Source organism: Mesorhizobium sp. WSM4832 (assembly GCF_055811115.1).
In genome coordinates, this window is the sequence record NZ_JBVVQH010000007.1 from 56,667 (window position 1) to 111,475 (window position 54,809).

The 54,809-nt window shown below is 64.3% G+C and carries 55 protein-coding genes (1 of these 55 only partly in view); 24 read left to right on the plus strand and 31 right to left on the minus strand.

What is annotated here, in order from left to right:
• The 6 genes from ccmE to AC0L2L_RS12045 all read right to left on the minus strand — a co-directional run.
• Positions 1–243, minus strand: partial view of a cytochrome c maturation protein CcmE gene (ccmE, locus tag AC0L2L_RS12020; protein ID WP_473578558.1) — the 5' portion only. 198 nt of this gene lie to the left of the window's left edge; only the first 243 of its 441 coding nucleotides appear in the window; its start codon is at positions 241–243; the stop codon falls past the left edge of the window.
• 4 nt (positions 244–247) lie between these two features.
• Positions 248–1,384, minus strand: coding sequence for a c-type cytochrome biogenesis protein CcmI (ccmI, locus tag AC0L2L_RS12025; RefSeq protein WP_473578560.1), 1,137 nt, complete (start codon positions 1,382–1,384; stop codon positions 248–250).
• Between the two features lie 103 nt (positions 1,385–1,487).
• A complete protein-coding gene (locus AC0L2L_RS12030) occupies positions 1,488–1,925 on the minus strand; it encodes a hypothetical protein (RefSeq protein ID WP_027164848.1) in 438 nt (145 codons plus the stop codon).
• Between the two features lie 137 nt (positions 1,926–2,062).
• Positions 2,063–3,490, minus strand: a complete 1,428-nt coding sequence (locus AC0L2L_RS12035) for an ATP-binding protein (protein WP_473578561.1) — start codon at positions 3,488–3,490, stop codon at positions 2,063–2,065.
• Entirely contained in the window at positions 3,474–4,139 is a 666-nt protein-coding gene (locus tag AC0L2L_RS12040) for a response regulator transcription factor (RefSeq protein WP_473578562.1), read from the minus strand. Before AC0L2L_RS12040 ends, AC0L2L_RS12035 begins: the two co-directional genes overlap by 17 nt.
• 64 nt (positions 4,140–4,203) lie before the next feature.
• The gene (locus AC0L2L_RS12045; RefSeq protein ID WP_473578564.1) at positions 4,204–4,503 is read right to left on the minus strand and encodes a hypothetical protein; all 300 of its coding nucleotides are present in this window, start codon (positions 4,501–4,503) and stop codon (positions 4,204–4,206) included.
• 229 nt (positions 4,504–4,732) lie between these two features.
• Here AC0L2L_RS12045 and AC0L2L_RS12050 point away from each other — a divergent pair, with 229 nt between their 5' ends.
• Entirely contained in the window at positions 4,733–5,119 is a 387-nt protein-coding gene (locus AC0L2L_RS12050; protein ID WP_473578565.1) for an ester cyclase, read from the plus strand.
• 69 nt (positions 5,120–5,188) lie between these two features.
• On the opposite strand, the gene AC0L2L_RS12055 is transcribed toward AC0L2L_RS12050, so the two are convergent.
• Both AC0L2L_RS12055 and AC0L2L_RS12060 read right to left on the minus strand, forming a co-directional pair.
• Positions 5,189–5,596, minus strand: a complete 408-nt coding sequence (locus AC0L2L_RS12055; protein ID WP_473578566.1) for a DUF3168 domain-containing protein — start codon at positions 5,594–5,596, stop codon at positions 5,189–5,191.
• Positions 5,597–5,673: 77 nt separating this feature from the next.
• Complete coding sequence (locus tag AC0L2L_RS12060) at positions 5,674–6,618, minus strand: LysR family transcriptional regulator (protein WP_473578568.1); 945 nt, start codon at positions 6,616–6,618, stop codon at positions 5,674–5,676.
• 127 nt (positions 6,619–6,745) lie between these two features.
• Between AC0L2L_RS12060 and AC0L2L_RS12065 the strand changes: the two genes are divergently transcribed.
• Together AC0L2L_RS12065 and AC0L2L_RS12070 are read left to right on the plus strand one after the other, a co-directional pair.
• Positions 6,746–7,630 carry an SAM-dependent methyltransferase gene (locus AC0L2L_RS12065; protein WP_473578569.1) on the plus strand — a complete coding sequence of 295 codons (885 nt, stop codon included), beginning with the start codon at positions 6,746–6,748 and terminating at the stop codon, positions 7,628–7,630.
• Positions 7,631–7,670: 40 nt separating this feature from the next.
• A complete protein-coding gene (locus tag AC0L2L_RS12070) occupies positions 7,671–8,303 on the plus strand; it encodes an NAD(P)-dependent oxidoreductase (protein WP_473578570.1) in 633 nt (210 codons plus the stop codon).
• Positions 8,304–8,390: 87 nt separating this feature from the next.
• Here the strand turns inward: AC0L2L_RS12070 and AC0L2L_RS12075 are convergent, their stop codons facing one another.
• Together AC0L2L_RS12075 and AC0L2L_RS12080 are read right to left on the minus strand one after the other, a co-directional pair.
• Positions 8,391–8,657, minus strand: coding sequence for a DUF1488 family protein (locus AC0L2L_RS12075; RefSeq protein ID WP_473578571.1), 267 nt, complete (start codon positions 8,655–8,657; stop codon positions 8,391–8,393).
• The gene (locus AC0L2L_RS12080) at positions 8,654–8,917 is read right to left on the minus strand and encodes a hypothetical protein (RefSeq protein WP_473578573.1); all 264 of its coding nucleotides are present in this window, start codon (positions 8,915–8,917) and stop codon (positions 8,654–8,656) included. The genes AC0L2L_RS12075 and AC0L2L_RS12080 overlap by 4 nt, the downstream gene beginning before the upstream one ends.
• A gap of 246 nt (positions 8,918–9,163) precedes the next feature.
• Here AC0L2L_RS12080 and groL point away from each other — a divergent pair, with 246 nt between their 5' ends.
• A complete protein-coding gene (gene groL / locus AC0L2L_RS12085) occupies positions 9,164–10,789 on the plus strand; it encodes a chaperonin GroEL (protein ID WP_473578575.1) in 1,626 nt (541 codons plus the stop codon).
• 92 nt (positions 10,790–10,881) lie between these two features.
• Positions 10,882–11,043 (plus strand): hypothetical protein, encoded by a 162-nt coding sequence (locus AC0L2L_RS12090; protein ID WP_473578576.1) that lies wholly within the window; start codon positions 10,882–10,884, stop codon positions 11,041–11,043.
• 16 nt (positions 11,044–11,059) lie between these two features.
• On the opposite strand, the gene AC0L2L_RS12095 is transcribed toward AC0L2L_RS12090, so the two are convergent.
• Complete coding sequence (locus AC0L2L_RS12095; protein ID WP_473578578.1) at positions 11,060–12,613, minus strand: trimethylamine methyltransferase family protein; 1,554 nt, start codon at positions 12,611–12,613, stop codon at positions 11,060–11,062.
• Positions 12,614–12,625: 12 nt separating this feature from the next.
• Positions 12,626–15,034, minus strand: coding sequence for a GcvT family protein (locus AC0L2L_RS12100; protein WP_473578579.1), 2,409 nt, complete (start codon positions 15,032–15,034; stop codon positions 12,626–12,628).
• A gap of 111 nt (positions 15,035–15,145) precedes the next feature.
• Between AC0L2L_RS12100 and AC0L2L_RS12105 the strand changes: the two genes are divergently transcribed.
• The 5 genes from AC0L2L_RS12105 to AC0L2L_RS12125 all read left to right on the plus strand — a co-directional run bounded on the left by AC0L2L_RS12105 (position 15,146) and on the right by AC0L2L_RS12125 (position 20,773).
• Positions 15,146–15,784, plus strand: a complete 639-nt coding sequence (locus tag AC0L2L_RS12105) for a TetR/AcrR family transcriptional regulator (RefSeq protein WP_473578581.1) — start codon at positions 15,146–15,148, stop codon at positions 15,782–15,784.
• 159 nt (positions 15,785–15,943) lie between these two features.
• Positions 15,944–18,100 (plus strand): transglycosylase domain-containing protein, encoded by a 2,157-nt coding sequence (locus AC0L2L_RS12110; protein WP_473578583.1) that lies wholly within the window; start codon positions 15,944–15,946, stop codon positions 18,098–18,100.
• Between the two features lie 80 nt (positions 18,101–18,180).
• Positions 18,181–18,765 (plus strand): DUF1214 domain-containing protein, encoded by a 585-nt coding sequence (locus AC0L2L_RS12115; RefSeq protein ID WP_473578585.1) that lies wholly within the window; start codon positions 18,181–18,183, stop codon positions 18,763–18,765.
• Positions 18,758–19,306, plus strand: coding sequence for a DUF1254 domain-containing protein (locus tag AC0L2L_RS12120; protein ID WP_473578587.1), 549 nt, complete (start codon positions 18,758–18,760; stop codon positions 19,304–19,306). Before AC0L2L_RS12115 ends, AC0L2L_RS12120 begins: the two co-directional genes overlap by 8 nt.
• A 462-nt stretch (positions 19,307–19,768) precedes the next feature.
• Positions 19,769–20,773, plus strand: a complete 1,005-nt coding sequence (locus AC0L2L_RS12125) for a DUF2336 domain-containing protein (protein WP_473578589.1) — start codon at positions 19,769–19,771, stop codon at positions 20,771–20,773.
• A gap of 5 nt (positions 20,774–20,778) precedes the next feature.
• Here AC0L2L_RS12125 and AC0L2L_RS12130 read toward each other — a convergent pair whose 3' ends face one another.
• Complete coding sequence (locus AC0L2L_RS12130; protein WP_473578591.1) at positions 20,779–21,126, minus strand: DUF1491 family protein; 348 nt, start codon at positions 21,124–21,126, stop codon at positions 20,779–20,781.
• Positions 21,127–21,215: 89 nt separating this feature from the next.
• Here AC0L2L_RS12130 and AC0L2L_RS12135 point away from each other — a divergent pair, with 89 nt between their 5' ends.
• On the plus strand, positions 21,216–21,476 hold the full coding sequence (locus AC0L2L_RS12135) for a type II toxin-antitoxin system ParD family antitoxin (RefSeq protein ID WP_473578593.1): 261 nt from the start codon (positions 21,216–21,218) through the stop codon (positions 21,474–21,476).
• Entirely contained in the window at positions 21,469–21,759 is a 291-nt protein-coding gene (locus AC0L2L_RS12140) for a type II toxin-antitoxin system RelE/ParE family toxin (RefSeq protein ID WP_473578595.1), read from the plus strand. The genes AC0L2L_RS12135 and AC0L2L_RS12140 overlap by 8 nt, the downstream gene beginning before the upstream one ends.
• A 22-nt stretch (positions 21,760–21,781) precedes the next feature.
• On the opposite strand, the gene AC0L2L_RS12145 is transcribed toward AC0L2L_RS12140, so the two are convergent.
• Complete coding sequence (locus tag AC0L2L_RS12145) at positions 21,782–22,573, minus strand: peptidoglycan-binding domain-containing protein (protein WP_473578597.1); 792 nt, start codon at positions 22,571–22,573, stop codon at positions 21,782–21,784.
• Positions 22,548–24,284: a sensor histidine kinase gene (locus AC0L2L_RS12150; protein WP_473578600.1), complete on the minus strand. Its 1,737-nt coding sequence runs from the start codon at positions 24,282–24,284 to the stop codon at positions 22,548–22,550. Before AC0L2L_RS12150 ends, AC0L2L_RS12145 begins: the two co-directional genes overlap by 26 nt.
• Positions 24,285–24,840: 556 nt before the next feature.
• On the opposite strand from AC0L2L_RS12150, the gene AC0L2L_RS12155 reads away from it, so the two are divergent.
• Positions 24,841–25,233 carry a DUF5330 domain-containing protein gene (locus tag AC0L2L_RS12155; protein ID WP_473578602.1) on the plus strand — a complete coding sequence of 131 codons (393 nt, stop codon included), beginning with the start codon at positions 24,841–24,843 and terminating at the stop codon, positions 25,231–25,233.
• 230 nt (positions 25,234–25,463) lie between these two features.
• Positions 25,464–25,892 carry a SufE family protein gene (locus tag AC0L2L_RS12160; RefSeq protein ID WP_027164828.1) on the plus strand — a complete coding sequence of 143 codons (429 nt, stop codon included), beginning with the start codon at positions 25,464–25,466 and terminating at the stop codon, positions 25,890–25,892.
• Between the two features lie 68 nt (positions 25,893–25,960).
• On the opposite strand, the gene AC0L2L_RS12165 is transcribed toward AC0L2L_RS12160, so the two are convergent.
• Both AC0L2L_RS12165 and AC0L2L_RS12170 read right to left on the minus strand, forming a co-directional pair.
• A complete protein-coding gene (locus AC0L2L_RS12165) occupies positions 25,961–26,386 on the minus strand; it encodes a Ros/MucR family transcriptional regulator (protein WP_027164827.1) in 426 nt (141 codons plus the stop codon).
• Positions 26,387–26,805: 419 nt separating this feature from the next.
• Positions 26,806–27,174: an SH3 domain-containing protein gene (locus tag AC0L2L_RS12170; RefSeq protein WP_473578603.1), complete on the minus strand. Its 369-nt coding sequence runs from the start codon at positions 27,172–27,174 to the stop codon at positions 26,806–26,808.
• A gap of 109 nt (positions 27,175–27,283) precedes the next feature.
• Here AC0L2L_RS12170 and AC0L2L_RS12175 point away from each other — a divergent pair, with 109 nt between their 5' ends.
• Both AC0L2L_RS12175 and AC0L2L_RS12180 read left to right on the plus strand, forming a co-directional pair.
• Positions 27,284–29,383, plus strand: coding sequence for a S9 family peptidase (locus AC0L2L_RS12175; RefSeq protein WP_473578605.1), 2,100 nt, complete (start codon positions 27,284–27,286; stop codon positions 29,381–29,383).
• Positions 29,384–29,485: 102 nt separating this feature from the next.
• Positions 29,486–29,875 carry an SET domain-containing protein gene (locus AC0L2L_RS12180; protein ID WP_473578606.1) on the plus strand — a complete coding sequence of 130 codons (390 nt, stop codon included), beginning with the start codon at positions 29,486–29,488 and terminating at the stop codon, positions 29,873–29,875.
• A gap of 142 nt (positions 29,876–30,017) precedes the next feature.
• Here AC0L2L_RS12180 and AC0L2L_RS12185 read toward each other — a convergent pair whose 3' ends face one another.
• The 4 genes from AC0L2L_RS12185 to AC0L2L_RS12200 all read right to left on the minus strand — a co-directional run bounded on the left by AC0L2L_RS12185 (position 30,018) and on the right by AC0L2L_RS12200 (position 33,262).
• The gene (locus AC0L2L_RS12185) at positions 30,018–30,962 is read right to left on the minus strand and encodes a c-type cytochrome (protein WP_473578879.1); all 945 of its coding nucleotides are present in this window, start codon (positions 30,960–30,962) and stop codon (positions 30,018–30,020) included.
• A gap of 9 nt (positions 30,963–30,971) precedes the next feature.
• On the minus strand, positions 30,972–31,409 hold the full coding sequence (locus AC0L2L_RS12190) for a c-type cytochrome (RefSeq protein ID WP_473578608.1): 438 nt from the start codon (positions 31,407–31,409) through the stop codon (positions 30,972–30,974).
• Between the two features lie 161 nt (positions 31,410–31,570).
• Positions 31,571–32,173, minus strand: coding sequence for a superoxide dismutase (locus AC0L2L_RS12195; RefSeq protein ID WP_473578609.1), 603 nt, complete (start codon positions 32,171–32,173; stop codon positions 31,571–31,573).
• Between the two features lie 210 nt (positions 32,174–32,383).
• Positions 32,384–33,262 carry a branched-chain amino acid aminotransferase gene (locus tag AC0L2L_RS12200; RefSeq protein ID WP_473578610.1) on the minus strand — a complete coding sequence of 293 codons (879 nt, stop codon included), beginning with the start codon at positions 33,260–33,262 and terminating at the stop codon, positions 32,384–32,386.
• Positions 33,263–33,515: 253 nt separating this feature from the next.
• On the opposite strand from AC0L2L_RS12200, the gene AC0L2L_RS12205 reads away from it, so the two are divergent.
• The gene (locus AC0L2L_RS12205) at positions 33,516–34,178 is read left to right on the plus strand and encodes a haloacid dehalogenase type II (RefSeq protein WP_473578612.1); all 663 of its coding nucleotides are present in this window, start codon (positions 33,516–33,518) and stop codon (positions 34,176–34,178) included.
• A gap of 172 nt (positions 34,179–34,350) precedes the next feature.
• The gene (locus AC0L2L_RS12210; protein ID WP_473578614.1) at positions 34,351–35,172 is read left to right on the plus strand and encodes a L,D-transpeptidase; all 822 of its coding nucleotides are present in this window, start codon (positions 34,351–34,353) and stop codon (positions 35,170–35,172) included.
• A 5-nt stretch (positions 35,173–35,177) separates the two neighbouring features.
• Here AC0L2L_RS12210 and pdxR read toward each other — a convergent pair whose 3' ends face one another.
• The gene (pdxR, locus tag AC0L2L_RS12215; protein WP_473578616.1) at positions 35,178–36,605 is read right to left on the minus strand and encodes a MocR-like pyridoxine biosynthesis transcription factor PdxR; all 1,428 of its coding nucleotides are present in this window, start codon (positions 36,603–36,605) and stop codon (positions 35,178–35,180) included.
• 76 nt (positions 36,606–36,681) lie between these two features.
• On the opposite strand from pdxR, the gene AC0L2L_RS12220 reads away from it, so the two are divergent.
• On the plus strand, positions 36,682–37,305 hold the full coding sequence (locus AC0L2L_RS12220) for an FMN-binding negative transcriptional regulator (protein ID WP_473578618.1): 624 nt from the start codon (positions 36,682–36,684) through the stop codon (positions 37,303–37,305).
• A 34-nt stretch (positions 37,306–37,339) separates the two neighbouring features.
• Positions 37,340–37,987: a LysE family translocator gene (locus tag AC0L2L_RS12225; RefSeq protein WP_027164815.1), complete on the plus strand. Its 648-nt coding sequence runs from the start codon at positions 37,340–37,342 to the stop codon at positions 37,985–37,987.
• A 202-nt stretch (positions 37,988–38,189) separates the two neighbouring features.
• Here AC0L2L_RS12225 and AC0L2L_RS12230 read toward each other — a convergent pair whose 3' ends face one another.
• The 7 genes from AC0L2L_RS12230 to AC0L2L_RS12260 all read right to left on the minus strand — a co-directional run bounded on the left by AC0L2L_RS12230 (position 38,190) and on the right by AC0L2L_RS12260 (position 47,519).
• Positions 38,190–38,663, minus strand: a complete 474-nt coding sequence (locus tag AC0L2L_RS12230) for a DUF4189 domain-containing protein (protein ID WP_473578620.1) — start codon at positions 38,661–38,663, stop codon at positions 38,190–38,192.
• A gap of 41 nt (positions 38,664–38,704) precedes the next feature.
• A complete protein-coding gene (locus AC0L2L_RS12235) occupies positions 38,705–39,430 on the minus strand; it encodes a hypothetical protein (protein ID WP_473578621.1) in 726 nt (241 codons plus the stop codon).
• Between the two features lie 13 nt (positions 39,431–39,443).
• Positions 39,444–40,019, minus strand: coding sequence for an invasion associated locus B family protein (locus AC0L2L_RS12240; protein ID WP_473578623.1), 576 nt, complete (start codon positions 40,017–40,019; stop codon positions 39,444–39,446).
• Positions 40,020–40,027: 8 nt separating this feature from the next.
• On the minus strand, positions 40,028–44,521 hold the full coding sequence (locus AC0L2L_RS12245; protein WP_473578624.1) for a YadA-like family protein: 4,494 nt from the start codon (positions 44,519–44,521) through the stop codon (positions 40,028–40,030).
• Positions 44,518–44,976, minus strand: coding sequence for a hypothetical protein (locus AC0L2L_RS12250; RefSeq protein WP_473578626.1), 459 nt, complete (start codon positions 44,974–44,976; stop codon positions 44,518–44,520). The genes AC0L2L_RS12245 and AC0L2L_RS12250 overlap by 4 nt, the downstream gene beginning before the upstream one ends.
• Positions 44,977–45,172: 196 nt before the next feature.
• Entirely contained in the window at positions 45,173–45,595 is a 423-nt protein-coding gene (locus AC0L2L_RS12255; RefSeq protein ID WP_473578628.1) for an AraC family transcriptional regulator, read from the minus strand.
• A 400-nt stretch (positions 45,596–45,995) separates the two neighbouring features.
• Positions 45,996–47,519, minus strand: coding sequence for a helicase HerA-like C-terminal domain-containing protein (locus AC0L2L_RS12260; RefSeq protein ID WP_473578630.1), 1,524 nt, complete (start codon positions 47,517–47,519; stop codon positions 45,996–45,998).
• Between the two features lie 255 nt (positions 47,520–47,774).
• Here AC0L2L_RS12260 and AC0L2L_RS12265 point away from each other — a divergent pair, with 255 nt between their 5' ends.
• Genes AC0L2L_RS12265 through AC0L2L_RS12275 form a run of 3 tightly spaced genes read left to right on the plus strand, consistent with a single transcriptional unit; the run spans position 47,775 to position 51,624 of the window.
• The gene (locus tag AC0L2L_RS12265) at positions 47,775–49,217 is read left to right on the plus strand and encodes a methylmalonyl-CoA mutase subunit beta (RefSeq protein WP_473578632.1); all 1,443 of its coding nucleotides are present in this window, start codon (positions 47,775–47,777) and stop codon (positions 49,215–49,217) included.
• Entirely contained in the window at positions 49,214–51,337 is a 2,124-nt protein-coding gene (gene scpA / locus AC0L2L_RS12270) for a methylmalonyl-CoA mutase (RefSeq protein WP_473578634.1), read from the plus strand. The genes AC0L2L_RS12265 and scpA overlap by 4 nt, the downstream gene beginning before the upstream one ends.
• Before the next feature lie 59 nt (positions 51,338–51,396).
• On the plus strand, positions 51,397–51,624 hold the full coding sequence (locus tag AC0L2L_RS12275) for an AbrB/MazE/SpoVT family DNA-binding domain-containing protein (protein WP_473578636.1): 228 nt from the start codon (positions 51,397–51,399) through the stop codon (positions 51,622–51,624).
• A gap of 289 nt (positions 51,625–51,913) precedes the next feature.
• On the opposite strand, the gene greA is transcribed toward AC0L2L_RS12275, so the two are convergent.
• Positions 51,914–52,396 carry a transcription elongation factor GreA gene (greA, locus tag AC0L2L_RS12280; protein ID WP_473578637.1) on the minus strand — a complete coding sequence of 161 codons (483 nt, stop codon included), beginning with the start codon at positions 52,394–52,396 and terminating at the stop codon, positions 51,914–51,916.
• 106 nt (positions 52,397–52,502) lie between these two features.
• Here greA and AC0L2L_RS12285 point away from each other — a divergent pair, with 106 nt between their 5' ends.
• Positions 52,503–53,879, plus strand: coding sequence for a TIGR03808 family TAT-translocated repetitive protein (locus AC0L2L_RS12285; protein ID WP_473578639.1), 1,377 nt, complete (start codon positions 52,503–52,505; stop codon positions 53,877–53,879).
• A 93-nt stretch (positions 53,880–53,972) separates the two neighbouring features.
• Here the strand turns inward: AC0L2L_RS12285 and AC0L2L_RS12290 are convergent, their stop codons facing one another.
• Complete coding sequence (locus tag AC0L2L_RS12290) at positions 53,973–54,785, minus strand: class I SAM-dependent methyltransferase (RefSeq protein ID WP_473578640.1); 813 nt, start codon at positions 54,783–54,785, stop codon at positions 53,973–53,975.
• Between the last annotated feature and the right edge of the window lie 24 nt (positions 54,786–54,809).

Below are 54,809 nucleotides of genomic sequence, written 5' to 3' on the forward strand. Positions count from 1 at the left end.
TTTCTGCTTGTCGGTGACCGAGAAGGCCACGGTGGCGCCCTGCCCGCGCACGATGGTGCCCTTCTCGACCAGGCCGCCGAGCCGGATGCGCTGCCCTGGCGGCACGCTTGCTGCCGCAAGATCGGCCGGCATGTAGAAATAGGACGCTTTCTGGCCGAGCGCATAGAAGGTGAGCCCGGTCGCGGCGGCGAGGAAAGCCAGCCCCGCCAGGATCACCGACATTCGCTTCTGCTTGCGCGTCATTGCCTTACTCCGTCGCCGTCACGCCGAGCGAGGCGGCGAAGGCGGTGAATTTCCTGGCCTGTTCGCTGTCCGCCCCAAAGACGGCGACAGCGCGGCCGAGCGCTTCGCGCGCCTGGTCGGCCTTGCCGAGCACGACATAGGAACGAATGAGGCGCATCCATCCTTCCTCGTCGTGGGGGTTCTGCTTCAGGCGATCGTCGAGGCCCGCGACCATGGTCTCGATCATCGCCTGCCGGTCCTGCGGCGACATCTGCTGCGCAGCTTCCATCTGTTGCGCGTCCGGCCCATTCGCCGGCGTGCCGGAAGCGACGGCCGGCTCGCCCGCCTCGGCAAGCGCCTGCTGAACGGCGCTGCGCCAGGGCGAATCCGGCGCGAGCTGGCCGAGCATCTTTTGCCAGGCGGCAACAGCTTCGGCTTTCCTGCCCTCCTGAGCAAGGCCGACCGCCAGGTAGAAATTCGCCTTGGCGTTGGCGGGATCGAGCTTCAGGGCCGCCTCGAAGGCATTTTGGGCGTCAGCCGAAACGATGCCGCCGGCGGCACTGGCAATCGCCTCGCCGAGGCCTGACTGGCGCACCGCGCTGTCGCCGTCGAGGCGGATGGCGTTGCGGTAGGCGGTCACCGCGTCAGGGAAGCGCTGCAGGCGAAGATAGATTGGCGCCAGAATGTCCCAGCCCTTGCCGTCCGACGGATTGGCGGCAAGGTGGGCTTCCGCGCGTGCAACCAGTTCGTCGACCGAGGAATCGGCCGGGTTCTTGGCGAGACGTTCGGCTAATGGCTGCGAGGGCAAATCGGGAGAGCCGAGCACGCCGTAGAGCCCCCAGCTCAGCAGCGGAACGGCAAGCACGGCCACGCTGGCGACCAATCTGGCGCTGCGCGAGGGGCCGGGATTGGCGGTGGCCGTTCGCTCAGCCGCGCCGAGACGCAGGATGCGGCGGCCGATCTCGGCACGCGCTTCTTCAGCCTCCCCCGGCTGGATCAGGCCGCGCGCCATGTCGCGGTCGAGCTCGGAAAGCTGGTCGCGATAGACTTCGAGGTCGTGATCGCCTGCCGGCGACGCGCCCTTCATGCCGCCGGCAAGCGGCAGAAGCACCGCCAGGCTGGCGCCCAGCGTGAGGATTGCGGCTATGACCCAGAACAGCATGGCTCTTCCAATAAAGGCAGAGCCTTGCCCTGCCAACACAAGCATACTGCGACGCTTTGACGGCCGCACCGTCGGCCGTCGGCCTGATTTCGTTCGAAACCTGTCAGGTCAGCGGCGTCCAGCTGCCGTCGGAATTGCGGCAAGCGGTGCCACGCGCGGTGACGCCCGCGCCGCTGGTGTAGACGGTGTGGGTGTACTGGCGGCAATCCTGCGAGCCGACCCGGTAAGGCTGAGCGGCGACGACTTCGCCATAATGCGAGGAGTTGTCGCTCTTCCACGTCACCTTCTGGCCGCTGGTGTTGTATTCCAGCGCCTTGTATTCCGCTTCCAGCCCCTTGCGCTTTTCGGCATCGCTGAGGCCTGAGCCGATCGATCCGCCGACAAGCCCGCCATTCATGGCCGAGACGATGCTGGTCGACACCTTGCCGCCGGCGGGCGGCGTCGAAACAGGCGTGACCGGAGAGGTTGGCCCGCCTCTGCCCAGCGTCGTGCAGCCGGAAACGGCGAGCAGGGCGGAAACGAGCGCGACGCGGATCTTCATGCCGACAACCGGTTCTCTTGAGCGGGATGGAACTGGATGGACTGGGGACCGCGCCATCAAAGGATTTGCACGGCCATAGTGTTGATATTTGTCGGAAATTTGGCCGTTGGCAGCCGCACGCAAATCGATAAAAAACATCAATGAAGGCTCCGCAATCTCACCACCGCCCTCAAGCCGCCCATGCCGGACCGTTCCAGCGCCAGCGAGCCTCCATACTCGTTGACGAGGTCGGCGACAATGGCCAGCCCGAGCCCCGTTCCCGGCTTCGTCTCGTCCAACCTCTTGCCACGCTTCAACACTTCACGCGCGCTGTCCTCGGGAATGCCGGGGCCATCATCCTCTATAACGATTTCAAACAGGTTGCTCATTCCCGGCGAGGGCGCGACCGAAACGGCAGCGGCGCTCTTTGCCCATTTCATCGCATTGTCGAGCAGATTGCCAAGCAATTCCTCCAGATCCTCGCGCTCGCCGGCAAAGACGATTTCGGCCGGCGGCAGCGACAGCGTCAGCCGCGTTTGCGGGTTGAGTTTCTGCAGCACGCGCACCATGCGCTCGACCAGCGGCGAAACCGGCGTGCGGAAAACGACGCTGTCGCGCTGCGCGGCGACGCGGGCGCGCTGCAGATAATGGTCGACCTGCTTCTGCATCGAGGCGGCCTGGTCGGCGATCAGCTGGCCCTTGGCGCCGCCGAGCGCGCGGCCCTCATTGATCAGCACGGCTAAAGGCGTCTTCAGCGAATGGGCAAGGTTGCCGACCTGGGTGCGCGAGCGCTCGACGATGCGCCGGTTGTTCTCGATCAGCGCGTTGGTCTCGCTGGCCAGCGGTTCGATCTCGGCCGGGAAGCTGCCGTCGAGGCGCTGCGCCGTGCCTTCGCGCACCATGGCGAGCGCATTGCGGACCCGGCGCAAAGGCTGGAGCCCCAAGAGGATGGCGATGGCGTTGATGGCGATCATGCCGACGCCGAACAGCGAGAGATAGGTGAGCAGGCGGCGCTGGAAGCTGGCGATCTCCTGCTCGAGCTCGCTGTGGTTGCCCATGACGCGGAAACGGGCGGCGCGGTTCTTGGCGTCGAGAACGAACTCGCTCTCGAACACTTCGAGTTGCTCGCCCTTTATGCCTTCCATCGAGTAGCTGCGCTGGAAGTTCGCGTTGAACGGCACTTCCGCGATGCTGGGCGACAGGATCGAGGTCGTCATCGAGGAGGAATGGATCTCTCCATGCACACCTTCGGAGGCAGGCTCCACCGACCAGTACCAGCCGGAATTCGGCTCGGAAAAGCGCAGATCGCCGAGGTCGGGCGAGCCGGTCAGCGCGCCATTGTCGGAAATGCCGACCGAGCCGATCAGGTTGAACAGATGCGCCGAAAGCAGGCTGTCGAAGCCGCGCTCGCTGGCCTGGCGGTAAAGCGTGGTGATGAGGGTGAAGATGACGACCAGCGTCAGGATCGCCCAGATGGTCGAAAAGGCGATGACGCGAAAGGTCAGCGAGCGCGGCCAAAGCCGCAGCTTCGAAGGCCGGGGGCTTATGGTTGGCTGCAGCGGTTCCGCGTCACGCCTCCGGTTCACGCATACGATAGCCCATGCCACGCACGGTTTCGATCATGTCGATGCCCATCTTCTTGCGAAGCCGGCCGACAAACACCTCGATGGTGTTGGAATCGCGGTCGAAATCCTGGTCATAAAGATGCTCGACCAGTTCGGTGCGCGACACCACCTCGCCCATATGGTGCATCAAATAGGCGAGCAGCCGGAATTCATGCGAGGTGAGCTTGAGCGGCACGCCGTTCACATCGGCCTTGGACGCCTTGGTGTCGAGGCGCAGAGGCCCGCAGGTGAGTTCCGACGAGGCATGGCCGGCCGCGCGCCGGATCAGCGCCCGCACCCGCGCCAACACCTCCTCGATGTGGAAGGGTTTGGTCACATAGTCGTCGGCGCCAGCGTCGATGCCGGCCACCTTGTCGCTCCAGCGGTCGCGCGCGGTCAGGATCAGCACCGGCATCTTGCGGTCGCCGCGGCGCCAGCGCTCGACGACGCTGACGCCGTCCATCTGCGGCAGGCCGATGTCGAGGACGACGGCATCGTACGGCTCGGTGTCGCCGAGGAAATGGCCCTCCTCGCCGTCATAGGCCCGGTCGACGACATAGCCGGCATCGACCAGCGCATCGGCCAGCTGCCGGTTGAGATCCTTGTCATCCTCGACGACGAGCACGCGCATGGGTTGGAAGCCTGTTGTTGGGTAGACGTATAGGCCGATTCCGCTGGCCTGGGAAACGAGAGGATCAGCCCGCCGGAACGACGATTTCCGAGCGGCGCGGACGCTGGCCGTCCTTGCCGGGGACAAGCACGACGATGACGCAGACCTGCTGGCCGCCTCGCGTTGCCTGCGACGCCTTGGCCAGCGTGCCGCCATTCTGCGCGGCGACCTGCTGGCCGATGGCATAGCAATCACCAGCGGCGAGCACGACCGGCTGATCGACCGACGGCTCGACGAGCGGCAGGGCGATCGCCTGCGACGCAAAGAAGCCGGCTGCGGCAAGCGCCAGTACTGCTTTGCGGAGAGGAGGGCCAAGGTTTTTCATGATCACGGTTCTAACGCATACGGGCTGAACGTGAAATGAACAGTGAACGGCCGAAAATCCATGCCCGCAATACCCCCTGCGCGAGACATCCTGTCGATGCCGGGGCTCCCTCGAGCCGGGCTTTGAATTCATAGCCGGAAAATCATTCGATCCGCTACGCTTTTTGGATGCGGATTCTCCGCCCTGCCCTAGCTGGTGTAGGACAGCCCGTTGACGATAGGAGCATGCGATGACGCGCGAGGATATCGCCGATCTCTACCGGGGCTACATCGCCTGCCTGAACGACCAGGATTGGGACAATCTGGGCCGCTTCGTCGGCGAGGAGGTTCAGTATAATGGCGAGACGATCGGGCTATCGGGGTATCGGCGCATGCTGGAGAGTGATTTCGAGGCCATTCCCGACCTGCGATTCAATATCGAACTGTTGATCTCGGAGCCGCCGCGCGTGGCGGCCCGGTTGCATTTCGACTGCCATCCCAAGGGCATGCTGTTCGGCCTGCCCGTCCACGGCAAGCGCGTTTCTTTCGCCGAGAACGTTTTCTACGAATTCCACGACAGCCGCATAAGCGAGGTCTGGTCGGTCATCGACAAGGCCGCCATCCAGGCGCAGCTTTAGGTATTTGTTTTACGCAATTCGGGACGGAAACCGCGACGCACTTTCCTGGAATTGCACAGCGCCAGCTTCTCAGGCTGCGTCCTGGGTCAACGCGCGGAAGCGCAGCAATCCATGATGGACCGCAAGGTCCTCGTCATAGCGGGCTTCGGCGAATTCCAGCGACAGGCGGGTCTGGCCGCGCGAACCGATGGAAAACGCCGCGCTATCGAGGCGCGCCCTGATGCTGTCCATGATGAGGCGTGTCTCGGCCTCGCCTTGGGCCTTCGACCAGATGTGAAAGGTGACGAGTTGGTCACTGTCATCGTCGGCGCCCGTCTCGAGGTCAAAGGCGCTGGTGCGGCCATAGGTGACGTTGGGAAATGCCGCTTTGTCGCTTGCGCTCTCAAGCAGGCCGACGCCGCCCAGCAGCGCCGACAGCGAGGCGTCGGTCTTCAGCCGCAGGAACAAGGCCTGCATCAAATCGCCAGGCGTCGTCATCTATCTCTCCGTTCGCCTGACACGCCTTGAACACCTTTCACGCCGACAGTTTCGCGCGCACCGTAACCGCGTTGCGCTCACTTCGCCAGATCAACGCGCGTGGTCCGGGAGCCGCTTTCGGCGAGCCGGCGCGGCTCGCTGCTGATCATCGTTGCATGGTCCTTGATCACGGCGGTCACGAAGCGGATCACGGCGCGCACGGGCGCCTCATCACCGATCTCGCGGCGATAAACAAGCGAAACGGGGTGGCTGCCGAGAATTTCGGGCGTGAGCCGCACCATGCGCGGTTCCGGCTCGGCCAGCATGCAGGGCATCACGGCCAGCCCAGCACCTCCCAGCGCTGCCGCCAGCATCTCGGTCATCTCGGCGATGCGAAGGACAATCGTCGCGCCCTTGCCATAGGCTTCGATCCAGCGGGCGCCGGGCACGGCCGCAAGGTTGTCATGGAAGCCGATGATCTCGTGCCCGGACAGTCGATGTGGATCGATAGGCATCGGATGGCGATCGAGGTAGGCTCGGGAAGCGTAGAGTGACCAGCCCGAGACGCAAAGCCTGCGCGCGACCAGCGTTTCATCGGCCACGATCCCGATCCGGATCGCCAGGTCGGCCTCGCCATGCCGCAGATCGACGGGACGGCTGCCGCTGGTCAATTCAAGGCTGATGTCGGGACAGGTCTTGTGGAAAGCCGCCATGCGCTCGGCAAAGAAGGGGCTGAACCCAGTCGGCAGCGCCAGCCTGACGCGGTGCGTGCCCGAGCGGGCCAAGGCCATCATCGCCTCGATGGCGCGTTCCAGGTCCTCGCCGAGCGGCAGCAATCTCCGGCCAAGCGGCGTCACCTCGACGCCTTGGGGACCGCGTACGACCAACGAAACCCCGAGCTGAGCCTCGAGGGCCGCCAGGCGCCGGCCGATCGTGGTGTGCCGCACGCCCAGCGCGCGCGCCGCGCCCGACAGCGTTCCCGCCCGCGCGGCGGCGAGAAAGAAGCGCAGATCGTTCCAGTCCGGTTCGCCGGTTGTCGTCACCGGCGCATTCTAGACCAACTCGGCGCTGGATGCTTGTGCGGTTTTGCACAGGCTTGCGCGAAAATCGCCAATGGCCCGATCAGGCCCCCCGCGCGAGGATCGGCCGATCTCCATCAGGAGCAAAGCCATGGACGTCGAAAGCCTGAGAACGATGGTGGCGCGGCATGCTACGTCGGTAAATGCGCTCGCGGCGCTCGGCCTCGCGCTGGATTCGCGACTGCGCGGCATGGCGCTGGATGACGAGGCCGCCCGCCGCGCCGAAGCCGTGCTCGGCAGCCTCGGCGTGTCGGACATAGTTGCCGACGCCAGCGCCGCCGAGCTTTTGCCGGTGCTGGCGGGTATCAAGGTCGATCTGTTGTCGGGCAGCACGCTGCTGTCGGCACCCGGCGCCGAACCCGCGGCCATCCTGCGGCAGGCCTTGGGCGACGTTTCCGCTGGCTTCCCGGCGCTGCTCAAGCGATCGATCGCGCCGCAGCTTACCGGCTTGCCGGAGAGGCTCGATGCGCCGGGCGCTGCCTTCCTCGACATCGGGGTCGGTGTCGGCGCGCTGTCAGTGTCGATGCTGCGGGAGTGGCCGGAGCTGCGGGCGGTAGGCATAGATCCGTCGCCCGACGCGATAGTCCAGGCCCATGCCAATGTCAGAGCGGCCGGGCTTGCGCACCGCATCGCCCTGTACACCGGACTCGGCCAGGAGGTCGCCCTCGAAGAGACGTTCGACCTCGCCTTTGTGCCGACCGCCTTCATTCCCGAAGCGCATGTCAGGGCGATCGTCCCGCGCTGCCGGGAGGCGCTGAAGGCGGGCGGCTGGTTATTGCTGGCAATGGTCAATCAGGGGCCGGACGCGCTGGGAGAGGCGCTGGCCGGTTTCCGCGCCACAATGTGGGGCGGCACGGTTTTCGAGAAAGGCGCGGCACAGGCGCTGGTCGAGGAATGCGGTTATGTCGACACAAGGCTGCTGCGAGGCCCGGCTGGAGCGCTGGTCGCTTTCGTCGTCGGACGCAAGCCGGGCTGACGACAACCGGGCCGGGCTTACGATAACCGGGAGGCTGACCATGAGGCTGTTGATCTTTGGAGCTTCCGGCGCGACGGGCCGCGCTCTCGTCTCGGCGGCGCTGACGGAAGGCCATATGGTGACCGCCTTCGTCCGCACGCCTGGCAAACTCGCCATCAGCCACGAGCATCTGAGCGTGATCATCGGAGACGTGGCCGACCGCCAGGCGGTGGAGGGCGCGATTGCCGGTCACGACGCGGTGTTGAGCTGCCTCGGTGTCGGCGTGCCTTTGAGGCACGATGCGACGGTGATTGCGGGCATCGGCTTCATTGTCGAAGCGATGCAGCGGACCGGTCCGGCCCGCCTCATCTATCAATCCTTCCTCGGCGTTCGCGACAGCCGCCGGCAATTGGGGCCGCTGCTCGGCGGCATCGTCGTGCCGCTCGTGCTGCGCCATGAAGTGGCGGATCACGAAATCAAGGAAAGGCTCATCGCGCAGTCCAGCCTCAACTGGACCATCGTGCGGGCGCCAAAGCTCGGCAACGGCCCCGCAACCGGCAGGTTTCGGCACGGCAACGGCATTCAAGCAAGATCGCTGCTGCCAAGGCTAGCGCGCGCCGACGTGGCGGCATTCATGCTCGCCCAGCTTGGCGAGCCCACATATTCGCACAAAGCCGTGTCGCTGCTTGACTGATCCTCACGACACAGGCGCACCCGCGCGCACCTCACACCGTCGACAACTGTCGGTAGAGTGCGGCATCGAACGACGCCATGATCCCAATCAGCCGAAATCGGCGGCGGTCAGCACATATATGCTCTTGCGAGTGCGGGCATAGGCCTTGCCGGCGACGTCATGGATGGAGCCGGAAGCCGTGTCGAAGGCCGCCAGATAGGTTGCTTCGGCGGTCGCCGTTCCTGGCGGTGCATTGGAAATGGCATCCGCGGCCACAGAGAATGAAATCTGGAACATGCCGTCATGGCCGACGAAGCGAATTCGTCTGCCAGCCTCGTCATAGCTGCGGCTTTGGTTGGGGAATGTGAGGCTCATGATTTTACCTCCGTCGAATCGGCCTTCTTCACTGTGCGCGGTGCCCGCTTCTTTTTCGGCGCAGGGTTCGAGGCTTCGGCAACACGGTCGGCCTCCTCCTTGGCCAGCCGCAACTCCCTCAGCCTTGCCGTCTTGATAGTCCTGGCCTTCGCCTCAGACAGATACTCAGCCGTCGCCTTGTTTCGCTCCACAGTTTTCTTCTGCTTTTCCAGGAAGCGGGCTTCAGCTTTTTCCATGATGGTTTGACTGCCTTCGGCCATCGTCGAAATCTCCTTTTTACGGCTAGAGCGGCGAAATGAATTCACCTGTTAAGATAGTTATTCACAACTGAAATTTCAATTTTCTAAATATTTTGGTCTTTTCGAATCACTGGATCCGATCTTCAAAATAATACTTTTCAATATTTTCGATGCCCACGAATAATTTTTGGCACTCCTATCTATCGAGTGCCAGCAGGTCTATAAGAAGTGCAGCAGCCACTATGGCGGCCCGAACTGGAAAAAATCATGCCCGCCAAGGAAATCAAATTCTCCACCGATGCCCGCGACCGCATGCTGCGCGGCGTCGAGCTCCTCAACAACGCGGTCAAGGTGACGCTCGGCCCCAAGGGCCGTAACGTCGTCATCGACAAGGCCTATGGAGCGCCGCGCATCACCAAGGACGGCGTCACTGTCGCCAAAGAGATCGAGCTCGCCGACAAGTTCGAGAACATGGGCGCGCAAATGGTGCGCGAAGTGGCCTCGAAGACCAATGACCTTGCCGGTGACGGCACTACCACAGCCACGGTGCTGGCCGCTTCGATCCTGCGCGAAGGCGCCAAGCTCGTAGCCGCCGGCATGAACCCGATGGACCTCAAGCGCGGCATCGACCAGGCGGTTGCGGCTGTGGTCAAAGAGATCCAGGCGCGGGCCAAGAAGGTCAAATCCTCGGGCGAGATCGCGCAGGTCGGCACCATTGCCGCCAATGGCGACGACACCGTCGGGGCCATGATCGCCAAGGCGATGAACAAAGTCGGCAATGACGGCGTCATCACCGTCGAGGAAGCCAAGACAGCCGACACCGAGCTCGATGTCGTCGAGGGCATGCAGTTCGACCGCGGCTATCTTTCGCCCTATTTCGTCACCAATGCCGACAAGATGCGCGCCGAGCTGGAGGAGCCTTACGTCCTCATCCACGAAAAGAAGCTCGGCAATCTGCAGGCGCTGTTGCCGATCCTGGAAGCCGTCGTGCAGAGCGGCAGGCCGCTGCTGATCATCTCCGAGGACGTCGAGGGCGAAGCGCTGGCGACGCTGGTCGTCAACAAGCTGCGCGGCGGCCTCAAGGTCGCGGCCGTCAAGGCGCCCGGCTTCGGCGACCGCCGCAAGGCGATGCTGGAAGACATTGCCGTGCTCACCGCCGGCCAGATGATATCGGAGGATCTCGGCATCAAGCTGGAGAACGTCACCCTCGATATGCTCGGCCGCGCCAAGCGCGTGCTGATCGACAAGGACACCACAACGATCATCGACGGCGCCGGCGGCAAGGCCGACATCCAGGCGCGCATCGCCCAGATCAGGGGACAGATCGAGGAAACCACATCCGACTACGACAAGGAAAAGCTGCAGGAGCGGCTGGCCAAGCTTTCCGGCGGCGTCGCGGTCATCCGCGTCGGCGGCGCCACCGAGTCGGAGGTCAAGGAAAAGAAGGACCGCATCGACGATGCGCTGAACGCGACGCGCGCCGCTGTCGAAGAAGGCATTGTTCCAGGCGGTGGCGTGGCGTTGCTGCGCGCCAGGTCGGCCCTGGCCGGACTGACGGGCGCCAATGCCGATGTGACGGCCGGCATCTCGATCGTGCTCAGGGCGCTCGAGGCGCCGATCCGCCAGATCGCCGAGAATTCCGGCGTCGAAGGCTCGATCGTCGTCGGCAAGCTCTCCGACAGCAAGGACCACAATCGGGGTTTCGACGCCCAGAACGAAATCTATGTCGACATGATCAAGGCCGGTATCGTCGACCCGGCAAAGGTGGTGCGGACCGCACTTCAGGACGCCTGTTCGATCGCGGCGCTGTTGATCACCGCCGAGGCCATGATCACCGACATACCGGCCAAAGATGCAGCGCCTTCTCCCGGCGGCGGCGGCATGGGCTACTAACCAATCCCTGCCGCAAGCAAGCTATGCGACACCAGGCGCCGACAAGCTCGACCGCTGATCCGAATACCAACCAAAAAGGAAGGGATCGACGAATGATCACGTTCGCACAGAAGCCGATTGCCGCGCCGACTGAAGCAGCCGAGGAAAACCGCTTCGATCGTATCCGCCGGCTTGCCGCGGAAAAGCACCGGAAAGCCGATGCCGACACTGCGTGCGAGGACCCGCAAAAGGTCGGCGACAAGCGCCCAATGTAATGGGCGCTTGTCGCCGTCACGACACCGGGGCGGCGCCACCTTCCTCGGTGCGCCGCGCGATGAACTCGTCGAGGACATCGGCGGTGGCGGCTGCAGCCGGCGGCGGCTGAAAGTCGGCGAGAATCCGCTTCCAGATGCCGGTCGCGCGCTCGGTCGCCGTCTTCGAGCCGGACTGTGTCCAATTGCCGAAATTCGACCAGTCGGCCACCAACGGCTGGTAGAAGGCCGTACGGTAGCGGGCCATGGTGTGGGCGGCCGAGAAGAAATGACCGCCCGGCTGCACTTCGGCGATGGCCTCGAAGCCGATGGCATCGGCATCGCCCGGTGTGCGCGCGCAAAGCTCGGCGATGGTTTGCAGCGCCTCGATGTCGGTGATCAGCTTTTCCAGGGAAACGCTCAGGCCGCCTTCCAGCCAGCCGGCGGAGTGGATGCAGACGGTGGCGCCCGCAAGCACCGAGCCCCACAGCGCGAACTGCGTCTCATGCGCGGCCTGCGCGTCGGAAATGTTGGCGGCGCTGCCGCCGCCGGAGCGCCAGGGCAAGCCGGTGTAGCGGGCCAGTTGGCCGGCCCCGAGCGTCGCCTTGATATGTTCCGGCGTGCCAAAGGCCGGGGCGCCCGACTTCATGTCGACATTGGACGAGAACGAGCCATAGACAACCGGCGCACCGGGCCGCACGATCTGGGCAAGCGTCAGGCCGGCCAGCGCTTCGGCATGCTGCAGCGTCAGCGCGCCGGCGACCGTGATCGGCGCCATCGCGCCAGCCAGGCAGAAGGGCGTGATGATCAGGACCTGACCAGCCTTGGCAAAATCGATAATGCCTTGCGCCATCGGGATGTCCAGTTGGCGTGGCGAGTTGGTGTTGATGACGGTGTAGCAATAGGCGCCGGCGCGGAACTGATCCTCGGATAAACCGCGCGCCAGGCGGATCATCTCGAAACCATCCTCGACCTGCGGCGTGCCGCGCGCGAAGACGAACGGGAACTTGTCCGACAGCGTCAGCTGCGCCCGGTTGGAGGCGTAGTGGCGCAGGCGGTTGTCGATGTCCTGCGGCTCGACGCAGGGCCCGAGCATATGCAGCACGTCGAAATGCTGGATCAGCTTGATGAATTCCTCGAAGGCGGCGAGCGTCCCCGGCCGGCGGCCGCGCTCGAGATCGGTGACATTGGGGGCGCCAGATCCGGCCAGGAACGTCATCGAGCCTAGCTCGAGCGTCAAATCTCGCGATCGGTCACCGCCGAGGGCGGGGATCGAGCGCGGCGCCGCGGCGAGTGCGGCCTGGACCATGTCGCGGCCGATCTTTACCATCTGGCTGTCCTCGTCGACCAACGCACCGGCCTTGGCGTAGATCGCTCGCGCGGCGGGCAGCAGCACCTTGATGCCGAGTTCTTCCAGCACGCGCAGCGCCGTGTCGTGGATCGCCGCCACCTGGTCGTCGGAAAAGATCGGCTGCGGCAGGAAGGGGTTCTTCAGCGACCGGTAATTCGGGTGCCGGCTCGACTCGCTGCCCGCTTCGCCGGTGCGTCCCCGCCGGCGCTCGCGCCTGAGATCACGTGCGGCCTCGTCAATCATGGCGGTTCCTCCTCATTGCCGCATCGCCTTGCCTTGAGCGTCGTAAGGCGAGACCGCGATGATGCGCGCAGGCCGTTCGACCCCGACAATGTGGACGGAAAGTTCGGTCCCCTCCCCGGCGAAATCGTCATCGAGCAACGCCAGGGCGACGCTCTTGCCGACCGTGTAGCCATAGCCTCCGGAAGTGACGAAGCCGACGCGCCGCCCCTTGTACCAGACCGGCTCGAAGCCGCTGGCATCGGCGTCGACCGCATCGACTTCCAGCGTCACGATGCGCCGCGCGACGCCAGCCTCGCGCTCCTTGAGCGCCGCCTCGCGGCCGATGAAATCGCCCTTGTCGAAAGCGATGAAGCGGTCGAGTCCGGTCTCGCCGGGCGTGTAGCCTTGCGTGAATTCGCGCGACCAGATGCCAAAACTCTTTTCCAGCCGCAGCGAATTCAGCGCGTAGTAACCGATCTCGGCAAGGCCGAGGTCCTCGCCGGCTGCAAGCAGCGTCTCGCGCAGGGTCGAATGCAGGGTGGCCGGGCAATTGATCTCGAACCCAAGCTCGCCGGCGATCGACAGCCGGGAAACCCGGGCACGAACCATGCCGATGTCGAACGCGCCACAGGCCATGAAGGGGAAGGTTCTGGCGGAGAGGTCCCGATGCGTGGTTCGTTCGACGATCTTCCTTGCATTCGGCCCGGTGACGAGGAAGCCGGATACGGCATCGGAAATATCGGTGACCGTGACGCCATCCGTCAGATGCGCCTCGAACCAGCGCATATGGAATTCGCGCAAATAGTAGGAACCCATGATCCAATACTCGCCGTCCCAATTGAGCACGGTGAGATCGCCCTTGAGCCGGCCGTCAGACCCAAGCATCGGCGCAAGCCGGGCCCGCCCCGGCGTCGGCAGCCGGCAGGTGAGCAGCCGGTCGAGCCAGGCCTCGGCGCCGGGGCCTGACACGGTGTAGCGCGAAAAGGCCGTGGTATCGACAAGGCCGGCGGCGCGGCGGACCTGCAGCACCTCGTCGCCGACGATGTCGAAAGCGTTGGAGCGCTTCAGCGTCGTTTCCTCGCGAAAACCCATCGGTGCGAAATAGGCCGGGATTTCCAGTCCCCACGATGCCGTCCACTCGGCGCCGGCGGCCGTCATGCCGTCATAGGCGCCGGGTCGCTTCAGCGGCCGGCCGGCCGGCAGCCGCTCATTGGGGAAGGTCATGACGAAGCGGCGGGCATAGAACTGGCGTGTGGTTTGCCGCAGATATTCGCGGTTGGCGGCAAACGCACCGTAGCGGGCGATGTCCATGCCGAAAATGTCGGCTTGCGGCTCGCCATAGATCATCCATTCGGCCAGCGACTTGCCGACGCCGCCGCCTTGGCTGAAGCCGGCCATGACGCCGCAGGCGACCCAATAATTGCGCAGTCCCCTGACCGGGCCGACCAGAGGGTTGCCATCCGGCGTGAAGGTGAAGGCGCCGTTGACCCATTTGCGGATACCGGCCGTGGCAAGGCATGGAAAGCGCTCATAGGCTTTTGCGAGCTCCGGGCTGATGCGGTCGATATCCTCGGGGATCAGCTCGATGCCGTAGTCCCACGGCGCGCCGTCCATGTTCCAGTGCTTCGGGTTCTGCTCGTAGACGCCGAGCAGCACGCCCTTCCGCTCCTGCCGCAAATAGGAGAAGCCGTCGAGATCGACGGCGAGGCCGAGTTCCTTGTCCAGCGCCGCTACTTCCGGGATGTCCTCGGTGACGAAATAATGGTGCTCCATCGGCGTCACCGGCAGGTCGACGCCGGCCATCAAGCCGACCTGCTTGGCCCACAGGCCGCCGGCATTGACGACATGCTCGGCGATGATCGTGCCCTTCTCGGTGACGACGTCCCAGCCGCCGTCGGCGCGTGGCCGCAACTCGACGACGCGGTTGCGCAAGATGACATCGGCGCCGCGCTTTTTGGCCGCTCCGGCATAGGCATGCGTGGTGCCGTAAGGATCGAGATGGCCCTCGTTCGAATCATAGAGGCCGCCGAGCACGCCGCCGACATCGACGATCGGACAGATTTCCTTGATCTCTTCCGGGCTCACCAGACGGGCCGTCTCGATGCCGACCGACTGGAACACCGCCCAGGCCGATTTCAGCCATTCCCAGCGCTGCGGGTCGCTCGCCATGTTGACGCCGCCGGTCATGTGCAGCCCGGCATTCTGGCCGGATTCCGCCTCGATCTCGCGATAGAGCTTGATCGTGTAGTCCTGCAGCGCCGCGATATTGGGATCGGCGTTGAGCGCATGGAAACCAGCGGCCGCGTGCCAGGTCGAGCCCGCCGTCAGCTCGGCGCGCTCGATGAGCGCCACATCGCTCCAGCCGAACCGCGTCAGGTGATAGAGCACCGAGGCGCCGACCACGCCTCCCCCGATGACGACTGCCCGGTAATGCGACTTCACGAGCCTCTCCCTCTCGTTGGAGGCCCTTACGATACATAGACTGTACATATGTGTCTAGACACTTCTGTCCAGAGCTTGCACAGCGCTCCGCGCCGTGCCTATTGTGCAGGCATGATCATGACTGCTCCCCGGGACGAGCCGGCGCTCGGCAATATCAAGGTGACCCGCGCGGACTGGATCAACCTCGCGCTGCAAACGCTGATTTCCGACGGCATCGAGAGCGTGCGCGTGCTGACGCTGGGACAGAAGCTCGGCGTCTCACGCTCCAGCTTCTATTGGTATTTCGAGAGCCGGCAGGACCTGCTTGACCAGTTGCTCGCGCATTGGCACGAGACCAACACCAAGGCGATCGTCGAACGCGCCCAGCGCCCCGCCGAAACCATCATCATGGGCGTGCTGAACGTGTTCGAATGCTGGGCCGACGAGCGCCTGTTCGACCCGCGGCTCGATTTCGCCGTCCGCGAATGGGCGCGCCGCTCCGACGACGTGCGGCGCATGATCGACAAGGCGGACGACGATCGCCTCAGCGCGATCCGCGACATGTACCGCCGGCACGGCTATGACGGCGAGGAGGCCTTCATCCGCGCCCGCGTGCTCTACTACATGCAGATCGGCTATTACGTGCTCGACCTGAAGGAACCGGTCGAGGCGCGCGTCAGCCATCTGGCAGCCTATCTGCGCGCCTTCACCGGCCTTGAGCCGAGCGAGGCGGATGTGGCGCATTTCATGCGCTTCATCGCGGCGCGGTGATATCGCCGAGCACGACCAGCCTTAGCGTTCAACAAAGCTTGTGCTGTGGCTTCGCTGCCCTTGTGAGCGGTGATAAAATGGTCGAATAGTTTGACAGGGTGCCACCCTGAAACTGCCCGCACGCAGTTTTCGGGCAAAAGTGCGTCGGGCGGAAGTCGAATGGCAGGTCCTTCGAAACCACACAAGAGAAGAGGCCGGATCGCTTCGGCGCTGCTCGGCGTCGACGCGTGGCTCGATTCCTCGCTCTATGAGATCGGTTTCAAGGCGGGCGAATTCTGGGAAGCCGCGACCATCTTTTCCCGCCGTTTCCGTGTGCATGGCTGGCGCCGCGCCATCATCGAGGTGCTGAGCGAGGGCTTCACCATGGGTGCCGGCGGCTTCGTGGTGCTGCTCGCGCTCGCCATGCCTGCCTTCGACATCACCACCGGCGACTGGCGCAACCAGGGCGACTTCGCCGTCACCTTCCTCGACCGCTACGGCAACGAGATCGGCCAGCGCGGCATCATCCAGCGCGATTCCGTGCCGGTCGACGAGATGCCCGACATCGTCATCAAGGCGGTGCTGGCGACCGAGGACCGGCGTTTCTTCGACCATTACGGCATCGATGTGCTCGGCCTGTCGCGCGCGATCTTCGAGAATGTGCGCGCCAATTCGGTGGTCCAGGGCGGCTCCAGCATCACGCAGCAGCTCGCCAAGAACCTGTTCCTGTCCAACGAACGCACCTTGGAGCGCAAGATCAAGGAAGCTTTCCTGTCGCTATGGCTGGAAGCGAACCTGTCCAAGAAGGAGATCCTGCAGCTCTATCTCGACCGCGCCTATATGGGCGGCGGCACGTTCGGCATCGAGGCGGCGGCGGATTTCTATTTCGGCAAGAGCGTCAAGGACCTGAACCTTGCCGAGGCGGCAATGCTGGCCGGCCTGTTCAAGGCGCCGACCAAATACGCCCCGCACATCAACCTGCCGGCGGCGCGCGCGCGCGCCAATGTGGTGCTCTCCAACCTGGTCGATTCCGGCTTCATGACCGAGGGCCAGGTGCTGCAGGCGCGGCTGCATCCGGCCGACGTCGTCGACCGCGGCGAGCAGAAGAGTCCCGACTATTTCCTCGACTGGGCGTTCGACGAGGTGAAGAAGATCGCCAAGCCCGGCCAGCACTCGCTGGTCGCCCACACCACCTTCGACGCCAACATCCAGAAGGCGGCGGAGGAGTCTGTCGAGTTCCACCTTCGCCAGTTCGGCAAGGAGTACAACGTCACCGAAGGCGCAGTGGTGGTGATCGAGACCAATGGCGCGGTGCGCGCCATCGTCGGCGGCCGCGACTATGGCACCTCGCAGTTCAACCGCGCCACCAAGGCGCTGCGCCAGACCGGTTCGTCCTTCAAGCCCTATGTCTACGCCACAGCGATGGAGCACGGCTTCACGCCGGACTCGGTGGTTTCGGGCGGCGCCGTCAGCTGGGGCAGCTGGTCGCCGCACAACTACAGCGGCGGGTCGGCCGGCAATGTCACGCTGCTCACGGCGATCGCCAAGTCGATCAACACGGTGCCGGTGCGGCTCGCCAAGGATTACCTCGGCATCAGCCCGATCAAGGCGATGGCGGAATCGATGGGCGTGGAATCGCCGCTGGAATCGCACAAGACCATGGTGCTCGGCACGTCCGGCATGACCGTGATGGACCAGGCGACCGGCTACAGCGTCTTTGCCCAGAACGGCTTCGTCGGCTCGCGCCACGGCATCACCCAGCTCGTCACCCGCACGGGCGAAGTGGTCTATGACTGGGCCAAGGACGCGGCGCCGCCGCACCGGGTGCTGTCGGAAAAGGCGCTGAAATACATGAACACCATGCTGGCGGCGGTACCCGTCATCGGCACGGCGAGACGCGCCCAGCTTCCGAACATCGTCGTCGCCGGCAAGACCGGCACGACGCAATCCTATCGCGACGCCTGGTTCGTCGGCTTCACGGGCAATTACACGGCCGCCGTCTGGCTCGGCAATGACGATTTCACGGCGACCAACAAAATGACCGGCGGCACCCTGCCGGCAATGGTCTGGCAGCGGCTGATGGTCTATGCGCACCAGAATATCGACCTGAAGCCGATCCCCGGCATCGATCATCCATGGGTCGATCCTGAGGTGGCGGCCAAGGCCGAGGAAGCGGCGAAAAAGGAAGCCGACACCGCAGCGGCGCAGGCCGAGGCCGAACGTCCGCCGGTGCTTTCCAACCGCACCACCCAGACGCTGAGGGACATGACCAAGACGTTCCAGGCCGCCCCCGTGCTCGACGCACCCACCCTGCCGGAGACGCTTTCGGCGCTTTAGAACCGCCCCCGCGCGAAGCCGGCTTGCCACGGCACCCCGCGCCGCGATATCCCGGGCAACTTCCTCTGTTTGCGGCTCTCATGCTCAAGAACGCCATCCTGACGCTGCTTTCGCTTGCCATAGCCATCGGGCTTGGCGGCTACAGCGTCTGGTATGCGCTCAATGCGCAGGACGGCGTCGGTGCGATCCGCATCGGCCAATGGACCGCCTTCCCCGAAGTCGGAACGCTGGACGCCGACCCCTATTCCAAGGCGCGCGTGGCGCGCGAGGGCGTGCTGGCGCTCGGCCGGGCCGAGGGGCTCGCCTTCGTCGCCGAGCGCGACGATGCAGGCGAGCCGCTGAAACGCGAATGCGCCTACACGATCGAGGGCGGTTATCCGACCGCCCGGTTCTGGACGCTCTATGCCGCCGACCAGTCGCTTGGCGTGATCGGCACCGGCAAGCCGAGGCAGGCGGCGCTGCAGTCCTACGAAGTGCTGCGTCAGCCGGACAATTCAGTCGTCATCTCGGTCGGCAACCGCCCGGCCCCCGGCAACTGGCTGCTGACCGGCGGCTCCGGCAAGATGTACTTCGTGCTGACCTTCTACGACACGCCGATCGCCTCGAGCACAGGCCTGTCCGACGTGACGCTGCCGCGCATCATGAAGGCGGGCTGCAATGCGTAGCCTATTGCACGCCCTGATCCTCGGCTTGCTCGGTGCCGGCATCGTGCACATCGTCGTGCTGTTCCTGGTGCCTGAATTTTCCGAGCGCGATGCCTGGTCGCGGCTGGCCCTGGCCTCCGACCTCTACAAGATGACGCGGCTGGACGCCGAGGCCGGCGGCGCACCGGTGGTGAAATCGGTCGACCCGCTTTTTTATGCGGCCGCCTGCCGTTTCGATCTCGCCGACGGACTGGTGCGGATCAAGGCGCCGGGCGACGTGCCGTTCTGGTCGGCGTCGGTCTACGACAGCAGCGGCCACAACCTCTATTCCTTCAACGACCACAACGCCAATGGCGAAAAGCTTGACACGGTGGTGCTGACGCCAGCGCAGATGATCGATATGCGGCGCGACCTCCCGGAGGATTTGCAGGGCGCGATCTTCGTCGAGGCGCCGATCGAGGAAGGCATTTTCGTCGTCCGCGCCTTCGTGCCGGACGAGAGCTGGAAGCCGATCGTGTCACGCTTCCTCGAGCAGAGCGCCTGCGAATTGCAGGATTATTGACGCAAGCAATTTTCCAGGAAAAAACGTGAAGCGGTTGGGCTCGGCGACTTCGCTGCAGCCTTCCGTCCGGAATTGCTATCAGTGATGCGGCGAGGAAGGTGACGGCGAGGCAGGTTTGTCCGGGCTGCCTTTGCCGGGCTGCACTTCACTAGCCTGCGGACGCAATTCGTAGCGGACGCCGGGGAAAATGATGACCGCCGCCGCCGTCGCGGTGTCGTGACTTGCTCGATTTACAGGTGCCGCTCGCGGCACAAAAGATAGGACCATGCCCATGGTTCGCGCATTCCTCTCGGTTTGACCGGAGCACAACGCAACGCCTCCAAAGTTGATTAAGAGGCGTAGAGGGTTAACGGAGCGCTAACGGATCGCGGCTAATTTGATGTTTGTTTTTCCTGGAATTGCGAAACCGGCCCGGCTGGATTGCGCGGTTCAGGACTGTGTCGAGTATCGGGCGTATCCTCCGTGTCATCTTCGGATTTCAGGCAAATCGCTATCCGGACCGAAGCGGGAAAGGCCGAAAGGCTGTTCCGCGCCGCCGTGTCCGCCTTCTGCTCGCTGACGCGCCCCTCGCGGCGCGAGATCGCCCAGCTCGAGGACCTGACGCTGCCCCTGTTCGACAACGTATCGGTCGAGTCGCGCCGCTATGTCGCCGCTGCCCTTTCCGAATGCGAATATGCGCCGACCGCGCTGGTCAGGCGGCTGGCCCAAGAGCCGGTCGAGATCGCCGCCCCGCTGCTCACCCGCTCCAACGCGCTGAGCGACGTCGACCTAATCGCGCTGATCGGCCGGCACGGGCTGCCGCACGCGCGCGCCATTGCGCGTCGCAAGGAGCTCAACCCGACGATCGCCGACCTGATCCGCGTGCTGGAAAGGCCGACGCTGGTCAAGACGCGGCCGCCGGGGACAGTCACCAGGCTTGCGCCGAAACCAGAGCCCGTAACCAAAGCGGACACCAGTTCCGTGCCCGGCGATGCAGCGGAGAATGCTAGGCGCCGCCTGCGTGCGATGATGCGCCCGGCCGACGAAAGTGCGGACGTCAACACCTTCCTCGGCCAGCCGGCCTATGTGAAGTTGCGCGAGACGGCGCTGACCGGCAACGCGGCCTTCTTCCAGACCGCCCTTGCCGACACGCTGGACATCGACTTCGCGACCGCCCGCTCGGTGACCGGGCAGCCAAGCTATACCGCATTGCTTGCGGCGCTGCGCGCTCTCGACCTCGGCGAAGACAGGGCGTTCCTGATCGCGGTTGCGGTCTATCCCGGCGAGTTTCCGCATCCGCAGGCGATCCGCCTGTTCCTCGACCGCTACCGGCTGCTGCACCGCGAGGCGGCGCTCGACAAGGTACGCGCCTGGAAGGCCGAGACCTTGTCGCAGGCCATCCGCGGCAAGGCGCCCGACACTATCAGTGCAGAACGGCGCGATGTGTCGAACAGCGACGAAGCCAGCGGCAGCCTCAAGGCCTCCTGAACTGTTCAATCAGTCTTCACCGAAAGAAGCTGGTCGACCGGAACGGCTCCCGCTTCGATCTCGACCACCCAGATGTCGGGATCGAATTTCTTCTCCCGCTCCAACCGCGCATCGAAGGCCGAGCTATCGTCGCCGGCATCGAGCAACGTGAAAAAGCGATCGTCTGGCCTGGCCGAATCGTAGCTCGTCTGCGGCGCCGGCCCATAGAGCGCCACCTCGCCCAGGCGCCCGCGCGACAGCACGAAGACAGCGCCCGCCTCGGTCGCGCCGCGCTTGACGACCGCGGCAAAGCCGCCAGCGCCGAACACGCGGCGCACAAGGGCCGAAACCCAAAGATCGGTGGTTACGCGCATGGGAAGGTTCCGGATGACACTCAGGCATCTAACAAATCTTGTTAGACATTGTGAAGACCGCTATATAAAGAGCGATGAAAAGCCAAGCAATGCGCACCCTCACTGTATCGCTCACGCCGAAGCAGGCTGCCCGTCTGCAGGACGCGGTCGAGAGCGGCGACTACGCCTCGAACAGCGAAATCGTCCGGGAGGCCCTCAGGCTGTGGGAGCGCCGCGAGGAGCTTCGCGTGCTCGAACTCGCACAGCTGAAGCAGGCTTACGACGAAGGGATGGCAAGCGGCGAAGGTCAGGAAGTCGATCGCCGCGCCTTTCTCCGTGCCCTGAAAGCCGAGCGCACGGAACGTGGCTAGCTATCGACTTACACCTCGCGCAGAACAAGATCTCAAGAACATTTGGCGCCATATTGCGGCCGACAACGAACGGGCGGCGGACAAGCTCATTGGGCGTATTTTCGACAAGCTAGAACTCGCCTGCAATCATACAAACATGGGCATTGCCCGGCCAGAGTTGAGCGCCACTGCCCGTGTCCTCTTAGAGGGCCGATACGTCGTTATCTATGAGCCCGTGGACTACGGCATCTTAGCAGTAGCAATTGTTCATGGGATGCGAGATCCCGAACATTGGCTCGAGTAACCAGTTTTCGGACTGTCGCCGCTCAGTTCGTCAGGCCGATCTGGCGCATCTTGACATAGACCGCTTCGTCCGGCTCGCCGGTGTCGGGCAGACCAAAAAGGGCCTGGAATTCCTTGATCGCGGCCTTGGTGCGGGCGCCGACCTTGCCGTCGAGCTGCATGTCATTGTTGCCGAAGGCCTTGAGGCCGGCCTGGATCTTGACGATGCGGGCGTCGGGCGATTGCGTGGCGCCATCGGCCGGCGCAGAGACCGGGATTGCGGGCGGCTTGGCGGCGGAAGCGTTGGCGGCGCCATCGGCCGGCCGCAGCGCCGGGTGGGGAATGGCCGCCGTCGTCTGGCGGGCGCCAAGCTGGTCGAGCAGTGCTGTGTCGACGTCGCCCGACCCCGGCAGGCCGACTTTCAGCTGATAGGCCTGGATCGCCTTGCGCGTGGCCGGGCCCGAGAGCCCGTCGACCGTGCCGTCGTAGAAACTGAGGTCCTTCAGAATGCCCTGCACCTGCTGGACGACAGGATCCGGCTTCGGCGCCGGCTGCGCCGGCGCCTGGCGCACGATGTTGATGGTGGTTTCCGGCTCGTTGGAGACGGTATGCGGGAAATTCTCGATGCTCCTTGTGGCGAAGAAGGCGCTGGTGTGCGGAAAGGGCTGATACCAGAGCGCATTGGCGGACACATAGAACAGCGTCACCAGGAAGGCGGTTGAACCGCCGACCAGAACCGGATTGCTTGCGATCAGTTGACCGACGGCAACCGCACCCTCGGCAAAGACGCCGCGCTCGGGTTCGACCACCTTAGGCCGTTTTGCGGAGCGAGCCATTCCTCTCCCCATCTGTATCCCCCTTCGGCTTGACCGCCGGCATGGCCAACACACCGGAAGGCGTACCGGCATGCCGCTTCGGCCCGTTCACCGGCAGGCCGATCGTCACCGTGGTGCCCTCACCCGGCGCGCTCTCGATCGACATCGTGCCGTCGTGCAGCGCCACCAGGCCCTTGACCAGCGACAGGCCAAGCCCGGTTCCCTCGAAACGGCGCGTGTAGTCGTTATGGATCTGCATGAACGGCTTGCCGAGATTGGCCATATCCTCCTCGGCGATGCCGATGCCGGTGTCGCTCACCCAGAAATGCAAGCGCGTACCGACGCGCTTGGCGCCGATCACCACGCTGCCGCCATCAGGCGTGAACTTGACCGCGTTCGATGCGAGATTGATCAGGATCTGCTGCACCGCGCGGCGATCGGCGTTGATCTCGCCGGCATCCTGCGCGATCTGCGTGGCAAGAACTATGCTCTTGGCGTCGGCCAGCGGCCGCATCATCGAGCGGCACATGTCGACAGCCTCGACAAAGCGGAACGGCTCCAGCTCGGTCGCGTAGGCGCCCGCCTCGATGCGCGAGACATCGAGGATCGAGGTGACGACGGACAGGAGATGTTGGCCGGACTCCCTGACCAGGCCGACATATTCCTTCTGGCGCGGATCCTTGAAGGCGCCGAACATCTCATGCAGCAGCATGTCGGAAAAGCCGATGATGGCGTTGAGCGGCGTGCGCAGCTCGTGGCTGACCACGGCCAGGAAGCGGCCCTTGGCCACTTCGGAGGCCGCGGCGGCCTCCCTGGCGTCCGCAAGCTCCTCGCGCAGCGCAGCCACATCCTCGTTCTCGCGTAGGACCAGGGTGAAGAGATCGCGGTCGGCTTCGCCGCGCATCAGCTCGAGGCTGAACGGACGGAAATTGTCGGCCGCGGCGGAACCCTCGCGCGGCAGGCGAATGCGCAGCTCGAGCCGGCGCTTCGGCGCACCCTCGCGCATGTCGGCCAAAGCGGTGAGATAGGCGACGCGGTCGGAAAGATGGACGCGGTCGAACAGGCCGGTGCCGAGCAGGAGCTCCGGCGCCAATTTCAGGATCGAACGCGCCTTGGCGGACGCGTCGAGCACTTCGCCCTGACGCCCGAGGCGCAGCACGACGGCGTCGATGACGTCCTCGAGGCTATCGACGGCAGGCTCCGCCGGCCGCAAGCCGGCCGGACTGGCGAAGGCGGCGGCACGCGGCAACAGCGTCAGCGCCCAGGCGAGCGGCAGCAGCCAATGCCAGGCGGCGATTTCGCCGAGCGGCAGGATCTGGCCGGCAAAGGGCTGCAGCACGACAGCGCCAACCGCCGCCAGCGCGCTCGACAACGCAGCGCGCCGCGACCCCGAGACCCACCAGGTTTCGACCGGCAATGCGACGACAAGCAGCGCGACCGGCGAGGCCAATCCGCCCGCAGCCGCCATGGCGCCGGCAAGGGCAAGGCCGCCCAACACGATCGCCATGCGGCCGGCGAGCGCCATATAGCCGGTGGCGGCCACCAGAAGCGCGGCGAACCAGCACAGGCCGAAGGCGGCAAAGATGGCGGCCATGGTGACGGCCGCGCCGAGGCTCGAGGTGACCAGCGTGACCGCGGCGCCGGCAGCGAGGAAGGGCGCGGCCAGCATGACGCCGATGAAGCGGCGCTGGCGCAGGCGTTCCGCCTCACCCGTCACCGTCGGGTGAACCATGCGTTCGCAACCGGCGGCAACCGCGCCAGGCAATTGAACATATCTGGCTGAAATCGAACTCAACGCACGCATACCCGGTCGTGAAAAACGCCCTGCCTGGCAGGTGACTCATCAATTGGCTTGAAACTCGCATCCAGCGTTTAAGGAATGGATAAGGCTGGCGAAGCCGGCGACCCGCCCCAAGGCAAATATTGTGCTGCCGGCCCCGCAAAGCACGCCGAGTTGGCGCCATGGTAAACGGCGGGTTAGCCGTGAGGCCCATGCCAAAACGGATCGAAACTTGACCCGGCTAACCACTTTCAAGAAACAAAGTCGTTTAATAACAATATGATATATGGTTATTGTAAAGTTAATGCGATCGATGAGATTCGAGACAAGTCCGTTTCAAAACCAATTCCTTTCGAATTTGCCTAAAATTTGAGGAAAATTCGCGACTTCGGTGCAAGCCGTCCTTTGCGTGAATGTGCCACTATCGTGCCCATAAAAGAGGTCATGCCGATGGATGCATGATCCGCCACGGATGGGCGCTGTCCATCCCGGATGAGAGGCAAGTAACATGGGCTTTCTGATCAGGATGGCTTTCTGGTTTTCGCTGGTGCTGCTGGCGCTGCCGCTCGGCGTTGGGCCGGGTGAAGACGGTCAGCAAAGCGTCGGGCCGATCCAGGCACTGTTTGCGGCGCGCGAGGCGGTCGGCGACATAGCGGGGCTCTGCGAGCGCAAGCCCGATGTCTGCGAAACGGGCAAATCGGCCATGTACACCATTACCGTTCGCGCCAAGGAAACGGCCAAGATCGCAGCGGCCATGATCGACGACCAGCAGTCCGGGCAGGCAAGCGCGCCTGAGACGAAGGTCGCGGATAGCTCCGTCACGACCACCGGCAGCGTCGCCGAGGACATCGTGCTGCCTGCCAAGGTCAACATCCCGGTGATGTTGACGGCGAAGAACTGAGATTTCTTTCAATTCCGGAGGGAAAACCCGCTACGCACTTTTCCTGGAATTGCTCTCTCTTTGGTTTGGCGCAATTCCGGACGGAGGCTACGGCGAAGTCGCCGAACCTGACCGCTACGCACTTTTCCTGGAATTGCTCTAACGCCGCGGGCCAGTCCGACCTCTCGACGCCCGCGGCGTCTTTCTTTTTTCCGTGACGCGGCAGCGCCGGGACACTATATGCGGGGCAAATGACTACCCCGATCCAAACGATCCGCGACGATTTTTCCCTGCTCGACGAGTGGGAGGACCGTTATCGCTACGTGATCGAACTCGGCGAGGGCCTGCCGCCTTTTCCCGATGAGGACCGCACGGCCGTGAACAAGGTGCCTGGCTGTGTGAGCCAGGTGTGGCTCACCACGGAGCACGGAACGGGCGCCGATCCGGTGATCAGCTTCCAGGGCGATTCGGACGCCCATATCGTGCGCGGCCTCGTCGCCATCATGCTGGCGCTGTTTTCGGGCCGGCGGGCAAGCGAAATCCAGAACACCGACGCCGAAGCGACGCTGAAGGAGCTCGGCCTCGACGAGCACCTGTCGCCGCAGCGCGCCAACGGCCTGCGCTCGATGGTCAAGCGCATCAAGCGCGACGCGGAAGCGGCGCTGAAGCAGACGGCCTGATCCGGGAGCTTCAAAAGCAAACGGCGCCCCAGGGGGCGCCGTCGAACTGCTTGAAGGGCTGAGACCGATCAGCGGCCCTTGCGCTTGCGGCCCAGGCCCATCTTCTTGGCGAGCTGCGAGCGGGCGGCCGCGTAATTGGGAGCCACCATCGGGTAGTTGGCGTCCAGGCCCCACTTCTCACGATATTCCTCCGGCGTGAGATTGTAGTGGGTCATCAGGTGCCGCTTCAGCGACTTGAACTTCTTTCCGTCCTCGAGACAGACGATGTAGTCGTCATGGACCGAGCGCTTCGGGTTGACGGCCGGTTTCTGCTTCTCGGCCGACGGCTGCTCCGGCGAGCCACCGACACGGCCCAGCGCGGCATGGACGTCGGCGATAAGGTTCGGCAGTTCCCCAACCGGCACCGGGTTGTTGCTGACATAGGCGGCGACGACATCGGCGGTCAGCTCGATCAGCGCATCACCGTTTTTCGAAGGTGTTTCGACGATTTCCATAATGCTAAAGCCCCAACGAGAGTTGTTTCTAAAACTGCGCCCTTTTTTCCGAGATCGGGCATCGCACGAATTTCATGCAGGAAAGCCCCTGCGATTCGTGTCGCTTATCTTAATGACGCCGCATTGCAAGTAAGTCAATTCGTATATTGACTTATATTCGTCGATAATCATCAAATATTGCTGATTCAGCTTCAAAATTTCGTGCGCCGTGTAACTTCGCGAGATTTTTCTGGCCAGACCAGCATGCCGTGACGTTACGTCATCAGTGTGTTAGACATCCGATCGCCACCCGACATGGCGCTCAATGCTTGGCCAATGCTTGGATGCCTGTTGCGCCGGCGCGACGAATCCTGTTGCACAGCGGAGCGCAAAAACGTCGCCTTGGTGGCCGAGCCAACGAGGCGAGGTGACGGGATCCCTCAATAGGGCGCGATATATTTGCCGTAGACCCAGCCGGTGACGAAATGGCCATTCTGCGCGGGATCGTGCCAGACCTCGCACCAACGATAGCGGATCGCCAGGCGCTGCTTCCACTGCGGCTGCCGGGCGATATCGAGCAGGTTCACGCCACCGGTGCAGCGGCCGGTCATCTGCAGCACGGTGCCGTTCGGATATGCGGCCTGCTTTTGCGATGCGTTGGAGGGATACTTTCGTGCATTAAGCGTGTCGCCGAACGGCACGCCCGACACTTGCCAGGCGGCAAAGACCGTTGCATGAGACCGGTTGGAAAAAGCCAAAGCTGCCACGGCGACGGCAACGGCCATTGCGATAGAAACACAGGATTTCATCTTTCCCCCTTCAACTTGGCTTCTGTAGACCATCTTGAACCGCGCCCCTTGAACCGCCGCTGAGCGGCGTGTTCATTTGTCATTCAAGCAAATTCCGCAGCGAGACGTAATGACCAGATCTTCCGCTTTCCCGACCGCCAGTCCGCCGATGCCTGACAAACATCCGGTCTCCGACACGCATCACGGCATCACCCGCAGCGACGACTATGCCTGGATGCGGGCCGACAACTGGCAGGCCATGTTCCGGGACCCCTCCCTGCTCGACGGCCGGATCCGCGCCCATCTCGAGGCTGAAAACGCCTATCAGGCCTTACTGATGGCAGGCACGACGGATCTGCGCGGCAAGCTGTTCGCCGAGATGAAAGGGCGCATCAAGGAAGACGATTCGACGGTGCCGATGAAGGACGGCCCCTACGCCTATGGCTCGTCGTTCCGGCAGGGCGGCGAGCAGCCACGCTATTTCCGCACGCCGCGCGACGGCGGCGCCGACGAGATCCTGCTCGACGGCGACGCGGAGGCCGAGGGCAAGGCCTATTTCCGGCTCGGCGGCGTGGATCATTCGGCCGACCACAAGAAGCTGCTCTGGGCCTTCGACGACAAGGGTTCGGAGTTCTTCACGCTGCGCGTGCGCGATCTTGCCAGCGCCAAGGAATTGGCTGACCAGATCCCGGACACGGGCGGCGGCGGGGTGTGGAACGCCGGCGATGACGGCTTCTTCTATACCCGTCTCGACGACAACCATCGACCGTCGAAAGTGTTCTTCCACGCGCTCGGCGACAGGCCTGAGAACGACCGGCTGATCTATGAGGAGACCGATCCGGGCTTCTTCATGGATGTCGGCGGCACGCGCGCCAATGACTGGATCATGATCGGCATCAACGACCATGAGACATCCGAGTATCGGCTTCTGCCGGCCAACGACCCATCCGCCGAGCCCAGGCTGGTGGCAGCGCGCGAGAGTGGCCTGCAATATGATCTGGAAGAAGGCGGCGACATCTTCTTCGTCCTCACCAATGCCGATGGCGCCAAGGACTTCAAGATCATGACCGCGCCGGTCGAAAATCCTGTGCGCGCCAACTGGCAGGAACTGGTACCGCATGAGCCCGGCCGGTTGATCCTCTCGGTGCTCGGTTTCAAGGATCATATGGTCCGGCTGGAGCGCAAGGAGGGCCTGCCGCGCATCGTCGTGCGCGACCGGGCAACCGGCGAGGAGCATTTCATCTCCTTCGACGAGGAGGCTTTCTCGCTCGGCCTCTCAGGCTCCTACGAATACGACACCGAAGTGATGCGCTTCACCTATTCTTCGATGACGACGCCAGCGCAGGTGTTCGACTACAACATGCGCAGCCGTGAACGCGTTTTGCTGAAGACGCAGGAAGTGCCCTCCGGCCACGATCCGGAGCATTATGTCACGCGCCGCCTGATGGCGCCCGCCGCCGATGGCGAGCTGGTGCCGATCTCGCTGCTATACCATCGCGATACGCCGCTGAACGGTTCCGCGCCCTGCCTGCTTTACGGCTACGGCTCCTACGGCATCGCGGTTCCTTCCGCCTTCAACACCAACTGCCTGTCGCTGGTCGACCGCGGCTTCGTCTACGCCGTCGCGCATGTGCGCGGCGGCAAGGACAAGGGCTATGGCTGGTACGACGACGGAAAGCGGGCGAAGAAGATGAACACCTTCACCGATTTCATCGCCTGCGCCCGCCATCTCGTCGCCGAGCGCTACACGCGGCACGACCGCATCGTGGCGCAAGGCGGCTCCGCCGGCGGCATGCTGATGGGGGCAGTCGCCAACATGGCGCCGGACTGTTTCGGCGGCATCGTCGCCGAGGTGCCGTTCGTCGACGTGCTCACCACAATGCTCGACGCCAGCCTGCCGCTGACGCCGCCGGAATGGCCGGAATGGGGCAACCCGATCGCCTCGGTCGACGACTACAAGACGATCGCCGCCTATTCGCCCTACGACAATGTCGCGGCGCTCGACTACCCGCCGATCCTGGCGTTGGCGGGCCTCACCGATCCGCGGGTCACCTACTGGGAGCCGGCCAAATGGGTGGCGCGGCTGCGCGAACGCAAGGCGGGCGGCAACCCGGTCCTGTTCAAGATAAACATGGATTCCGGCCATGCCGGCGCGTCGGGCCGCTTCTCACGGCTGGAGGAGATCGCCTACATTTACGCCTATGCCTTGAAAGTGACCGGCAAGGCCTGATTTTGCGCTCGCAATCGCAAGGGCCTCGCGCTACGCAATGCGCCGTCGTTTCTGGTCGCGGTCTTTTTCGGGCCGCGCCATCTGTCATTTGCAAGGTTCGTCATGCTGCTCGTCGACGTCTATCTCGACAAATCGCCCATCCAGGGCATCGGCGTCTTCGCCAAACACCGCATTCCAAAGGGCACGTTGATCTGGAAGCTCGATCCAAGATTCGACCGGCGCATTCCCATCGATACCTATGAGGGCGAATCCGGCCCGGTGAAGTCCTACCTCGACCGCTATTCCTATCCGGACCGGCGCGACCCGAACTACATCGTCTTCGAGGCGGATGACGCACGCTACATGAACCACGCCGACGAGCCGAACTGCGACGTCTCCTCGCCCGAGGAGACCTACGCCCTGCGCGACATCGCGCCCGGCGAGGAACTGACCTGCGACTACAACCACTTCTTCGACAGCGGCTTCGACTTCCTGGGCGACCGCCACCCGTAAATGCGAGTGGCCGATGGCTAGAGCCTTTCACCGTCTCACGGAAACGGCAAAACGCTCTATCTCTTTGTTTTGACGCAATTCCGGGCGGAAGGTTACGGCGAAGACGCCGAACCCAACCGCTCACACTTTTCCTGGAATTGCTCTAACTCTTCGGCTTGCGCGCAGGATAACCGTTCGGGCGCGGCGGAACGGCCTTGAGATAGGCCGCGATCGCCTCGCGGTCGTCGGCGGTCAGTTGCGCCATGTTTCGCTGCACGTCGACCATGGCGCCGCCGACGGAATCGAAATCGGGCGTGAAGCCGGTCTCGAGATAGTTGGCGATGTCGGCCTCGGACCAGTCCTTGGTGCCGCCCTGCGGGGTGAGATTGGGCACGACGCCTGAGCCCGCGGCAGCCGCGGCGCCGGCCAGCCATTCGCCCTTCTTGATCCCGCCGGCGAAATCGCGCGGCGTGTGGCATTCACTGCAATGGCCGGGTCCCTCCACAAGGTAGCGGCCGGCCAGCACCTTGTCCGGCGCGCCGTCGGGCAGCGCGATCACCGGCTCCGGGCTGAGATAAAGCCGCTTCCACAGGCCGATGCCGCGGCGGATGGTGAAGGGGAACGAAAGCTTGTGATCCGGCGCCTTGCCGGCGACCGCCGGCAGCGTCTTCATGAAGGCGTAGAGATCGGCGATGTCGGTCGGCTTCATGCGCGCGTAGGACGCGTAGGGAAAGGCCGGATAGAAATGCTCGCCGGAAGGCGAAACACCTTTCAGCATGGCATTGGCGAAGTCTTCCTCGCTCCAGGCGCCGATGCCGTCCTTCCGATCCTGCGAGATGTTGGGTGGCACGAAGGTGCCGAACGGCGTCTTCAGCTCCAGGCCGCCGACCAGTTGCAGTTGGGCGTCGCCCTTGGCCCCCGGCTTGGCGTGGCAGGAGGCGCAGCCCCCGGCATAGAAGATGCGCTTGCCTTTGGCGGCGTCGCCGGGGCTAAGCTGCGCCTCAGTCTGGGCGTCAAGCCTGACCGGGGCCGACAGGACCCAGCCAGCGGCAGCCGCGGCGCCGCCAAGCACGATGACGGCGCCGACAAGCTTCTTCAGCCAGGCCATGTCGAGCAATCAGCTTTTCTTGATCCGGTAGCTCTGGTGGCAGGTGCCGCAGTCGCCGCCGATCGTATTGAGCTGTGCCTTCAAGGCATCGGCATCGGCCGGCGGGGAAGCGACCGCGGCCTTGACGTCGGTCACCAGCTTGTCCCCGGCGGCCTTGAAGCCCGCCATGTCTTCCCAGATCTTCGGCGCAGCCGTAGTGTCGCCCTTGTCGCTACCGGCGGGGAACATCTTTTCGGCGTCGAACTTCTCGGCATTGGCCTGCAGCGCCTGTAGCGTCGTCAGCACCGCGGCGCCGTTGAAATCCTCCTCGCCCTTGACGACTTTCGACAATTGGCCGGCAAGCTTGCCGCGCTCCTTCATCAGGGCCTGGCGATCCTGGATCGGATCGGCAAGAGCTGCCGAACCGGCAAGAGCGAGCATAGAGATGGCGAGGACAAGCTTTCTCATTCAATTGGCTCCATGGTGAAGAGAGATTGCGGGACTGAACGTTAACGGGCGTCGCGGCGGGATTATTCCCCTTCGCCGTGACGATTTTGTCGGCTGGCTTGCCGTTTCTCCTGCCCGAAAAAGAAAAGCCCCGGCATGCCGGGGCTTTTCGTCAGAATGGCTCAGCCTTTGGCCTTTTCATACATCTCCAGGACATGGTCCCAGTTGATCAGGCTGTCGACGAAGGCCTCGAGGTATTTCGGCCGCGCATTGCGGTAGTCGATGTAATAGGAATGCTCCCATACGTCGACGCCGAGGATCGGCGAGCCGCCATGGACCAGCGGGTTCTCGCCGTTCGGCGTCTTGGAGATTTCGAGCTTGCCGTTCTTGACCGACACCCAGGCCCAGCCGGAACCGAACTGGGTGGTGCCGGCGGCGATGAAATCCGCCTTGAACTTGTCATAGCCGCCGAGATCGCTGTCGACGACCTTCTGCAGCGCGCCCGGCAGTTTGTTGCCGCCGCCGCCCTTCTTCATCCACTTCCAGAAATGAATGTGGTTGTAGTGCTGGGCCGCGTTGTTGAAGAGCCCGGCATTCTTGCCGAAGGACTGCTTCACGACCTCTTCGACCGACAGGTCGCCCATTCCGGCCTCGGCGGCCAGCTTGTTGCCGTTGTCGACATAGGCCTTATGGTGCTTGTCGTGGTGATACTCCAGCGTCTCCTTCGACATGTAAGGCTGCAGCGCCTCGTAGTCATAAGGCAAAGCGGGCAACTCAAAAGCCATGGATGGTACTCCCTCGAGGAAAAAGTCCGGTGATGCTACCGAGCTAAGATAGGTCTGGAATGGGTCGGGGCAACTCCGGAATGGAGCGCCGGATGACTTTTTAGAGCAACTCCGGGAAAAGTGTGAAACGGTTTTCCGTCCGGTATCTCGTAAAAATAAACGGGCAGAGCGGTTCGCCGTTTCCGTGAAACGGTGAAACGCTCCGGCGGCTCAGGCGGCGGAAGTCGAATGCGACCAGTCCCAATAGAGTTCGCGCGCCTTCTTGGCCACTGGTCCGGGTTGCAGATCGCGGCTCTCGATGCGCGTGACCGGCACGACCTTCGAATGGTTGCCGGTCGAGAAGATCTCGTCGGCTTCGAGGAAATCGCGGATCGACAGCGTCTTCTCGGTGGTCTTGAAGCCGTAGTCGCCGAGCAGGCTGATGGTGCGCGAGCGAGTGATGCCCGACAGGAACGTACCGTTGGGGGCCGGCGTCATGACATGGCCGTCCTTGACCAGGAAGATGTTGGAGGTTCCGGTCTCGGCGACATTGCCCAGCATGTCGAGCACAAGCGCATTGTCGAAGCCGCGGTTCTTGGCCTCCAGGATGGCGCGGCCATTGTTGGGATAGAGGCAGCCGGCCTTGGCGTTGGTCGGCATGGTCTCGATTGTCGGGCGCCGGAACGGCGAGACGCCGATCGAAAAGCCGGAAGGCGGGATCATCGGCGATTCATAGAGGCACAGGCAGAAGCGGGTCGAGGCCGGATCGGCCGGCACGCCCATATAGCCGCCATGCTCAGCCCAATACATCGGCCTGATATAGACCGCTGTCTTCCCGTCGAATTTCTTCAGGCCGTCCCAGGTCAGGCCGACGATCTCTTCGGTCGTCATCGAGGGCTTCAGGCCAAGCGCGACGGCCGAGGCGTTGACGCGGGCGGAATGAAGCTCGAGATCCGGCGCCACACCCTCGAACCAGCGCCCGCCGTCGAAGACGCTGGTGCCGAGCCACATGGCGTGGCTGCGCGGCCCGAGAATCGCGACATTGCCCTCGTACCAGTCGCCGTCCACATAGGTCCAAGTCGCGGTTTGCGCAGTCGCCGCCAGTGTCATGTTCGTCGTCCAAATCGATGATTTCAGGCCGGCATAGGACGATGCTTTGGCGGCCGGCGTCAACCGACATCGGGAAAAATCGTTGAGGCCAGAGGCACTTAAAGCGCAGCGCACCGAAACGGAGTCGGGCGACGCGCTTTAAGTCTTCCTTGTGCATGTCGTTTTCCCAAAACCGCTGCACACTTTTGGGCGACATGCATTAATCCTCAATCAGCGCTTGCGCGGCAAGCCTGCGCGCCGCAAAACTCTCCTCATGCACCATGCGGCCTATGTCTTCGACGCCTACGGCACGTTGTTCGACGTGCACGCCGCCGTGCGCCGCCATGCCGGCGAGATCGGCCCGGACGGACAGCTGCTGTCGGAAATCTGGCGCGCCAAGCAGCTCGAATATTCCTGGGTCCGGACGCTGATGGGCTCATACGCCGACTTCTGGCAGTTGACCGAGCAGGCGCTCGACTTTGCGCTGCGCAAGGTGCCCTCGGCCGATCCGGCGCTGCGGGCGAAACTGCTGGAGGCCTATTGGCGGCTCGACTGCTACCCGGAAGTGCCCGCCGTGCTGAAGGCGCTCAAGGCCTCGGGCGCGAAGCTCGCCATCCTGTCCAACGGATCGCCGGAAATGCTCAACGCTGCAGTCAAATCCGCGGCGCTCGACCAGATCCTCGACGATGTGTTTTCGGTCGATGCGGTGCGCAAATTCAAGACCGATCCCTCAGTCTACGACATGGTCGTCACCGGCTGGCGGCTCTATCCGGGCGCGGTGTCGTTCCAGTCGTCGAACCGCTGGGACGTAGCTGGCGCCACGAGGTTCGGTTTCCGCACGGTCTGGATCAACCGGACCAACCAGCCGGACGAATACGGCGACTTTCCGCCGGGGCTGATCCTGCCTTCGCTCGAAGGCCTTCTGACGGGCGTCTGACGCCTGTGTTGCTGCAACGCAACAGCTGTGGCACGGTCACAGCTTCGCCTTTTTCTGTCCACCCTCAGGCCAGAATTGGAACCGCCTATCGCCGCCGACTGTTATGGATGCCGTCGGCGACGTGCCTTCGAATTCATGCTTTCATGCGAATTGAGACCTAGAAAAGGCAACCATGTCAGACGCTTCCTTCCGCATCAGCCGCCGTGGCTTCATCAATCTCACAGCCCTTGGCGCCGCTTCGGCCGCCGTGTCCGCCTGCACCACCACCGGTCCGGGCCCCGAGCCTGTGCAGCCGCCCCCGCCGGCCTATGTCGAACCGCCGCTTGGCGACTACGAGACGATGTATGGCGCGATGTCGGACAACGGCTTCGACCTGCCGGCCATTCCGGTGAACAAGATCGATCACAAATTCTTGCGCCAGATCGTTCCCGATCCGACCGGACAGCGGCCAGGCACCATCGTCGTCGATACCACGGGCCACTTCCTCTATCTGGTGCGCGAGGGCGGCCAGGCGATCCGCTACGGCGTCGGCTTGGGCCGCGCTGGCTTCGAATGGTCGGGCGATGCCGTCGTGCAATGGAAGCAGAAGTGGCCGAAATGGACGCCGCCGGACGAGATGGTCGCCCGCCAGCCGGAACTGACGCAATTCAGCGCCAAGAATGGCGGCATGCCGGGCGGACTGAAGAACCCGCTCGGCGCGCGCGCGCTCTATCTGTTCCAGGGCAACCAGGACACGCTTTACCGACTGCACGGCTCGCCGGAATGGTGGTCGATCGGCAAGTCGGTCTCTTCGGGCTGCGTGCGCCTGATCAACCAGGACATCATCGACCTTTATGACCGTGTCCCGAACAAGACCCCGGTCGTCGTGACGGCCGATATCGGCGAGCCCGTGTCTGACATGCCCGAGCGCAAGGCCATCCCGATCGACAACGGCGTGCCGACCGGCTCGATCCTGCTCGGTCCGGTGGAGCGGCTGACCAACGAAATCTTTTAATCCGGTCAGCGGTGCTCGGCCAGAATGGTGGCCAGCACCGCAACGCCGCGTCGCAATGCCTCCGCATCAAGCCCGGCATAACCCAGGATAAACCCGGCCGTTTCCGGCCTGGGCCCGCTCGGATCGTAAAGCGGCGACACGGGATAGAGGCCGATCCCTGCCTCTCGCGCGGCCGTGATGATCGCCGGTTCGCGTTCGGCATCGATGCCGTTCATCCAGGCAACGACATGGAGGCCGGTCTCGGCTCCGGCGACCGAGACCTGCGTCCCCAGACGATCGTTCAACGCCTGCAGCAGGATGTCCCTGCGCTCGGCGTTCTTTCTGCGGATGCTGCGGACGTGCCGCTCGTATACGCCGCTCGCCAGCATCTCGCTCAGCACGTCCTGCTCCAGCATCGGGGCGTGCCGGTCGGTCAGGCGCTTCGCCTCGCCGAACGCCCGGCGCAGGCTGACGGGGACGACGAGGTAGCCGAGCCTCAAGGTGGGCGAGAGCGTCTTGGACAGCGTGCCGACATAGATGACCGTGTCCGCGTCGAGCGCCTGCAGGGGCGGAATGGGGCTGATATCGTGCCGGTATTCGCCGTCATAGTCGTCTTCCACAAGATAGGCCCCCGTGCCGGAAGCCCAGGCCAGCAGCGAACGCCGCCGTGTCGCCGAAAGCACGCCGCCGAGCGGGAACTGGTGCGAGGGCGTCACGTAAGCGAGACGGGCCGACGGCAGCTTTTCCGTCCTTAGCCCGTCCGCGTCGACAGCGACCGGCAGCGCAACGCCACCGGCCGCCACAAAGGCGTGACGGGCGAGCAGATAGCCCGGGTTCTCGATCACAAAGGGGTCACCGGGATCGAGCAGCAGCCGCGCGCAGAGGTCTAGCCCTTGCTGCGAGCCGTTGACGATGACGATCTGGTCCGGCGTGCAACTGATGCCGCGGGCGCGCCAGAGATAAGCCTGAAGCGCGTTGCGCAGAACGGAGGATCCCTGAGGATCGCCATAGCGCAGCCTCGCGGGGCGCCGCAGGATGGCCTTGTTCGACGCCCGCCGCCAGGCCAGCACCGGGAAGTCCGCCCCGGACAGGTCGCCATAGCGGAAATCCGCAATCTTGGCCGATTGCTGCTGCGCCGGCGCAGGCAGAGCCAGCAGGCGCCGGGCGAATGCCGAGAGGCTTCGGGGTTGAGCGCTGGTGGGAGGCGCTTCCACCGATGCCTTCTCAAGCCCCGGCGCCACGATCGCGCGCGCGCCGTGGCTGATGATCAGGTAGCCTTCCGCATTGAGCTGGCTGTAGGCCGCCGTCACCGTGGTTCGGGACGCGCCCCATTCAGCAGCGAAGGCCCGCGTCGACGGCAGGCGGTCGCCCGGCCGGTAGGCGCCGCTGTGTATCTGCTCCTTGATCGCCGCGATGATGCGGCGCCCGACACCGTCCTGCTCCAACTGGACCACCGAAAACCTTCAAAACTGGATATTCCAAGCAAGCCACACTTCGGGCATCCTCACCGGCAATGCAAGGAGTTTTGCCATGTACATACCACCTGCCTTCCGCGACGACGATAAGGAGAGCCTCAGGGCCACGATCCGCGCGGCGCGGCTGGCGACCCTTGTCACCGCCACGGCCGATGGGCCGATGGCGACGCAGTTGCCGCTTTTCCTCGACGAGAGCGAAGGCGAGCATGGCGTGATCTACGGGCATGTCGCGAAGGCAAACCCGCAATGGCGCGTGCCACCGTTGGGCGACGGTCTGGCGATGTTCATGGGGCAGGACGCCTATGTGTCGCCGGCCTGGTACCAGACCAAGCAGGAGACCGGCAAGGTGGTGCCTACCTGGAACTATGTCGCCGTCCACGCCCATGGCCCGATCGATTTCTTCGAGGACGCCGACAGGCTGCTCGAGGTCGTCACCCGCCTGACCAACCTGCATGAAGGCGAGCGCGCCGCGCCCTGGGCAGTGTCGGACGCGCCGCCCGATTTCATCCAAGCGCAGCTGAAGGGGATTGTCGGCCTGCGCATGCCGGTCACGAAGCTCGAAGGCAAGCGCAAGATGAGCCAGAACCGCAACGCGGCCGATCGCGCCGGCGTTCTCGCCGGCCTGGCGGCAAGCGACAGGCCTTCCGACCGCGAAGTCGCGCCGCTCATTCCATCGTAAACGACGCCTCCACCCTGCAGCCCCCGAGTCTTTCATGCCTGATCTGACCCAGTTCGCCTTGTACTTCGCCGCGGCGTTGCTGCTCGCCATCACGCCCGGGCCGGGCATTTTCTACGTCGCCGCGCGCACGCTGGCCGGAGGACGCGCGGAAGGCATAGCCTCCAGTTTCGGGACGGGCCTGGGCGGCATGGTCCACGTGCTTGCCGGCAGCCTTGGCGTTTCAGCGCTCGTGCTCGCCAGCGCGGAGCTGTTCACGGCGCTGAAGCTGATCGGCGCCGTCTACCTCGTCTGGCTGGGCTTTCGTACCTTCCAGTCCGCCCGCCGCGAGGCAAAGACAATGCTGGAAGGCGGGACGCCGGCGCCCGCCGTCGGCGCCCGGCGCGCATTTCGCGAAGGCGTGCTGGTCGAGGCGTTGAACCCGAAGACGGCCGCCTTCTTCCTGGCGTTCATTCCGCAGTTCGTCGATCTCGGCGCCGGCCACGTCGCCCTGCAGTTCATGGCGCTCGGCTTCATATCGGTAACGCTCAACACCCTTGCCGACGTCGTGGTCGCTTTCGCGGCGAGCCGCATCAGGGACGGCGCGGCCGGGCGCACAAGCGTGATACGCCGCCTGCGCGAAGCATCCGGCGGCGCGATGATCGCGCTCGGCATCGGCCTTGCCATAGCCAAGCGCCCAGTCTGATTGCCGGGCCGGGGTTGGCGGCGCATGCCCATGCGGCACTCAAACGAACAGTGAAATCTTGGTGGCTAGAGCGTTTCACGTTTCACGGAAACGGCGAACCGCTCTATCTCTTTGTTTTGACGCAATTCCGGACGGAAAACCTGGAATTGCTCTAGCAGGCGCCGCCAGACGATACCTCGCCTGCCTGCGACGTTGCCTTCCGTCAGGTGCAGACCCATTCGCGGATCTTGCATTCCTTCTTGTCGCCTCCGCATTGCGCCGTGGCCTTGTCCTCGGCTTCGCGGCGGGTCTCGGCTGACGCGGCGGCCCAGAACGGGGTTGCCGCGCCACGGCTCTTGCCGACCGAAAGCGCCGCGCAATGCTCATAGGGAAAGCCGGTGCCGTCGTCATCGTCCCAATGGCGATGGTTGCGGAACACCTCGACCACCCTGCAGCCCTTGCCGTCTGCGTTCTCGCAGTACTTGAGCGCGATGTCCTCCGCTTCCTGCCGCTTGTCGGCGCCCCAGAAGAAGCCGTGCCGGCCGTCGCCAGGCGAGTATGCGATCGCGCCCCAGATGCCCTTCTCCTCGCCTGTCTGCGCCGGCGGCGGCGCCACCAGGTCCGCGGCATGGCTGGCGATCGTAAGCCCGGCGAGCGCCGCAAGCAGCGGCAATGAAAGACGCAGATTGATCGGCATTTTCATGCTCCAGGTTGCAGCCATCCAGCATCCAGCGCTCTCTAGCCGCCCATATGCGCGACCGAGACGACGATGCAGGTGTTGCCGGTCGGCACCAGCAGGGCCTGGCCGCCATTGTTGGCCAGGTTGAAAAGCATCGTGTTCGAAAGATTGTCCGCCATGCGGCTGCCATTCGGCAGCGTCGTGGCGACTTCCTGGCATGACTTCGGGAACGGCGCCACGCGCACGAAGCCGCCCTCGCAGCTCTGGCCGACGGGCGAAGCAAAGACGACGCCGGCGGCTTGCGGCTTGTAGTCCGGCAGGTCGTAGCTCATCCCGGCGACGGCCTGCACGGCATGGGCATCCGGCGCGGCGTTGTCCCATTGCGTCTGGACCGCGTAGGTCGATCCTGCCGTGAGAGCCTGTCCGAGCGCGGTGAAGAGATTGGCGCAGGTGTGAACGCCAGCCTGGTTCACATGCGCTTGAAACGGCGTCTTGGCCGCCGCGGCATCCGCCGGCGCGGGCTTGGTGTCCGTGGCGTTGCCCTGGACAGGCGCTTGCGATTGCGCCGAGGCGGTGCCGGCGACGAATGTCCCAAGAGCTGGTGAGAGGCGGAACGACACGATGACCGCCGTCGCGACGAGGACGGCGAACGCGCCGAGCAACGCGACGTTTCGTACTATTCGCCAGGCCGACGAGCGCACCGGCGGCAGGGCCGCGGGCGGTTCCGGCAGCGGAACGGGCTGGGAGCGGGTCAGGATTCTCTCCTCGATGGATTGGCGTGTCATCTCACAAGTCTTTCTAGTTGATCGCCGATAGCGCGGTCTTGAGCCCCTTGAATGGGGCATCGAGGCTGACGGTCGCTCCCGACGGCAGGGAATAGGAAACCTGGATGGTGGTCTCTTTGCCGATCTGCTCGCGAAGCATCGGACCCACGGGCACGTAGCCGACGCAAACCGAGGCGTTGCAGCCCTGCAATTGAACGTCGAGCGGCTGTCTGCGGCCGGCGATCTTGAGCGAGAGCCTGCTGCCCGCGCCGGTCGCGCTGGGAGTTCGCAATATCATGAAGGGCTTGCCTTTCTCGTCGGCCGCCAGCGACCAGCTGAAGATCTGGGCCTGGTTCTGGTCGACGAAGGACTGGCTGATGTTGCACACTTTCTTCCTGGCCTGCAGGTTCTCGTCGCAGATCAGCGTCCAGTTCTCGAACGGGCGCGTGGTCCGTTGGTATTCGCCAAGCTTGACGTCTGGCGGCACCGCGACGTCGGACGGCTTGATCCGATAGGCGGACGGGGCGGCCTCCTGTCCGACCGCCAGCGGGCCGGACAAGAGCAGCCAAGCCATGCACATCGCGAATACTGAGACCGTGTGTCTCGCCATCAGCACACTCAGTTCAGGGTAAAGCTGACACCGGCGCCAACACCCCAGTGTCCGCCCGCTGTCGTGCCGGAGAGGTTTGCCCGGGCTCTCCCGTCCTCGCTGGTGTAGCCGGCGCCGAACGCGACGGCACCTTCGCCGCGCCAATAGCCGCCGCCGGCCGCTACGCTCAGCTTGCCTGGACGGTCGTCATAGCGCAGCGAAGCGGCGGCCAGGCCGATCGCTGCCGCCTGCCGCGCCTCGCCGCGAGCCTCATCCATGTCCATGTTGAGCTGGCTGAGCTTGGAGTCGGTATAGGCATTGGCCGTCTGGAGCGTGGTGGCCGCCACCTGGTTGGTGTAGGCCTTGGAGTTGTCGAACGTGGTCGCCAGCCCGGTGTTGAGCTGCTGGACGTTGACCGCATCGGTGCTGGCGGTGCCGGCGCCGACATTATGGATGACGACCGGCGCATTCACGTCGCCGCCTTGCAGCGTCAGCGAGTTGGATTTGGTGCCGTCCCCGTTCTTGTCGTACTGGACCGCGAACTCGTTGAGATCGCCGACGCTGCCCTGCATGGCTTCGACGGCCTGGTTGGTCGCGAAGAGCTGGCTGCCGTTGATAGCGTCGGTCGAGGTGTCGCTGATCCTGCCCGCCGCGACATTGGTGACGGTGCGCTCCTTGCCGACGTCGCCGACGCTCACCGTGCTCGTCGGATTGGTTCCGGCGAAGGTGTAGGCGACGCCGTTGATCGTGGTGCCGGTGGTGGCGACCGCCGCCGCCGTCTTCGAGCCGGCGCCGAGCGCGACGCTGCCGGGCTCGTTGGCCGTGGCGCCGGCGCCGAGCGCCATCGACTGGGCGCCGTTGGCGGTCGAGTTGGTGCCCAGCGCGATACTGTCGGCCTGATTGACGGTCGCTGTCTGGCCGATGGCGATGCCGCCAGGCGCCGTCTGCTGCACGATGGCGCCGTTGCCCATGCCGATGCCGTTGTCGCCGTTGACCGTGGTGCGCGGACCGATCGCGACCGAATCGACGCCGACCGCAAGCGAGTCCGACGCGGTCGAATTGGCATGGAAGTACTTGGTGCCGGTCACCGCGAAGGAGCTCAGCGCGCCCTTGAGCTGGCGAAGCGTGACCGCGTCCTGGTCCTCGGTGCCGTCGGCCACGTTGATGATCTGGCGATAGGAGGTGGAGGTGCCCACAGAGACGGCGCCGAGCAGGCTCATGTCCGCGGTGTTATAGGGAATAAGGCCGGTGCCGGAGAGGATCGATCCCGATATGCCCGAGACCGCGCGGTCCGAGACGGAGCCGGCACCGAGCGCCACGCCGCCGGTGACAGTGGCCTGGGTGCCGCGACCGAGCGCCAGCGCGTCGCCGGCGGACGCGGTCGCCTGGTAGCCGAGCGCGGAGGAGCCTATCCCCTGCGCGAAGGCGTCGGTGACCGGCAGCGTGCTGTCGTTGGTGCGCACATAGCGGATGCCCTCGCCATTGGCGTCGGTATAGGCGGTCGAGGTGTCGCCGGCGATGTTGTTGATCGCGTTGCCGAGATTGGTGATGTCGACCGTGTTGGTCGCGATGTCGGCGGTGTTTGCCGCGATATCGGTGGTGTTCTGCGTCACCTGCTGGTTGGTCGCGAAGAGCTGCGAGCCGTTGACAGCATCGGTCGAGGCGTTGCTCAGCCGCCCGGCCGCGACGTTTTGGATCTGGCGCTCGGCGCCGACCGAGCCGACCGAGAATGCACCAGCCGGCGTGCCGCCGGCGAAGGTGTAATTCACCCCGCCGATCGTCGTGCCGCCGACCACGGTCGTGGTGCCGGATACGGAATTCAGGCCGATCGCCACGTCGCCCGCATTGGTGGCCACGGCGTTGGGGCCGACCGCGACGGAATCCGTGCCAAGCGCCTGTGAATCCGCCAGCGTCGAATTGGCGCGGAAATACTTGATGCCGCCGCCGGTGTTGATGTTGTTGATCGTGTTGCCGAGATTGGTGATGTCGGCGGTGTTGGCGGCGATATCGGTGGTGTTTTGCGTCACCTGCTGGTTGGTCGCGAACAACTGCGAGCCGTTGACGGCATCGGTCGAGGCGTTGCTCAGCCGCCCGGCCGCGACGTTCTGGATCTGACGCTCGGCGCCGACCGAGCCGACCGAAAACGCGCCTGCCGGCGTCCCGCCGGCGAAGGTGTAGTTCACCCCGCCGATCGTCGTGCCGCCGACCACGGTCGTTGTGCCGGATACGGAATTCAGGCCGATCGCCACGTCACCCGCATTGTTGGCCACGGCGTTGGGGCCAATCGCGACCGAATCCGTCCCGAGCGCCTGCGAATCCGGCAGCGTCGAGTTGGCGTGGAAATATTTGATGCCCGCGCCGGTGTTGATGTTGGTGATCGTGTTACCGAGATTTGTGATGTCGGCGGTGTTCTGCGTCACCTGCTGGTTGGTCGCGAAGAGCTGCGAGCCGTTGATCGCGTCGGTCGAGCCGTTGTTGAGACGGCCTGCCGCGACATTGGTGATGGTCCGCTCCGCGCCAGGCGCGCCGACGCTGACGGTGCTCAACGGATTGGTGCCTGCGAAGCTGTAGGCCGTGGTTCCGATCGTCGCGCCGCTTGTGCCGACCGCCGTCGCGGTCACCGAGCCCGAGCCGAGCGCCACGTCGCCGGAGCTTGCCGTCGCCGTAGCGCCATTGCCCAGCGCGACGTTGCCGACGAAGCCGGCAGCACCGGCGGTCGAGCCATTGCCCAGCGCCACGGAGCCCTGTCCGATCGCCTTGTTGCTGTTGCCGATGGCGACGGCGCCGTTGGCCGTATTGGCCGCGGTGGCGGTCGCCGTGCCGTCGCTGTTGGCGATGTTGTTGGCGCCGCCGGTGAAGGCGCCCGTGCCGCTGGCGTAGCTCGGATCACCAATGGCGACCGCGCCATCGCCAAAGGCGGTATTGCCGGCGCCGATGGAGACAGCCTTGCCGCCGGTCGCGACGGCATTGGTGCCCATGGCAACGGCGTCGGCGGAATTGGCGACCGCCGCATTGCCGATTGCCACAGCGCTGGTGGCGCTGGCCTTGGAGCCGATGCCGAGCGCGGTGCTGGCAATCCCACTGGCGGCGGCGCTAACGCCCGCCGCGAGAGAATTGTCTCCTGTCGCATTCGCTCCCGACCCGAGGGAGGAGGCGTTTGCGCCGCTGGCAACGGCCGTGTTGCCAACCGCCGTGCTGGCGGAGCCACTCGCAACCGAGGTGGTGCCCATGGCGATGGCGCTTTGCGCACTTGCACTGGCGCCTCGGCCGACCGCGGTGCTGTTTATACCGCCCGCATTGGCGCCCAGTCCAAACGCGCTTGCGTTCGCGGCGCTCGCCGCGGCGTTGTTGCCGATCGCGGTGGTGGAGACGTCCGTGGCCTGGGCTCCCGAGCCGGCCGCGACCGAGCCTACGCCACTCGACGTGGCCGAATTGCCGAGCGCCAATGAGAAATTGCCCGAGGCCACGGCGACGTTACCGAGTGCTGCTGAATTTTGCGCTGTTGCATTCGCCTGGGGACCAACCGCGATGGCATTGGTCGCCGTGGCCTTGCTCAGCACACCGAACGCCGTGCTGGTGGCGCCGGTCGCCTGGCTTGAGCGTCCCATCGCCATGGCGTCGGTCTGAGACGCTGTCACATCGGTGCCGATGCCGATGGCGCCCTGTGCGAGAGCGCCCGTTCCGGCGGCGGTGCGTGAGCCGAGATAGACGGAGTTTATGGCAGTCGCGGTCGACTGGAAGCCGATAGCGACGGCATTTTGTTGGCTTGCGACGGCGGAGTTGCCTTGAGCAAGGGTATCCACACCGGACGCTGTTGCCCCAAACCCGAGCGCGGTGGCGCGCAGCCCGGTGGCCCGGGTAACATAGCCGATCGCCGTCGAGTTCACTCCGTCGGCACGCGCGTTGAGGCCAAAGGCGGCCGCGCCTGCGGCGGCAACCGAGTTGACGCCAATGGAGCTTGCTCCATCCGCGGTGGCTTGGGCGTTCCCGCCCAAGGCGAGTGCGTTGACGCCGTTCGCGCCCGCGAAGACACCTATGCCTATGGAGTTGAGGCCATTGACACTCATCGCATAGCCGATGGCGATCGAAGCGTTGCCCGTTGCGGTGGCACCGGTGCCCAGGGCCACGCCATCGTCGCCATTCACTCGGGCGCCAATGCCGACGGCGGTTGAGGCAGCGCCAGTGGCGGTGCTGCCACAACCGATGGCATTGCTTTGTATCCCTGCAGAAGGATTCGTGCAGTTCGCGGTGTTGGTCAGAACCCCGTTACCAATGACAACCTGCGCGAACGCCGCCTGCGGGATCATGATCGCCACAACGGCGAGCTGCGCCCCGAGCATCCCGCCGGCACCAAGCATGCCCAGTCCTAGCCGGCCCCGCTTGACGCCGAGCACGCGATGCGCGTTGCGCAGCGCCGCCATCAGGCGGCGACGCAGCGAGCGGCTGTCGGTGGCGCCGGAGACCCAGTTTCCGGTGAAGCGATCCGATCCGCGCCGGATGGTTCGTCCTTGCTTGAAGTTCATTGCCGGAGTGCCTCCTTCAGTGGGTCGCGCTCGATGACGGCAGGTTCCGCCGACCCTGCCGCCGAAGCGTTTCTGCTCGAAAATGGAATGACGATATCGGCGCCGCGCGCCAGCAGCAGCGCTTGGCCCTGCTTTTCGCCGACCGCCTCGACGCGATCGAGCGCGTTTTCAAGCCAGGCGTCGCCCGCCTCGGGGACAGCCTGGAGCGCCGCCGTGACCCGCTCCTGCGGTATGAGCCGAAGAAGATAGGCTCGCACGGCCACCAGATGGGCGGCGGGCGCATCGCCCGCATGGACCACCGAGGTGAGACCGTAAAGATAGTGGGCCAGCAGAATGTCCTGCTTGGCCGGCGGCACGCTGCTGCCGTAGCGCTTCTCGAGCGTCCTGGAGGCCGACTCCAGCCAATAGCCGATCTCCTCGGAAAGGCTCCGGCCGATGGCCTTGTCGTCGCTCATATGCCCCCGCAGCCAACCTAGAATCCGTGATGGTCGGACCTGCTGCAGAAAGGCATGTTTTCAGAATCGCGTATTCCAATAAATTGCTGTTCATCTCAAAATATACAGCAGATCTTCAAGAGGTTAACGCAAAATTACTTTAGATATACCTTGTATAAGCTAGGCCATAAATAAACCAGCGGTATGTCCGCGTCACCTAGCCACTGGCCCGCGAACGAACCCGCCTCTCCCGCACCTGCAAGGGCGTGACGTTGCGGTATTTCTTCATCGTGGTGGTGAGGTGGCTCTGGCTCGAGAACCCGCTCAAATCGGCAATGTCCGTGATCGACATGCGCCTGTCGGCAAGCAGCTTCTCGGCAAAGTCCAGGCGCAGCGCGAGAACGTATTGATGCGGCGAAACCCCGAACGTCTTGGAAAAAGCCCGGGCGAAATGGTAGGGCGACAATTCGCATACCGCCGCCATCTCGGCGAGCGAAAGCTTACGTGAAAAGTTCTCGTTCAGGAACTGCAGGATTTGACGGGTGGCGCGGATCGGAAGCCCGCCTTTGGCGTTCAGCTGCGGACGTCTCTCAGCGTGGATTTCCAGGAACCAGGGTAGCAGATCGTGGTCACGCGGCAATTCGGACTCCTGATGCCCAGAACCCCGCAGCCTCGGCTCAACCTTAGACGGTGCTTTCGGTTCCCTAGCCACAATAATTCGTGATCGCGTGCAGTGTCGGTTATCGAGTTGCCCTCCCGGCTTCTGCCCGTCAAAGGCCATGATTTGGGGCGCTCGGTATTTCATGAAATTGCGGTTCCGTAGGGAAAATCTCCCCTTGAGAAAAGTTTAGACGACGCTGATGTCCAGTGATCGTCGCGGGGTAAGATTTGATCGTCGAAGGGTAACAGCGAGCGACACAGCTATGCACCCGTCGCAGTGGGTGCGACGTTTCACCACCGGATATCCCGCGCCGGCAGCGCGCTCGATTCGTGGAACGAAGTAGTTGCGGGGCCGGACGGTCGTACGTCGCGGCGCGCTGCTAGCGCCCTCTCGACAGGCTGCCCAGAATGCCGCGCACGATGGCGCGGCCGACGGACGAACCGACCGAGCGCACCACCGATTTGATGGCCGCTTCGGCGACCGTCTGGCGGTTGGAAGACCGCCTGCCGCCGGTTCCCAAGACGTCGTCGAAACCGGGAATGTTCCAGCGCGACCCGCCGCTGTTTTGCTGCTGCGCCTGCGCCTCGGCGTCCAGCGCCTCCTTCGCCTTCTTCTGCAGGATCTCGAAGGCCGATTCGCGATCGACGACCTGGTCGTACTGGCCGACGACCGGGCTCTCGGCGATAATCTTGCGGCGCTCGTCCGGCGTGATCGGCCCGAGCCGCGATGACGGCGGACGGATCAGCGTGCGCTGGACCATGGCCGGCACGCCCTTGTCCTCCAGCATCGAGACCAGCGCCTCGCCGGTGGCGAGCTGGGTGATCGCGGTGGCGCAGTCGAAATCGGGATTAGGCCGGAAGGTCTCGGCGGCGGTGCGCACCGCCTGCTGCTCGCGCGGCGTATAGGCGCGCAGCGCGTGCTGGACGCGGTTGCCGAGCTGGGCCAGCACCTTTTCCGGGATATCGAGCGGGTTCTGGGTGACGAAATAGACGCCGACGCCCTTGGATCGGATCAGCCGCACCACCTGCTCGACGCGATCGATCAGTACTTTCGGCGCGTCCTCGAACAACAGATGCGCCTCGTCGAAGAAGAAGACCAGCTTCGGCTGGTCGAGATCGCCGACCTCGGGCAGTTCCTCGAACAGCTCCGACATCAGCCACAGCAGGAAGGTGGCGTAGAGCCTGGGATTCATCATCAGCTTGTCGGCGGCCAGAACGCTGATCGCGCCACGGCCGTCGCGCGTGGTGCGCATGATGTCCGCGATGCGCAGCGCCGGCTCGCCGAAGAAGTTCGCGGCACCCTGCTGTTCCAGCACCAGAAGCGTGCGCTGGATGGCGCCGACGGAGGGCTTGGTGACATTGCCGTAGCGGGCACTGAGCTGGTCGGCGCGATCGGCCATGTTGGCAAGCAACGCCTGCAGGTCCTTCAGATCGAGCAGCAGCAGGCCCTCCTCGTCGGCGATGCGGAAGGCGATGTTCATGACGCCTTCCTGCGCCTCGGTGAGGTTCATCAGCCGCGACAGAAGCAGCGGCCCCATTTCGGAAATGGTGGCACGGATCGGATGGCCCTGCTCGCCGAACAGGTCCCAGAAGATGACCGGAAATTCCTGGAACTGGTAAGGATCGAGCTTCACCTGCTCGGCGCGCTTGACCAGGAAATCCTTGGCCTCGCCGATCATGGATATGCCGGACAGGTCGCCCTTGATGTCGGCGCAGAAGACCGGCACGCCGGCATTGGAAAAGCCTTCGGCCAGTATCTGCAGGCTGACCGTCTTGCCGGTGCCCGTGGCCCCTGTGACGAGGCCGTGGCGATTGCCATAGCGCAAGAGCAGCTCTTCCGCGCGCTGGTAGGAATCGTCCGGCTTGCGGCTGGCGCCGATGAAGATGCTGGTCTCGTCAACCATATATCCGGTCTCCGCAATCTGTTTCCGCTCAAAGGCCTCACCCGAGGTATAGTAACGCAATCGGCAGGCGGCAATGGCCAGCATCGAGTTTGGGGCCGCTCCGAATTTGGCCTTTGGCGCTTGCGGATCTTGCGCATGTTTGGCAATCGGTTAGCTGGCCGCAAGAGAACCCGGACGGATGATGCATTGTGATATCCGGTTCCCGACCTTAGATTGGCTGGACCCGGCTGATGCGGCCGAGAAGCGAGGAGAGCGATGGGCGCCGGCGCCTTGACCAGGGATGTCGACCTTCCGAACCCGGACGCCAAGCGTTGGCAGGCGCTGGTGGAAAAGGCGCTCGCCGGCGGTTCCTTCGAGGAAAAGCTTGTTTCCCGCACCGATGACGGCATCCGCATCGAGCCGCTCAGCCAGCGCTCGACGACCGCTGAGCCGCTGCCGCGCACAAATCCGACAGTGCCCTGGATCGTCAGCCAGCGCGTCGACGACCCGGACATTGCGCGGGCCAGCGCGCAAGCCCTGGAAGACATCACCCAGGGGGCGACCGGCCTGTCGCTTGTCTTCGAGGGCGCGCCCAACGCTTTCGGCTACGGCCTGCCGCGCACCGCCCAAGCGCTGGAGACGGTGCTCGACGGCGTGCCGCTGAACCGCGTGCAGGTGCGCATCGACGCGCATCCGTGGAGCCGCGCCGTGGCCGACTGGCTGCTCGCTTTCTTGAGCCGCCGCCGCTCCGATCCGACCAAGCTCAACCTTTCCTTCGGCATCGACCCGGCAGCGATCTTCGCCGGCACCGGGCGGCTGCGCACCTCGATCGAGGCGCTGCAGGAATCGATGCCGCAGTCGCTGGCGCATTTCTTCTCGATGGGCGTGCCGGGCGTGCTGCTAGAGGCCGACGGCCGCGTCTTCCACAATGCCGGCGCCACCGAGGCGCAGGAGCTCGGCACGATGATGGCGTCCGCCGTCTCCTATCTCAGGATGTTCGAGAAGGCGCGCCAGCCTCTCGTCTACGCAGCGCCGTATATCGGCTTCGCGCTCAGCGTCGATCAGGACCAGTTCCTGTCGATGGCCAAGGTGCGGGCGTTGCGCAAACTGTGGGCGCGCATCCAGGAGGCCTGCTCGATCCCGACCTCGACCGCCAGCATCCATGCCGAGACCTCCCATCGCATGATGACGATGGCCGATCCGGAGACCAACATTTTGCGTACGGCGATCGCGGCCTTCGCGGCGGCAACGGGCGGCGCCGATTCAATTTCGATCCTGCCGCACACGATCGCGCATGGGCTGCCGGCCGGCTTTGCCCGCCGCGTCGCCCGCAACGCCCAGCTGATCATGGCCGAGGAGAGCCATGTCGGCCATGTCGCCGACCCCGCCAGCGGCTCGGGCGCGGTCGAAGCGCTGACCAACGATCTTTGCGCTGCTGCCTGGGAGGAATTCCAGCGCATCGAGGCCGAGGGCGGCGTGCTCGCCAGCCTTCGGCAGGGCCATATCCAGAACCGCGTGCAGACTGCCGCCGCCAAGCGCAATGGCGCTTATCGGTTGGGCGAACGCGGCATTGTCGGCACGACGCTCTATCGCGCGCCGAACGAGCGGCCGGTCGAGACACTGCCTCGGGAGCGACGGCCGGCGCTGACGGAGGGCGTGGCGACCTGCGAGCCGCTGTTTCCGGTGCGTATCGATCAGTCGATCGGAGCCGGATCATGATCCCGGATTTCAGCCAGATCGGCTGGTCGGCGCCGCGGCGCGCGCCAACGGACCTCAAAGGGCAGCGGATGACGCCGGAAGGCATCGCCGTCAAACACCTCTATACGCAAGGCGACCTCAAGGGGCTCGACAATCTCGACACCTATCCGGGCATGCCGCCCTTCGTGCGCGGCCCCTACCCCACCATGTATGTCCAGCAGCCTTGGACGATCCGGCAATATGCCGGCTTCTCGACGGCGGAGGAGTCCAACGCTTTCTACCGGCGCAATCTCGCCGCCGGCCAGAAAGGCCTGTCGGTCGCCTTCGATCTTGCTACGCATCGCGGCTATGACAGCGACCATCCGCGCGTCGCCGGCGATGTCGGCATGGCAGGCGTGGCGATCGATTCCATCCTCGACATGCGCCAGCTGTTCGACGGCATCCCGCTCGACGAGATGACCGTGTCCATGACCATGAACGGCGCTGTGCTGCCGATCATGGCTTTGTACATCGTGGCGGCGGAGGAACAGGGCGTCGCGCAGAAGGATCTGGCCGGGACCATTCAGAACGACATTCTGAAGGAGTTCATGGTCCGCAACACCTACATCTATCCGCCGAAACCTTCGATGCGGATCGTCTCGGACATCTTCGCCTACACGTCCAAGCATATGCCGAAGTTCAACTCGATCTCGATCTCCGGCTACCACATGCAGGAAGCGGGCGCGACCGCCGATCTCGAGCTTGCCTACACCATTGCCGACGGCATCGAATATGCGCGCGCCGGAGTCGCCGCCGGCCTCGACATCGACCGCTTCGCGCCGCGCCTTTCCTTCTTCTGGGCGATCGGCATGAACTTCTTCATGGAGGTCGCCAAGCTGCGCGCCGCGCGGCTGCTCTGGTCGAGCCTGATGAAGAAGAATTTTTCGCCGAAGGACGAGCGCTCGCTATCGCTGCGTACCCATTGCCAGACATCGGGCTGGTCGCTGACGGCGCAAGACCCCTATAACAACATCACCCGCACGATGATCGAGGCGATGGCGGCGACGCAGGGACATACCCAGTCGCTGCACACCAATTCCTTCGACGAGGCGATGGCGTTGCCGACCGACCATTCGGCGCGGATCGCCCGCAACACGCAGCTCATCCTGCAGAAGGAATCCGGCACCACGCGCATGATCGACCCATGGGGTGGCTCGGCTTATGTCGAACGGCTGACGCATGACCTGGCGGCGCGCGCGCTGGCCCATATCGAGGAGGTCGAGAGCCTCGGCGGCATGGCGGCGGCGATCGAGAAAGGCATTCCAAAGCTTCGCATCGAGGAAGCGGCCGCGCGCACGCAGGCGCGCATCGATTCCGGCGAGCAAATTCTGGTCGGAGTCAACGCGCACCGGCCGCAGACCGACATCGAAGTCGATGTGCTGAAGATCGACAATGCCGAAGTGAAGGCCCGGCAATTGGCGAAGCTGCAGCGGCTCAAGGGCACGCGCGACGTCGCGGCGATCGAGGACGCGCTGGCGGCCCTCACCCGCGCGGCCGAAAGCGGCGAGAACCTGCTCGAATTCGCCATCCGCGCGGCGCGCGCCAACGCCACGGTCGGCGAGATTTCGCTGGCACTGGAAAAAGTGTTCGGTCGCCACACGGCGGCGGTGCAGACCATCTCCGGGGTCTATCGCGAAGCGCTGGGCGACACTCCGGCGCTCGAGCGGCTGCAGGAGAAGATAGACGCGTTCGAAAAGAAATCCGGCGGCAAGCCGCGCATCCTCGTCGCCAAGATGGGCCAGGACGGCCACGACCGCGGCCAGAAGGTGATCGCCAGCGCCTTTGCCGATCTCGGCTTCGACGTCACCGTCGGGCCGATGTTCCAGACGCCGGATGAAATCGCGAAGCTGGCGGTGCGGCACGATGTCGACATCATCGGCGCCTCCTCTTTGGCCGCCGGCCATCTGACGCTGATCCCCGAGCTCAAGGAAGCGCTGAAGAAACTCGGCCACGGTGACATGCTGATCGTCGCCGGTGGCGTCATCCCGCCGCAGGACTATGACGCGGTGCTGGCGGCGGGAGCGGCGGAGATTTTTCCGCCGGGAACGGTTATCCCGGATGCTGCCAACCGGCTGATGGATCGGTTGCTGGCCAATCGGTGAGAGCTTGCCAAATCGGCAACAAAGTTGCTCCATGATCAGAATACAACCAGAGCGCGACTATGGTGAGGACCATCATCCAGGAGTTCGAGGACGGATCCGGAGCCGTCATCGTGCCGCAGGAAATACTCGATAGCTTGAACCCTCAAGCTGGCGACCAGCTTCAGATCATCGAAACTGACGACGGGGTCATTCTGAGGCCAGTCCGCGACAACGTCGAACATCAGATGGACGCCGCTCGCGATATCATGGACAAATACGAAGCCGCACTGCGCAAGCTGGCAAAGTAGATGGACCTACGTGATTGGTCATGGCCCTCGCGATTTCGTCATTCTATGGCGGAGCAAGGAGCGAAGCGACGCGCGCAGACCATAGAATCCATTCCGTGACGCCGAGGCGCTTCCACGATCCGGAATTCTGCTCCGCTGCATTCCTCGGCGAAAGTAACGGAATGGATCCTCGGGTCTACGCGTCCGCTACGCTCCCGCTTCGCCCGTGGATGACGATCACGATGGGCGTTTCGGCCAAACTCCCAAGGCATGCGACGCGAACACAACCGAGCGGTCAAAACTCGGGGAACTAGTTCTCGGCCTTGTATGAGAGCTTGACGATCTCCCACTCCTTGCCGTTGACCCTGACGACCTCGCCGATCTTCTTGCCGAATAGGGCAACGGCCATAGGCGAGACATGGGAAATGCTGCCTTTTGACGGATCGGCTTCGTCCTCGCCGACGATGCGCCAGTGCACCTTCTTGCCGTCATCGCCTTCCAGCGTGACGCCCATGCCGAAGCGGACCACGTCGCTGCCCGGTTCCGGCACGGAAAGCTCCGCACTCTCTCGCCGCGCGGTCCAATAGCGCAGGTCGCGCGACACCACCGCAAGGCGCTCGCGATCGCCGCGCCTTTCGGCCTTGGCCATCAAGTCGCGCAGGTCGGCGAGATTCTCCTCGATCATCGCGAGGCCCCGCTCCGTCACCAGATTGCGGTGTGAACTGACAGGCCGTTCGCCGACGCCGGCAATGGCGTTTTCGCTGTCTTCTTCGCGCGTAAAAGCTCTGCTCATGCAACGAACTTAGGCTTGGCGAGGCGACTGCACAAGCGGTTTGCCGGCAAGTCTGCCTTGGCACGATTCCTGCGACGTACAGGGCAAAACGCCAGGACCTGTGCCGATGTTGAACAGACGAACGCTGCTTGCCCAGACCGCCGGCTTCGCCGTCGCCGGCGTCTTCGCCGGCAAGGCATCGGCGAAGGCGCTGCCGGGTATCGAGATGGCCGCGATGCGCGGATCGATCAACGCCACGGAGATCGGCGTGCAGCCGGGCGCGGTCGACGACCAGAGCAAGGCTTTCGCCAAGCTGCTGGCCGAGGCCAGCGACCGCGACCAGCCAGTATTCCTGCCGCCCGGAACCTATCTCGTCTCAAACCTCAAGCTGCCGGCCCGCGTGCGCCTGTCGGGCGTGCCCGGCGCGACGCGCATCGTCTATGGCGGCAACGGCCACCTGATGATGGCCGAACAGGCCGAGCATATCGAGCTCAGCGGGCTAGTGCTGGACGGCGCCAACCGCTGGCTGGCGGATTACACGCAAGGGCTGCTTGACCTGCGCCGCGTCGCCCATCTCGTCATCGACAATTGCCAGGTGACCGGCAGCGGCAAGAACGGACTGGCGCTCGAGCATGCCGTCGGCCGTGTCGGCCGCTCCGATATTTCGGGTGCGGCGGATGCCGGCATCTATTCGGTCGAGGCCGGCGGGCTGGAGATTTCGGGCAACACCGTTTCCGACTGCGCCAATGGCGGCATCCTGGTGCATCGCTGGCAGGCGGCGGAGGACGGCACCATCGTCAGCGGCAATCGCATCCAGCGCATCGGCGCAAGGAGCGGCGGCACCGGCCAGAACGGCAACGGCATCAACGCCTTCCGCGCCGGCAATGTCATCATCTCCGGCAACGTCGTCTCGGACTGCGCCTTCACCGCGGTGCGCGCCAACAGCGCCAGCAATTTGCAGATCACCGGCAACACGTGCTCGCGCTCGGGCGAGACCGGGATCTATTCGGAATTTTCCTTCGAAGGCGCGATCCTCAGCAACAATCTGGTCGACGGCGCCGCCAACGGCATCTCGATCGTCAACTTCAACGAAGGCGGGCGCATGGCAGTCTGCTCGAACAACATCGTGCGCAACCTTTCGACCACCGGCCCCTACACCGTCGATCCGCCCGGCTTCGGCGTCGGCATCAGCGCCGAAGCCGACACGACCGTTTCAGGCAACGTCGTCGAGAACGCGCCGCTCTACGGCATGCAGCTCGGCTGGGGGCCATATCTGCGCAATGTCGTGGCGACCGGAAACATCATCCGCCAGGCAGGCACCGGCATCGTCGTTTCGGTCGTCGAAGGCTCCGGCACCGCGGTCATCTCGGACAATGTCATAGACGGCGCGAAAAACGGCGCCATCATCGGCCAACGCTGGGCCGATCCGGTGACGGACGACCTCGCCAAATCAAGCGACAGCGGCTACGCGCATCTGACCGTCGAGCGCAACAAGGTGAGCTGATGCATGACGTCCAGAAGTGCGCAGCGGTTCCGGGACAACGACAAAACAAAAACTTAAAGCACGTCGCCTGAATTCGTTTCAGCGCGACGCGCTTTAGGCCACAGCCACGATAATATGCGCCTGGATCTTGGCGGCCACCTCGCCGCTGCCGTGCCTTTCGGCGATTGCGGATTCGGCGTAGTCGGTCGCGGACGCCAATCTTCCTGCGTCCCTGGTCTCGATCTCGTTGCGAAGAAGGGTTCCCTGACAATAGGCAACCGCCGGGACGCGCGGCGAGGATGCGCGGCTCTGCTCGGCCCTGGTATCGATCGCCACATCGGAGAACCCAGCGGCCTTCAGATCGCTGCGGATCAACGCCTTGTCGTGGTAGCCGTGCGGCGTGCGCGCCAGGAAGCGCGGCGGATCGTTCGGAAAAACCCTCGCAAGAGCATTCGTCACGTCATCGGCGAAGATATTCTCCTCGATGCGATCCCAGACGCTGAACAGGAAATGCCCGCCTGGCTTAAGGACCCGCTTTGCCTCGCGATAGGCAGCGATGCGGTCGGGAAAGAACATGGCGCCGAACTGACAGCCGACGAGGTCGAAGGCGCCATCGTCGAATGGCAGCTTCAGGGCATCCGCCGCCCGCCACGTGATGCGGCTGTCGGGGCCCTGGCGCGAAGCCGCGTAGTCGAGCATCGGCTGGTTGAGGTCGGTCACCGTATAGCTGCTGCCGGGAGAGAGTTTTGGCGCCAGTGCACGGGTAACGGCCCCGGTGCCCGCGGCAGTTTCCAAAACCGCGCCGGGCGAGAAGGACGCCGCCCGCATTGCGAGATCCGCGGCATATGGCTCGAAAATCAGCGGCACCATGTGGCGATCGTAATTTTCCGGGATCGACCCGGCAAACACCTTGTCCGCTTCCAGCATAGTCAGCATCCCGCCCGTTTGATG

Excerpts from the sequence above, each read along its gene's own strand:
- AC0L2L_RS12175 (WP_473578605.1), top strand. The coding sequence starts at position 27,284 with ATGACCAGATCTTCCGCTTTCCCGACCGCCAGTCCGCCGATGCCTGAC.
- AC0L2L_RS12165 (WP_027164827.1), bottom strand. The coding sequence starts at position 26,386 with ATGGAAATCGTCGAAACACCTTCGAAAAACGGTGATGCGCTGATCGAG.
- AC0L2L_RS12260 (WP_473578630.1), bottom strand. The coding sequence starts at position 47,519 with ATGGTTGACGAGACCAGCATCTTCATCGGCGCCAGCCGCAAGCCGGAC.
- AC0L2L_RS12040 (WP_473578562.1), bottom strand. The coding sequence starts at position 4,139 with ATGCGCGTGCTCGTCGTCGAGGATGACAAGGATCTCAACCGGCAGCTG.
- AC0L2L_RS12185 (WP_473578879.1), bottom strand. The coding sequence starts at position 30,962 with ATGGCCTGGCTGAAGAAGCTTGTCGGCGCCGTCATCGTGCTTGGCGGC.
- AC0L2L_RS12145 (WP_473578597.1), bottom strand. The coding sequence starts at position 22,573 with ATGGCTCGCTCCGCAAAACGGCCTAAGGTGGTCGAACCCGAGCGCGGC.
- groL (WP_473578575.1), top strand. The coding sequence starts at position 9,164 with ATGCCCGCCAAGGAAATCAAATTCTCCACCGATGCCCGCGACCGCATG.
- AC0L2L_RS12245 (WP_473578624.1), bottom strand. The coding sequence starts at position 44,521 with ATGAACTTCAAGCAAGGACGAACCATCCGGCGCGGATCGGATCGCTTC.
- AC0L2L_RS12265 (WP_473578632.1), top strand. The coding sequence starts at position 47,775 with ATGGGCGCCGGCGCCTTGACCAGGGATGTCGACCTTCCGAACCCGGAC.
- AC0L2L_RS12055 (WP_473578566.1), bottom strand. The coding sequence starts at position 5,596 with ATGACGACGCCTGGCGATTTGATGCAGGCCTTGTTCCTGCGGCTGAAG.
- AC0L2L_RS12075 (WP_473578571.1), bottom strand. The coding sequence starts at position 8,657 with ATGAGCCTCACATTCCCCAACCAAAGCCGCAGCTATGACGAGGCTGGC.
- AC0L2L_RS12240 (WP_473578623.1), bottom strand. The coding sequence starts at position 40,019 with ATGGCGAGACACACGGTCTCAGTATTCGCGATGTGCATGGCTTGGCTG.
- AC0L2L_RS12090 (WP_473578576.1), top strand. The coding sequence starts at position 10,882 with ATGATCACGTTCGCACAGAAGCCGATTGCCGCGCCGACTGAAGCAGCC.
- AC0L2L_RS12050 (WP_473578565.1), top strand. The coding sequence starts at position 4,733 with ATGACGCGCGAGGATATCGCCGATCTCTACCGGGGCTACATCGCCTGC.
- AC0L2L_RS12110 (WP_473578583.1), top strand. The coding sequence starts at position 15,944 with ATGGCAGGTCCTTCGAAACCACACAAGAGAAGAGGCCGGATCGCTTCG.
- AC0L2L_RS12220 (WP_473578618.1), top strand. The coding sequence starts at position 36,682 with ATGTACATACCACCTGCCTTCCGCGACGACGATAAGGAGAGCCTCAGG.
- AC0L2L_RS12135 (WP_473578593.1), top strand. The coding sequence starts at position 21,216 with ATGCGCACCCTCACTGTATCGCTCACGCCGAAGCAGGCTGCCCGTCTG.
- AC0L2L_RS12095 (WP_473578578.1), bottom strand. The coding sequence starts at position 12,613 with ATGATTGACGAGGCCGCACGTGATCTCAGGCGCGAGCGCCGGCGGGGA.
- AC0L2L_RS12190 (WP_473578608.1), bottom strand. The coding sequence starts at position 31,409 with ATGAGAAAGCTTGTCCTCGCCATCTCTATGCTCGCTCTTGCCGGTTCG.
- AC0L2L_RS12115 (WP_473578585.1), top strand. The coding sequence starts at position 18,181 with ATGCTCAAGAACGCCATCCTGACGCTGCTTTCGCTTGCCATAGCCATC.
- AC0L2L_RS12225 (WP_027164815.1), top strand. The coding sequence starts at position 37,340 with ATGCCTGATCTGACCCAGTTCGCCTTGTACTTCGCCGCGGCGTTGCTG.
- AC0L2L_RS12170 (WP_473578603.1), bottom strand. The coding sequence starts at position 27,174 with ATGAAATCCTGTGTTTCTATCGCAATGGCCGTTGCCGTCGCCGTGGCA.
- AC0L2L_RS12275 (WP_473578636.1), top strand. The coding sequence starts at position 51,397 with ATGGTGAGGACCATCATCCAGGAGTTCGAGGACGGATCCGGAGCCGTC.
- AC0L2L_RS12180 (WP_473578606.1), top strand. The coding sequence starts at position 29,486 with ATGCTGCTCGTCGACGTCTATCTCGACAAATCGCCCATCCAGGGCATC.
- AC0L2L_RS12045 (WP_473578564.1), bottom strand. The coding sequence starts at position 4,503 with ATGAAAAACCTTGGCCCTCCTCTCCGCAAAGCAGTACTGGCGCTTGCC.
- AC0L2L_RS12130 (WP_473578591.1), bottom strand. The coding sequence starts at position 21,126 with ATGCGCGTAACCACCGATCTTTGGGTTTCGGCCCTTGTGCGCCGCGTG.
- AC0L2L_RS12030 (WP_027164848.1), bottom strand. The coding sequence starts at position 1,925 with ATGAAGATCCGCGTCGCGCTCGTTTCCGCCCTGCTCGCCGTTTCCGGC.
- AC0L2L_RS12105 (WP_473578581.1), top strand. The coding sequence starts at position 15,146 with ATGATCATGACTGCTCCCCGGGACGAGCCGGCGCTCGGCAATATCAAG.
- AC0L2L_RS12205 (WP_473578612.1), top strand. The coding sequence starts at position 33,516 with ATGCACCATGCGGCCTATGTCTTCGACGCCTACGGCACGTTGTTCGAC.
- AC0L2L_RS12065 (WP_473578569.1), top strand. The coding sequence starts at position 6,746 with ATGGACGTCGAAAGCCTGAGAACGATGGTGGCGCGGCATGCTACGTCG.
- AC0L2L_RS12195 (WP_473578609.1), bottom strand. The coding sequence starts at position 32,173 with ATGGCTTTTGAGTTGCCCGCTTTGCCTTATGACTACGAGGCGCTGCAG.
- AC0L2L_RS12235 (WP_473578621.1), bottom strand. The coding sequence starts at position 39,430 with ATGACACGCCAATCCATCGAGGAGAGAATCCTGACCCGCTCCCAGCCC.
- AC0L2L_RS12285 (WP_473578639.1), top strand. The coding sequence starts at position 52,503 with ATGTTGAACAGACGAACGCTGCTTGCCCAGACCGCCGGCTTCGCCGTC.
- AC0L2L_RS12290 (WP_473578640.1), bottom strand. The coding sequence starts at position 54,785 with ATGCTGGAAGCGGACAAGGTGTTTGCCGGGTCGATCCCGGAAAATTAC.
- AC0L2L_RS12070 (WP_473578570.1), top strand. The coding sequence starts at position 7,671 with ATGAGGCTGTTGATCTTTGGAGCTTCCGGCGCGACGGGCCGCGCTCTC.
- ccmI (WP_473578560.1), bottom strand. The coding sequence starts at position 1,384 with ATGCTGTTCTGGGTCATAGCCGCAATCCTCACGCTGGGCGCCAGCCTG.
- AC0L2L_RS12200 (WP_473578610.1), bottom strand. The coding sequence starts at position 33,262 with ATGACACTGGCGGCGACTGCGCAAACCGCGACTTGGACCTATGTGGAC.
- AC0L2L_RS12230 (WP_473578620.1), bottom strand. The coding sequence starts at position 38,663 with ATGCCGATCAATCTGCGTCTTTCATTGCCGCTGCTTGCGGCGCTCGCC.
- AC0L2L_RS12155 (WP_473578602.1), top strand. The coding sequence starts at position 24,841 with ATGGGCTTTCTGATCAGGATGGCTTTCTGGTTTTCGCTGGTGCTGCTG.
- AC0L2L_RS12150 (WP_473578600.1), bottom strand. The coding sequence starts at position 24,284 with ATGGTTCACCCGACGGTGACGGGTGAGGCGGAACGCCTGCGCCAGCGC.
- greA (WP_473578637.1), bottom strand. The coding sequence starts at position 52,396 with ATGAGCAGAGCTTTTACGCGCGAAGAAGACAGCGAAAACGCCATTGCC.
- AC0L2L_RS12120 (WP_473578587.1), top strand. The coding sequence starts at position 18,758 with ATGCGTAGCCTATTGCACGCCCTGATCCTCGGCTTGCTCGGTGCCGGC.
- scpA (WP_473578634.1), top strand. The coding sequence starts at position 49,214 with ATGATCCCGGATTTCAGCCAGATCGGCTGGTCGGCGCCGCGGCGCGCG.
- AC0L2L_RS12250 (WP_473578626.1), bottom strand. The coding sequence starts at position 44,976 with ATGAGCGACGACAAGGCCATCGGCCGGAGCCTTTCCGAGGAGATCGGC.
- AC0L2L_RS12210 (WP_473578614.1), top strand. The coding sequence starts at position 34,351 with ATGTCAGACGCTTCCTTCCGCATCAGCCGCCGTGGCTTCATCAATCTC.
- AC0L2L_RS12080 (WP_473578573.1), bottom strand. The coding sequence starts at position 8,917 with ATGGCCGAAGGCAGTCAAACCATCATGGAAAAAGCTGAAGCCCGCTTC.
- AC0L2L_RS12160 (WP_027164828.1), top strand. The coding sequence starts at position 25,464 with ATGACTACCCCGATCCAAACGATCCGCGACGATTTTTCCCTGCTCGAC.